The sequence below is a fragment of the Vibrio sp. YT-15 genome (assembly GCF_033337445.1).
In the GTDB taxonomy this organism is placed as follows: domain Bacteria; phylum Pseudomonadota; class Gammaproteobacteria; order Enterobacterales; family Vibrionaceae; genus Vibrio; species Vibrio alginolyticus.
This window is the reverse complement of the sequence record NZ_JAWOQR010000001.1, coordinates 57,672-115,342: the sequence shown is the minus strand read 5'-3', so window position 1 is coordinate 115,342 and position 57,671 is coordinate 57,672. Positions and strand designations below refer to the sequence as shown.

Genomic DNA, 57,671 nt, shown 5'->3' with positions numbered 1-57,671 from the left:
TTGAACATGTGGGCTCAGATTGCTGTAATACGCGGATGACTTTAGGCAAGATATTGTCGTTGTAATCCTCTGGGCAACCTAAGCGAAGAGGGCGCTTGTTTTCATAGCGCCTCACTTGTTTCAGTGCTTGATTGTGCAAGCTAACCAATTGCTCTGCGTGAGAGCGTAGTGCCAATCCCGCTTCACTTAAGACAAGATTGCGACCTTCTTTTTCAAACAAACTGACGCTGAGTTCGTCTTCTAGCTTACGCATTTGCGCACTGAATGCGGATTGGGTGCGATTGATCTGCTTGGCTGCACGAGTGAAACTGCCCGTTTCGACAAAAGCCAGAAAGCTGCGTAACGCATCGATATCCATATCTAAAACTCATCCATCGTTTTTGTTGAAGTGTTCCATCAAAACTATCCGTTAGTCCCCTTAAATACAATCAGATATTGTGAATGGGTACTCAAAACACAAACCGCATGGAGGCGTCATGAAACTGTTTATTGCTAACCAAAACTACTCAAGCTGGTCACTGCGCGCATGGCTGATCTTTTCTCAATTCAAATTGGATGTGAAAGTCACCAAGCTCAAATTATTCACGGAAGATTTTTACAAAACCTTGGAAGGTATTACACCAACGGCGAAAGTACCTACCTTGGTGGATGGTGACGCAACCGTGTGGGATTCATTAGCGATTTTGGAATACGTTAACGAGCAATACTTACAAGGCAAAGCATGGCCAAGCAACTCCGTAGAACGAGCTAAAGCACGCGCCATTGCCTCAGAGATGCATTCGGGGTTCTTTGATTTAAGAAACGAACTCCCAATGAACATCCGCGCGCGCAGAAAAGTCGTTCTAACGGATGGTGCACGTAAAGATATTGCACGCATTGACGCTATTTGGGCAGAACAAGCCAAGCTGTATCCCAACGGTTGGCTATTTGGAGAATGGTCGATAGCTGATGCTATGTATGCACCTGTGGCATTGCGTTTCCAAACTTACGGTATCGAGTTATCCGAAGGTGCCAAAGCTTACCAACAGAAGGTGCTAGCAAGTGAATCTTTACAGCAATGGTTGGAAGAGGCGAGCCAAGAAACGGATATCGTAGAAGAGGACGAGGCAGGGGAAGAAGTATAAGCGCATCTTGCGATCGCCTGTAGCAAGGGAAAGCATGACAAAGCACGCTTTCCTCTTCTAGGATGGTTGTCGTTTCCGGCGCGTTTAAGCTAGGTGTTCAACAATCGCTCTGCCTACGCCGTGTGCGCTCGTTGGGTTTTGACCTGTGATGACACGATCATCCACAATTACAAACTCTTGCCATGGTTGCACTTTAGAGTAGCGCGCTGCGCTGCGTGCAAGAGATTCTTCCAATAGGAATGGGATATCGTTGATGGTGCCGAAGTCGATCTCTTCTTCGCGAGTGAAACCTGTTACTGATTTAGACGCAAGCAGCTTTTCGCCATTGCTAAGCGTGATAGGGAGAAGAGCGCCCGGACCGTGACAAACTGCTGCAACAATACCGCCATCTTCATAGTGTTTTGCAGAAATCTTGGCAAAATCTTCGTTGCTCGCTAGGTCTGAAAGAAGACCAAAGCCACCCGGATAGAAGATCGCATCGTAGTTGTCACCGTTGATTTGTGATACTGGAATCGTGTTGTTGATGCGGTTCTGGAAATCATCATCCGCTAAGATTTTCTCGTTGACTGCATCGCCTTCGATGTCGGTTCCGTACAGTGGTGCTTGCCCGCCTTTGATAGAGGCAATGTCGTAATCGAAGCCTGCATCTAGTAGTTCGCTAAGCGCATGAGTGAGCTCTGGCGCGTAAGTTCCGTTTGCTTGGTCAGTTTCACCAAGGGTCGCATGGTTCGTCACAATGATGAGTACTTTCTTCATGATGGTTTCCTTTTTGGCTTACGTATATTTGTTGAACACCTTCATACTAATTGCTAAACAAATAAGTGATAATATGATTAATTGGCAAAACATTATTGCTATAAAGCAAAGGTAAGTATGGACAGTTTTGAAGGTATCAATGAGTTTGTTACGGTCGCTGAGAGCTTAGGGTTTTCTGCAGCGGCAAAACAGTTAGGTTGCAGTACCAGTCATGTCAGTCGCCAAGTCACAAGATTAGAAGAGCGACTAGGTGTCGCTTTGTTAGCCCGTTCGACAAGAATGGTGAGTCTAACGGAAGCGGGGCAAGCGTATTATCAGCAGTGTAAAGAGTTGGTGATTGGGCTTCAGCAAGCCAATGAACAGCTCACCACGCAGCAAACTCAATTGAGTGGTACGTTACGCGTGAGTGCCGCTGGTGCGTTTTCTGAGAACCATGTAGCGCCTGCCTTGATGGCGTTTGCCAAGCAACATCCTAATCTCACGGTAGAGATCAACTTCAATACCAGCATGGTCAACTTTATTGAAGATGGTTTCGATTTCGCTATTCGTTACGGCAGGTTGAGTGATTCAGGCTTGGTTGCGAGAAAGCTGGTGGATCGTCCCATGGCAGCGGCAGCCAGTCAGCGTTATCTCGATGAACATGGTTTACCAACGCACCCAGAGCAACTCAAGCGTCATAGCTGCATTATTGCCAATAAGGACGTTTGGTTGTTTGAAAAAGACGGCAAGCCTTTAGATGGCGTAAAAGTGCAGGGCAGATGGAAGAGCAATAACGCACACACGGTCTTGCAAGCCTGTGCAGAAGGATTAGGTGTGGCGTACTTACCGAAGAGTAGTTTCAACGATGCTATTTCGTCTGGTCGTTTGGTGCCAATACTAGAGCCGTATTGGGGAAGCGGCAACAGCAGCTGGATTGTTTATCAGAATCGTCACTTTCTGCCACTACGAGCGCGATTGGCTATCGACTTCTTGCTTGATCATTTTGCCGATTGGCAGGAGTAATGAGGCTCTGCCAATCGGTTTGTTTATCCATTTGTTAGATCGTCAACATACTAACGTATCTACATGTTTTGATAGCTCGGTCCACCGCCGCCTTCTGGTGCTTTCCATGTGATGTTTTGTGAAGGATCTTTGATGTCACAGGTTTTGCAATGCACACAGTTGGCGGCATTTATCTGAAACTTCAACTTATTGTTCACTTCCACCACTTCATAAACCCCAGCGGGGCAATAGCGCTGACTTGGTTCGTCATACATACCTAAATTCACATCAATTGGAATGTGAGGGTAAGTCAGAACAAGGTGACAAGGTTGATTCTCTTCGTGCTGTGTTCCTGACAAAAATACCGACGAAGGCTTATCAAAACTGATTTCACCATCTGGTTTTGGGTATGCAATTGGGTGGCACTCTTGTTTAGGTTTTAACTGCTCATGATCGTGCGAATAGTCCTTGATAGACCAAGGTAACGGCTTCTTAACCAGTGGTTGCCACAGGTTGTGTTCAAAAGTCGAAAGAGCACCACCAAGTATGCTGCCAAACTTATGAATGTTCGCGCCAAAGTTACGCGTTTCGGCGAGTTCGTCATACAACCATGATGATTCAAACAACGACTGGTAGTCTGGCTCAGAAGCTCCAGTTTGTCGGGCCGTATGTACCGCTTCTGCTGCAATGATTCCGGATTTCATTGCTGTGTGGCTGCCTTTAATTTTAGCAACGTTCAAAGTCCCCGCATCACAACCAATCAATAAACCGCCAGGGAATTGCTGTCTCGGCAGAGAGGAAAGTCCACCTTTCGCAATGGCTCTTGCGCCGTAAGCGATGCGCTGAGCACCTTTCAAATGTGGTTCAATAGCAGGATGGTGCTTAAAGCGTTGAAATTCGTCAAACGGACTCAAGTAAGGATTGCTGTAATTCAAGTCGACAATAAGCCCGACGGCGATTTGGTTGTTCTCCATGTGATAGAGAAAACCGCCGCCTGTGGTATTTGTTTCACTCAAGGGCCAGCCAGCGGAGTGGATAACACTGCCAGATACATCCTTACTGTCAGTGGGTAACTCCCATATCTCTTTTAGGCCAAGCGCGTAGTGCTGTGGTTGCTTTCCTGCGTCTAGGTCGAACCTTTGAATAAGTTCTTTACCCAGATGTCCGCGACAACCTTCAGCAAAAAGGGTGTATTTTGCCCTTAGCTCGATACCTGGTTCAAAGTTAGGTTTGGCCTGGCCGTTCTTATCTAATCCCATATCGCTCGTGTTAATGCCTGTCACTGCGCCAGTCTGATCATAATTGATGCTTGCAGCGGCAAAGCCCGGAAAAACTTCCACCCCAAGATTTTCTGCTTGGTTAGCGAGCCAACGGCAAAGGTTGGCAAGACTAATTACGTAACTATTCTCGCCATTTATCATTGGACGCGGTGTAAGGAAGTGGGGAACGCGAATATGGTTTTGTTTAGTAGTAAGATAAAGGAAATCATCTCGTTGAACTGAGGCTGCTAGCGGGGCGTCCATTTCTTTCCAATTGGGGAAAAGCTCATCTAAGGCACTAGTTTCAAAAACAGCGCCAGATAAAATATGTGCGCCCACTTCTGAGCCTTTTTCTACAACGCAAATTGAAAGTGCGTCACCTTCACTGTCTTGGCTGAGTTGAGCTAGCCGACAAGCGGCGCTTAAGCCTGCAGGTCCGGCCCCCACGATCACGACATCAAACTCCATGCATTCTCGTTCCATCTTTATGCTTCCTTTCTATTATCGTCATCTGCGTGACAGGTTTTGGTTTCTATACAGAAAACTATAGCTCAGTTGACGTTAACGTGAAGTGGACTAAGCTCAAGTAATGGATCTGACGTGTTATATGAGGCATGACCATGGAAGACCGACCATTAGCAACACTTGTGCTCGCAGAGCATGACAACCAATCGTTGGCTATAGGGACGCTGTGTGCAATTAAAGCGGCATTTGAGATTAAGGATGATGATAAATCGCTTCCTGTTTCTGTGTTGCTTATTGGTTATCAGTGCCAATCAGTTTTGGATGAGTTGAATTGTGTTCAGGGTGTTGCAGAAATTATCTGGGTTGATGCGAAGGGATATGAACATGGATTAGCGGAAAATATCGCACCTTTGATCTCACAAGTAGCCAAAAACTACTCACACATTCTTTCTCCTGCCAGTACATTTGGTAAGAATGTGATGCCTCGTGTGGCGGCGTTGCTTAATGTTGGTCAACTTTCTGACGTGATGACAATCGAGTCTATCGATACGGTGATTCGTCCAATTTATGCTGGAAATGCAATGGCGAGAGTCACGTCGAATGATCCCTATAAAGTGATGACCATAAGAAGTACGGCTTTTGATGCCGCAGAGCTATCTGACACGCCAGTTGTCCCTAAGCTTACTCAAGTCGACACGGTGATTATCAATAAACTTAGTGAGTTTGTTTCACAACAAACGCCAGAAAGTGAGCGACCAGAATTGCCAGCGGCTAGAGTAGTAGTGTCGGGTGGTCGTGCATTCGGGAGTAAAGAGAAGTTTGTTTTAGTAGAACAATTGGCTGACAAGCTAGGTGGAGCGGTAGGGGCGTCACGAGCGGCGGTCGATGCGGGCTATGTGTCTAATGACCATCAAGTCGGGCAAACCGGCAAAATTGTTGCACCGGAGTTATACATTGCCGTCGGAATTTCTGGCGCGATCCAGCATTTGGCGGGAATGAAAGATTCCAAGGTGATTGTTGCAATTAATAGCGATCCTGATGCGCCTATTTTTGACATTGCAGATTATGGATTGGTCGGCGATTTGTTTGTGGTAATGCCTGAGCTGTTAGAGAAGCTGTAGATATAGTCTTGTTCCCTAAAACAAAAGGCTTCCAAATTGGAAGCCTTTATCATTTGATTTTAATAAGTTACTTTTCGCTCGGACGTTGCAGGTGCTCTGCAAGTACTTTCGTAAACCTTGCAGCTTCACCACCAGTACAAGCGCGATGATCAAACGTTACGGATAGCGGCATTGCTTTCACCGAAATTGCTTGACCATTTCTTATCACAACTCGGTCGAGTATTCGGCCCGCGCCGACAATAGCGACTTGTGGCGGTGTGACGACAGGTGTTGCGTAAATACCGGCAATCGCGCCGAAGTTGGAAAGCGTAATCGTCGCGTGCTGCAATTGCTCACGACCGATTTTTCTCTCTCTGATCCCTTCAACGGTTTGATCGAGCCAACGACGAACATCTTGTGGCTCGTATTCATCTGCGTGGCGCAAGACTGGCACGTACAATCCATGACGGCTATCTACTGCAATTCCTACATTGACCGTTGTGTGTACACAGCGTGTCATGGTTTCGGCATCAAACCAAGCGTTTAAAGCGGGCTCTTCTTGACACGCATGAACAATCGCTTGAACAAGGCGGATACTGATATCTTCGTTTGGCAGCCAATCTTCCAACAATGCTTCTTCCGTAATGGTTACGGCAGCAACATGTTCGTGCGATTCGGTCATAGACGATACCATGGTACGTCGAGCGCCTTTCAAAACTTCGGTGCCTGGACGCTGTTTTCCGGCTTCGTCGTAAATATCGGCATCTACGATAAGTCCATTCGGGCCACTACCTGATACGAGGTTAAGATCTACTCCAAGTTTTTGTGCCAACAAGCGAGCCGAAGGCAGGGCGGTAACGAGGTTACTTTCTGTCGTGTTGTGGTTGCCACCAATCCAGAAATCATCAACGTTAACATGATGCGCTTGGTGAGAAACGCTACCGACGACGGTTGCGGCGTCAGCAGTGGCTTTTTTCTCTGCCGTTACTTCTCTCCCGGCACCTGTTTCATCAATCTCTAGCAGTAATGCACCAATATTGACGATTTCACCTTCCTCACCATGACGGCTGACCACACGGCCCGAATAGGGGGCAGGGACGTCTACCGTCGCTTTTGCTGTCTCTACGGTTAAGATCACTTGATCTAATTTAACCATGTCTCCGACATTAACGTGCCATTTGACAATTTCTGACTCAGCGAGACCTTCACCGAGATCGGGTAAATTAAACGTCTTCATTTCCAATCCTCCACGAGTTCGCGCGCCGCGGTCACAATGTCTTCTTCCTGAACCATGAAATAATCTTCGTTACGGTAATAAGGCATAATGGTGTCCATTCCAGTTACTCGTTTAGGTGGGGCTTTAAGTAAGCACATGGCGTGTTCAGCGGTTCGAGCTAATAGCTCAGATCCCACACCACAAGTTTTACTCGCTTCATGAACAACGAGTAAACGTCCAGTTTTTTCTAGTGAGCTGAAAATCGTCGCGGTATCAATTGGCTTAATACTCGCCAAATCAATCACCTCGACTTCAATTCCCTGACTAGACAAGGTTTGCGCGGCCTGAAGTGACTCTACGACGCATGCGCCCCAAGTAACGAGCGTGATATCTCGCCCCTTACGTAAGGTGAAGCAGGTGTCGAGTGGGAGTGCTTCGCCGTTATCAACGACTTCAGATTTAACGGTGCGATATATGCGCTTCGGTTCGAAGAACATGACGGGATCATTGCTTCTAATTGCGGCGAGAAGTAAGCCGTATGTGCGTTGTGGTGAAGAAGGAATCACCACTTTAAATCCAGCAGTGTGAGCAAATAGCGCTTCCACGCTTTCTGAGTGGTGTTCCGGAGCGTGGATACCGCCGCCAAATGGCGCACGAAAAACCGCGGGACAAGTGAGCCGACCGCGAGTTCTGTTACGCATTCGAGCCGCGTGGCACATTAAGTGCTCCATCGCAGGAAAAACGAAACCTTGAAACTGAAATTCGGCGACAGGTCGTAATCCTTGCGTTGCCATACCGACCGCAACCCCGCCGATTAAGGCTTCAGCGAGTGGCGTATCGATGACTCGTTTAAGACCAAACTCTTGCTTGAGTCCAACAGTGGCACGAAATACACCACCATTATCGCCCACGTCTTCACCTAATACGACAACATTGGGGTCTTGTTGCATTTCGTGGTGCAGGGCAAGGTTTACTGCTTCAACCAACGTTAGCTCAGCCATGTCTGCCTCCCTGCATTCTCATTGCCTTGTTGATGAGTTCATCTCTTTGTGCATGAAGCTCTTGAGGTAGCGATTCATACAAATAATCGAAACCGGTTTCTGGTGCTTGTGGCGGTAAGCTCAGATAGCGTTCGACAGCTAACTCTACTTGCTCTTTACAGTAATCTAGCCATTGCTGTTCTTGTTCGTTGCTCCAAGCGCCTTGATTAAGGAGATACGTTTTAAGACGTGCGATAGGTTCGTATTGCCATGCGGTTTGAACATCATCTTCTTTACGATAACGAGTCGCATCATCGGCCGTAGTGTGGTCACTCAGTCGGTAACTCACCGCTTCGATGAGTGTTGCGCCTTTCCCTTTTCTTGCTCTCTCAAGGGCGGTTTTAGTTGCATCATAAACGGCGACGACATCGTTACCATCGACAGTAATACCCGGTATACCTGCACCTTGCGCTTTTTCTGATAAGAAATCGGCGGCACATTGGAGACTACGCGGCACTGAAATTGCCCACTGGTTATTGTTTACGACGAAAACAAGTGGAATATTCCAAGTACCTGCGCAGTTTATTGACTCAAGAAAGTCCCCTTTGGATGTACCACCATCGCCGCACATGACTAGCGCAGCTTCATGGTTACCTTGAATTTTTAGCGCGGAAGCCACCCCGACAGCATGCGTACATTGCGTCGCTATGGGTACACAGTAGGGAAGGTCTCGGCTAGGAACCGGACTGCCCTCAGGAGCAAAATCACTCCCGCGCTCATCGCCCCCCCAGTATTGAAGGTTCTTTTCCATGCCAATGCCACGACACCACATCGCAGGCATATCGCGGTAGTAAGGGACAAAAACATCATCGGCTTTAAGTGCTCTGCCTACCGCAATGCCTATGGCTTCCGCGCCTAAGTGTGAGGGATAGGTCCCTAGCTTACCGGTGCGTTGCAAGGCAACTGCTTTGTTGTCGTAAGTGCGAGTTAATACCATGTCTCGGTAAAACCCGACCAATGTTTCAGTGTCAGCCCAGTTGGGTAGTTGGCCGACTAGGTCCCCACGATGGTCGATAAACCGATGCATGGGTAATGCCTGAACGTTCATCTCAAGCTCCTTTTGACGCTGCGGGTCTTTTGGACTGCAGCTGTTCATACAAAACCAGAGTTTGTATGGGTACTCAAACTCTGATATCAGCGCAAAGGCCATACCTAAGGTTGCGTGTGCTTTCGATAGCGGTAGGCATCTGTTCGTCCCTTAAACTATTTGTCGATAACATCGCTGCGACTATTTCACCGCAAGATACAGAGAAAGGCTTTTCTGTATCTAACCCTCTAACTAAATCGTGGTATAGCCAGATACAATAAGTGTAAACAAATTGTTAAATTATGCTTCATTTTGACTTTCGATCAGTAGTAAAGTTTTGCTTACACCCTGATTTTGCAGAGTAATATGCTGCTATTTTGTTGGTGGTATTTTTAAACTCGAATTTAATTACTGGTTAATGAAACATATTTGCAACAAAATTTGGCTGTAAAATTTGACAAAGTGAGTCATTATTAATGAATCAACTCAAACAGTTGCTATATGATGAATTGCAAATTTTTGTTGTGCTCGAAGCCTCGACCTTATGAGAATGCATAACTTCTTCCCAACTGAGTGGAATCAAGGTAGGGTGACGGCATTACAAATGTATACCCTCGGCAGTCCTTGAGCTTATCCAAAGTAGGTGGTGCTCAAGCGGAAGTGATTATGGAGAAGTTATGTACCACGCTCATGTTTATTTTCCCCTAAGAGAACAAGATAAAGCGCAAGCCTTGAACGAGATCATCCGTCAAGAGCGTCAAGATGTGCTGCGTGTGTTTCCATTAGTTGGAAGGTTAGTTGGCCCACACAAAATGCCGATGTTTGAAATTCACCTAGAATCATTGAGTGAAGAGTTCTTGGCGTGGCTTGATACGATTCGAGGCGATTTTTCTGTGCTTATTCACCCAGTAAGCGAAGAAGAGTTGCTCGATCACACAGAACGCGCGATTTGGTTGGGCAGAGAGATTGGTGTATTTGAAGAAAAGTTAGAGAAATAGTTGCTCTTCTCGCCCATGCATGACCGCTTTGAATCCTTCTCTTCTCATTGCGGTCGCAGCTTCTGCTTAACGCCTCATCTTCATTGATGGGTGCGGAATCCCTCTCTTACGCTTTGCTGTAGTTATTTTTGTGCTAAACCTAAAAGTAGGCTTTCGAACTTCACGCACAAAGCGTGAAAATGTTGCTGTTTAGCATGCCATTAAATGAATTTTGGTGGTAATAAAATAATAAGTCTTTGATAAATCAAATAGGTATAGCAGGGAAGTGCAGTTTACGACCCCAACGCCATTGGCAGTGGCGCCGATAATTTATGAGGGGGAAGGGTATGTTTTCAATACTCTTGGTTATACTTGCACTCTATATATTTTGGCTGTTGTTTCGCAACGGGCCTGCGTTTGCCGGGCGTACCGCTCAAAAAAAACGTGACTGGGTTGGGCCTACCGCCAACAAAGAAGAGTGGCGAGGATTTTGTACGGATGTATTTCAGCCGTTCAGTTCTCAAACGACTTTCTACGCCATTGCTTATTTTGCCAATTACGTAGCAGCAGCGAACGCAATATCTTGGTCAACGATATACGAAGGCGATTATCCGGTCATCATAAGCCGATTTGGTAGCTACTTCATTTTAAGCACGCATGATGCACTGGTCGTAGCTGGGTTTATTGCGCTTGCTTTCTTTATCATTAATTGGCAACTTGCCATGCGCTGCTCTGGTATTCTTAGCCAGTATCTAGTGCGGATTCTTATTATTAATCAAAAGCGCTTTGTCGCGATTAGCTTGGTGTTTTGCAGCTACTTTTCGTACCTACTGACGCTTGGTATATTCTGGCTGTTCCATGATGGGTATTCAATCTGGCATGGATTAATGCTTAGCCCCGTGTTCCTGTTGTTAGCTTTATTGGTAGCGGTTGTTGTGCCATCTGCAAAAAGAGAAAATAGTGTACCTAAGTAATCCCGAGATGGTTTGTTCAGCGGGAATAGTTTGGCTTGTAGACTAGGTGGTGATGTAAAGGACTAGCGAGTCTAAATCACGAAGTGGCAACAAAGTATACGAGCCGAGATCTTTACTTCATCAGGTATTTTTGGGGCGTTTACTTAAGCAAGGTAGGCTGCACTTTTAACTCGATCAGATTATCACGTTCTGGTTTAGCCTTATCGAATGACAAAATAAAGCTGCAATTCGATAACCCTAGACAAGATGATATGTCTTCGTAAAAGGGTGAAGTGTTCGTACTGGGAACTTAGAATTAAAAAAACGCGGCCAAAGAATAGCCGCGTTTATTAGAATAAGAGATTTAACTTTCTGTCACAGGTTCAGAGGCTTGTTCAGCGCTTGAATCCACAGCTTTTACAAGTAGTAGACCAACACCTCCGACGATGGCACCACATAGAATAAACACTAAGCGCCCCCATACTGGGTTAGGTAACAGAGCCATAAACATGACACCTATACCTGCGACCGCGATAAGTTTACCCAGCATTTGACGTTGCTTGTTATCGAGTTTTCTCTGTGCCACTGATTCTGCTACAAGAGGCGTTGATAGGTTTTCAAAGAACTTATCGACATCTGCTTGGCGTTTGTCAGTTAGAGGCTTGTAGAATAGAGTCGACAACATGAAGAAGCCACCAGTTAGCGTCATGTGTCCGATTAGACCTATTGCTACTTTCACATCAGACCATTCTCGGCTAGTCAACTCCTCAAGGCCAAACGCCGATGACACCATATCAGCTGTGATAACAAACCCAACAAGGTAGGAAACGATGCCACCCACAACTAGAGTTCCCCAACCTGCCCAGTCTGGAGTTTTCTTGATAAAGAAGCCTAAAAACGCTGGAATTGTCATTGGGAATCCGATGAGCGCACCAACGTACATCATAGTGTCGAATAGACTCAGACCTTTTAGAGAGTTTATAAACTGCGCGATTAGAATAATTGCAACGCCAAATACCGCCGATGTTGCTTTAGAAACTGCGACGAGCTCTTTCTCTGATGCTTGGCCTTTACGAACGATCGGTTCATAAAAGTTCTTTACGAAAATACCTGAATTGCGGTTAAGACCAGAGTCCATAGAGGACATCGTAGCAGCAAACATTGCAGCGACCAGAAGTCCAACCATACCTGCTGGCATGTATTCTTGAACGAAGTATAGGTACGCGAAGTCGCCTGCTTTGTTACCAGCATCTGGATAAGCTGCCGCTAAATCAACACCTTGGCCTGCAATATACCAAGAAGGCATGAACCAAATGAAAACTCCACCCAGCATCAATACACATGCTAGCAAAGCTGCTTTTTTTGCATTTTTAGAGTCTTTTGCAGCTAGGTAACGGTAAGAGTTCAACATATTGTTTGTAATAGAGAACTGCTTAACGAAGATAAAGAACGCCCAAATACTAAAGATGCTTAAGTAGTTCAGGTTGTTACCTGCAACAAAGCTCCCACTTTCTGCGACTGGGAAGTTAGAGATAATTTCAGTAACGCCACCACCTTGAACAATAGCAACGGCTGCACATGTGATCGTTACCGCCATGATGATGACCATTTGCATGAAATCGGAGGCGATAACCGCCCAAGAGCCGCCAGTTACCGACATCGCAAGTACAACTAAACCGGTAATCCAGATGGTTGCTGTCATATCAAAACCAAAAATACCTGAAGCTATAATAGCAAGGGCGTTAAGCCATACACCTGCAGAGACAACACTGTTTGGCATTGAAGACCAAGTAAATACTTGTTCGTTTGTTGTACCAAAACGCATACGAATGGCTTCTATGACAGTTACGACGCGTAACTGACGAAATTTCGGTGCAAAGTAAGCGAAGTTCATGAAGTAACCAAACGCGTTTGCAAGGAAAATAATAGCGACAGCAAAACCATCATTGTAGGCTTTACCAGCGGCGCCAGTAAATGTCCAAGCAGAGAATTGAGTCATAAACGCCGTTGCTCCAACCATCCACCAAAGCATGTTGCCGCCACCTCGGAAGTAGTCGCTTGTAGTACTAGTAAAAGTTCTGAACATCCAACCTATTGCGATTAAGAATAGAAAATAGATGCCCACAATGAGAGTATTGAGTTCCATCTTTAGACCTTTGAAGTAGTTTATTGTCCGAAGTAATAGTAACGTTCGCTCCTCTTATTTGTAGTACAATAACTCAAAATCGTGACCAGTAAGGCGTAATAAACCCTTTAATTAATCATACAAGTGATCGGTGTCAGATATTGCTTTTCTCTGAAGCTGCTAAAGGTGTCGAGTTTAGGTATGGGTTCTATGAATATACTTATAAAGAATCTTAAGTCCTCTAATAAGAATGGACGCGGATTTGCATATCTGGCAGAGGGATATAACATCGATTGATGTAGGATTGTTAAAAAAAGCCCATGCAAGCCTGTACTGCATGGGCCAAACGGTACTAGTACCGCGAGCTGTCGGCTGAAGTTCGCAACAGCGGCTTTACATGATTACTAACCACTGAAGATGACGTTCGAGGGGACATCACCTGAATTCGGTTGTTTATGTAACACTGCTAGATCTTCGACAATCATTGCGCACATGCAATGCTAAGCTCTCTAAAATGTAGTTATGATATGGAGCAACTAATCAGTTTACACTCGCTCTGATGTTGGCAAGTGACAATGGCTATTCGCTGCATTTTGCTAACGTCGCCCCATTAATGATATTGTATTATTAATTAAGGTAAATGCTGATGATACCAAATTGTGACAGAGAACATGTTTAGCAAATAGGCCTGTGATCTGGATGATTACAGGCTAAGCCGATAAAGGGGCCCGACTGTCGCTTTTGTCTGAGGTGCGATACGGGTTTGTTGAACTAATAGTAACTCTGCAGTTGCAATTGCATCTGCAAGTGCATTATGGCCGTTGTAAGCGGGTAACCCGTAACGTTCCCTTGTCGCTGCAAGAGTCACATCTGATTCATCGGAAGCATTGATAGCTCTTTGTAACCTTTTTTCTATTCGCAAGGTGTCTATCCAAATGAGCGGCAACTCTTTTATGTTGAAAACTCGCTGTAAATATTGATTAATAAAGCTAGTTTCGACTATACATCCGTGCGCAACAATAACTTTGTTTTCTGCTGCTTTAAAGAATGTCCGCATTGCTTCATGAATAGAGATTCCATCAGTCAGCATTTGTTGGGTAATATGGTTAACAACTATGGTTTCGGGCTTAATTTTTGAGTCGCTATGTACATAAAGGTGTTGGCTTGTTGCTAAGTCAATATGGCCTTGTCGAATCTCTACCCAGCCCATGGAAAGAATGACTTCTTCCTCACTGTCTAAGCCAGTTGTTTCAAGATCTAGAACGATGAACTCAGTGTCAAAAGCTCGTTGATTTACGTCCAGATTTGGCGAGCGAAGCAGCTTTTTAAGATCAAGAGGGATGTGCTTCTTTTTACAGTGCCTTTGTCTCTGACGATTTTTTCGTGTCAATGGATGAAAGTACTCAAGTAAGCGCTTCATTATCGGCTCCCAAAACGGAGTTTGGCGACTTCTTGTAGATCTGCAATGATGCGGAACGCGTCTTTTAAATGTTGACGTTCAAAACTACCGAACGTATTGGGGTCAATGTGGTTATTTGGCTCATCTCCACTTTTTAGTGCTTCTAATTGATGGGCAAATCGAAACGACAAGATGAATTGATATGCGTTTATTATATTTTTGTACGCGTCATGGCTGAGCAGCCCTTTTTCGTTAGCTGCTTTAAAACGCTCATCAGTTGCAGTGAGGTCACATTCAACTGCAAGACCATAAATCCTTGCAAGATCAATGATTAGATTAATCGCGTATTTTTTTACGTCGAGCGTTTTCTTGTTCTCTCCCGATTTTTGTAATACTAGGCTATTGAATATTCCTAGCGGTGGGTTTGTTTTCACCGCATCGTTAACTAACATCGTAAGGAATTCTCTATTAGCGTTGATGTTAGAGTGAAGCTCATCGCGGAGTATCTGTTCAAAGTCTTTGTTTCCATAAACGGTTCGGATTTCTAAAAAGACACTGATATTGAGGAGGCGCTCGTATTCAGGATTTGCCACCCATTTCTTATAGTACTTTTTCCAAACAGAGAGAGGCTGGCACCATTTAGGGGTCGCTGCCATAAATTTCCCTGGACACAATGGATAGTTACATTTATTCAGACCATTACTTACTATCATTGCTAAATGTTTGAAGTAGATACGGTCGTTATCTGTTGCCGAATCATCTAATACGATGGCGCTATCTTGATCTGACAGCATATGTACTTCTTGGCGAGCATGAGAGCCTGCCACAATCCAAGAGAAGTCACAGGGAGGTGTTCCCAACTTATCAATGGCTATTTGTATTAACCTACGAGTGTACGCATCCATAATCATGGTCATCACTTTACCAATGATTTCTGGTGAAACCCGTCCTTCGACTAATGCTTCAAAAATAGCTTGGCGCTCAGACGTAAAACTAGACAACGCTTTGACACTGCCAGCATATTTGATCTTTTCAATTAAAAATATTGCTTGGACTCGATGGTTTTGAACCAAGTGCGTTGTTGTCAAAACGCCAACGACGTTATTGTCTTTGACTAGGGGTAAATTTCTTATGTTGTGCTGCATCATAATGGAGGCTGCGTGCAGAACTAAATCGTCAGGATGAATTGTTTTAGGATCAGGCGACATGACTTCGACGACTGGTGTTGAGATGCTTAATCCTTTGGCGATGACTCGCTTTGTCATATCTCGGTCGGTAATCAGTCCAACTATTTTTTTATCACGATAAACGACAGCGCAGGGAGAGCACTTATCGATCATCTCGTTGGCGACTGACTGAATGGATTGCTCAGCGGTTACAATTGCAACTCGACCACTAGCAACTTCCTCTACACGCCGAATAAACAACCCTTTTTCTTTGTTAGACCACACGACATCTAATGCTGACTTTAGCCGTACCTGAGCTTGTGATGCAAAATGTTCAGCACATTCAGGATGAGAAGTGCACAACTTTTTCAGCGCAGCATTTGGAATTACATAAACTAATGAATTTTCGATTGCAATTGCTTTGTATTCTTTCCCGCTTTCGACTTCGTTACCAAGAAAAGTGAAGCCAAACAAATCTTCCGGACCAAGTTTAGCTCTCAATATGCCATCAGATTTACGCTGTTCGATAGAGCCAGTTCTAATAATATAAAGTGACTTTTCGTTCTTAGAAGAACATTGATCAACAACATCCCCCTTGCTTAAATAAGTGATCTTAACAGATGAAGCAAGCTCGCGAAGTGCACCTTTAGGTACCTTGTCAAACGGATCAATCTGGCTGATAAACTGTATGATATTTGGCAGTAGCGAGTCGGTCATAACACAACATTCTCAAAATACATTTGTATTACTATATATCAAAATATTGATGGTGTGCCATAAAGAATTGGAGGAAACGAAATTAAAAAAGCACGCGAGATGCGTGCTTTTGCCTAGTTATTAGATCGCCCAAGCCCTAAGCTTAACTGGCTTCGGGTAAGCGATGTTTTGACTCCAACAAGTGGTTAGCCGAAGCTTGACGTGCTTTTTCAGCATTGCCTGCCATTATTGCTTCATAAATCTCACGATGTTCTTCGATGCACGTATTGCCTTCCTCAGATGAGTGAGCAATAAAGTTAATGAACATTGTAGTCAGAACATGCCCAAACGGTAAGAAAAAGTCGTTTCCGGTTGAGTTAAAAATAATGCTATGGAAACGAATATCTACATCCATCCAGCGCGCTTTGTCCAGTTCGTCTGCTTTAGCGACTTCCAACATATCTTGGAATGCTTCTGATAGCTGAATTCGCTGTTCCGCAGTGGCATTTTTCGCTGCGAGTGCACAAGCTTCAGGCTCTATCGCGCGTCGTAACCCCAAAAATTGATGACAGAACTGATCTATCTCTGTTAGACCGTCCATCCATTCAATTAATTGTGGGTCTAAAAAGTTCCAGTACGCTCGGTTGATGACTCGAGTACCAACTTTTGGACGTGACTCGAGTAAACCTTTTGATGTTAAAAGTTTTACGGCTTCACGCAAAGCTGTGCGACTGATACCAAACTGTTCACACAGGGACATTTCTCCTGGAAGAATGGACCCTTGAGGGATCTTGCCTGACAAAATGCTACGAGCAATTTCGCGAGCTACTTGTACATGTAAGCTGCGCTTGGAACCGGAGATAGAATGAAATTCACCAGACATAAAATCACTTATCGTTAAAATTGTATTATTTAAGCTTGGACTATATCATCCAAAGTGTAGCTCACCAAGAAGATGTTTACGTAATAACAGCTGTCTTCACAAATCCATTTTGAATCTCCGACTGCTTTATGAAGCCTTCATGATTATGATACTTAGCGTATAACAGATGAGGCCACCGATTCTTACATCATTCCTTATTTATTTGTTAGCTCAATATGTTAGTTAACTCTAGTCGCGCCTACTTATTGTACTCACTGATTTTCAATACACAGCACACAATTTGAATAGAAGATCAGGTTTCTTGTTAAATAAAGTGATATTGTATTATTATATACTAAAGATCGGTGTGCATGATGTTACTACTCGACCATTCAATATTGAGTTTGGCCAATATACCTCGCGAGTAAAAATCATATTCATAAGATCGTTAGATTTTAGACGCTAAATAACAGTGCTTTACATTTACACAGAAAGTCTCCGCCTTCAAAGCGTGTTTCATTTGGCCTTTTCTAACTATTAGCTAAACAAGTCGTTTAGGCTGCTGGCAATGAGGAATATAGATGGCAGAGTTTTCACTTCTCGGGAATTCAAATCACAAGATACATGTACAAGTAGCAAGACAGATTTCTCGCAAAATATTGTCAGGAGAATTAAGTCAAAATGAGAAGCTCCCGAGTGAAATAGAACTGTGTAAGTTGTTTGGTGTTAGTCGGACAGCACTACGAGAGTCGACGAAGTTGCTGTCTGCTAAAGGCTTAATTATCTCTAAACCAAAAGTTGGAACTACGGTACTACCAAGAAACTATTGGCATTTTCTTGATCCTCAACTCTTAGAGTGGATCCAAGATTTAGAAGATACTAAGCCGTTTCTATCTCAGTTTTTAGGATTGCGTAAAGCCATAGAACCAGAGGCGTGTGCGCTGGCAGCCCAAAATGCCAATGCTGAGCAAAGAAAGCTGTTGTCAATTGTATTTCAAAGAATGACGATGGCAGCACGATGTCACGATTATGATGAGTGGATTGCTAACGATCATTTGTTTCATCAAACGATATTCCTTTGTACCGATAATCAATTCTACGTTCCCTTCAGCAATATACTTTCGACCATATTTAAGGTGTTTATTGACAAGTCAGTTGAAGGAGGGAGGTTCTGCCTTAATGAGCACCGTGCAATTTATGATGCAATTATGGTCGGAAACTCATTTCAAGCTCGTTTAGCCTCTCAAACGCTGTTAAATGATGAGAATCAGAGGCTTTCCGACGCCGTGAATAGTTAAGAGCTTGCGTACACCTTTATTGACTAAAAAGAGTTTTCTGTCGTTTCTTTTTGTCATGAACTTTGCCTAATGACAGGGCTCTTTAGTTTAAACGTTTAACCTCATTACAAAGGTTTACTAATGTTTTCCCAACCATATATAAAGAAAAATTTATCTCTTGCTTGGCCGCTCGCTCTTAATGCTTTGTTGATGCAATCAATGCTTATGATTGATACGCTGCTTGTTACGCCATTAGGTGAAGTTTCACTTGCTGCTATGGGGATTGCTACAACAATAGTTTCTTTCGTTTTAGGTATCCAAATGGCTCTAGCAAATGGGTCTCAATTGGTACTTAGCCGTGCAGTAGGCTCTGGTCATTATCTATCGTTAAATAAAGGTTTCTGGGCAGCTTTAGTTATCAACGTTCTAGTCGCATCCTTATTCTGGCTGTTGATTACTGTCTTTGATGAAGCGTTAATCAGTAAGTTGACGGATAACGTTGATCTCTATGCGGAGACAAAATGCTACCTTGCAATTGCTAAGTTCATCGTCATATTCAATGCCATTACTCAGGTTATGATTGCGGTGTTCAATGCGCTTGGACGGACCAAAGTTCCATTTAAAGGCTATTTGATTGAATTGCCAGTCAACGTGGCGATGTCTTATGTTCTGATTCACGGCCTGACTAATTTTGAAGGTATTGGCGTTCAAGGCGCCGCGGCGGGTAGTTTGGTTGCTATTAGTATTCGGCTGTTATATTTAACCATGTGCATTAAGCTTGATGATTCTATCATCTTGTCTATTAAGAAGCTTGATGCGTCATTGAAAAGCAATATACATAAGCATTTTAAAGAGATTTTCCCCGTCGCGGCGAACGTCACAATGTTACAAACTGGCGCAACGATATACATGTTGCTGTACTCGCAACTGACCTTAAATGCTTATGTCGCTATGACTATCGTGATGCCTTGGATCAAAGCGGGTACTCAGTTCATTACTGCTTGGGCGCATTCATCGGCAATCACGATTAGCCAAGCAATTGGATCAAGAAAAATGGATGAGCTGCGTAACAATGTCGATATTAGTATTGATATGGCCGTGATGATCTCGTTCGTTTCAGCATTTTTCTTTTTTGCACTTAGTTTCGTTCTTCCTGATTTGTATCCCGACTTAGACCCGAGTACTTACAAAGCGTTATCCGCGATTGCTCCACTTTACATACTGCTACCGATAGTACGTGGCTATAACACCGTTCATGGTCATATTTTGAGAGCGTTAGGTAAAACAACGGAGGTGTTTAAGATTAACTTTACCGGTCAGTGGGTAATCTCAATACCGTTATGTGCTTTGATGATTTTATACTTGGACCTTTCAGTGTTTTGGGTGTTTGCAATCATGCCGTTTGAAGAAATTGTTAAGGCATGGCCATTTAGGCATTTAGCACGTAAGTCTCTGAAAGATTTCGATATTAATAAGGCAGACAAGCTAATGTACGATTGATTCTATGACTATTGGATTAGGTCGAAAATATTCGTAGATGCTATGGACTAAAGAGGAGTATGTCTAGCTTATCATTTTGGGGTTTATCGAGTTTATAAATTGTGATCAATAGAGCACATCATAACTTCTTTCCTCGAATCATTCCGTTGCAAACCTTATTATATGTATGACAATATTACATATAATAAGGTTTGAACATGAAACTCAATCTACTCGTAGCCGCAATGGCTGTTACCTTACCAACTCTTGCTATCGCTTCTGATTTAAATAATGGCGTTGATTATCCAGTCCCTGCCGATAAATTTGATATGCGAAACTGGAAGATCACTATTCCTTCCGATATCAATGAAGACGGAAAAGTGGACGAAATCGAGGGTGTGGCGATGCTGAGTTATTCACACAAAGACTTCTTCTTCTTGAACGAAGAAGGCAACTTGGTGTTTGAAGTGCAGAATAAAGCGGTAACGACAAAAAACTCGAAGAATGCTCGCTCTGAACTACGTGAAATGCCTCGTGGCGCTGACTTTTCTATTCAAACCGATGATTTAGCAAACCATTGGGCTTTATCGAGCCACCCTCAGGCTGCTAAACACAGTCGCGTAGGTGGAACGTTGGAAGCGACCTTGAAAGTGAACCATGTTTCTGAACACGCCAAATTTCCAGAAAAAGGGCCTGCTCATTCTGTTGTTGTCGGTCAAATCCACGCGAAAAAAATTGATGCAAGAATAAAAGAGGGTAAAGGTTATGGACATGGAAATGAACCCATTAAAATCTTCTATAAAAAATTCCCAGAACACAAAATGGGCTCTGTATTTTGGAACTACGAGCGTAACCTAGCGAAGGAAGATCCAAATCGTATTGATATTGCATATCCAGTATGGGGAAATACTTGGGATAACCTTGAAGAACCAGGCCAAGCAGGTATCGCTCTTGGTGAAGAGTTCAGCTACAAGATAGAAGTTCAAGGAACTATGATGAACTTGACGTTTGAAACAGAACGCCACGAGACAGTGACTTATTCCATAGATCTCAGTAAGGGGATTGATAGTAAGGACTTTGAGCATGGCTACGCAGAAGACATGTTCTATTTTAAAGCAGGAGCTTATGGTCAATGTAGCGTCAGTGAGTCTCACCCTGTGTGGGGTACAGGATGTGCGGGCACCGGTGATTTTTCAGTCGACAAGAAAAACGGTGACTATAACAGCGTGACATTTTCTAAGCTCAAGCTAAATCAAAATTGAAACTAATAGAAAACTAAGAGCTACTCGATTTCTACTTAAGCCTCATCGATTTGATGAGGCTTTTGTTTTCAGTGGAATTCTTTAAAAGGTAAGAAACAAGATAGAGCAAGCAATCACTGGGACTGGCTTGAATTTAGAGTATTGTGTTGAATTTTGTTCTTCTTAAGAGGTAAAAAAATAAAGCCAGGCTCGAAAGCCTGGCCTAGTATCAAGTGCTACAAAATAACACTAGAGTTGCTTTGAATCGATGTTATCGAAATATGCTTTTGTTGAAGCACCACTTGTGTCCCCTACGTAAATAGTTAGCTGTGATGGTGTATTCGTTGCGTCTAAGCCTGTTTCGGACTGGCTTGGCGCATCAACCGTTTTTCCATTAATAGAAACGTTAATCTCATCACCATCCCAAGCTAGGGACATTGAGTTCCAAGCGTCAGTCGTAATAGTGCCTATTTCTACGTCATCTGATCCTGCTTCGGCTTCAACTTTACCGCTGCCCGAAATTCTCAATTCGTAGTAACGATCTGAGTTGTTTTTACCTGAGCCAACATTAATGTATGTAGTTTTTTCGTTGTCTGACGGAATGTAAACATCGAATGACACGCTACCGTTTGATGTTGCTCCGTTTGAAAACTCGCGCGTAACGTATGGTTTGTTGGTCGTATCTGTGTCGGATATTAGCAGAGAGTTAGCGCCGCTCTTTGATACGTCATCACTTACTACAGCCACGGACGTCAAGGTGGAGGAGTCATCAGCAACCGTATTGTATTCTTTCCAACTAGAGTTTGCTGAACTGATATTTGTTCCTACTGGGTATGAGTCAAAGTTTTCACTCACGTCTTCTGACGGTTTATCAGGATTAGAACTTCCGTCTGAAATGACAACCGCTTCGCTTGATGCACTGTTGTAAATTGTCGCGAGGTCTAAGCCTGGAATGTAGTTGTCAAAATCCTCTTCTAGAACCAACACTTCAGAGCCCGAATCACTAGAGTAAATCTTCAAGTTGTCTGCATTTAATTCAAAGTTTGTAGTGTTGCCATTATCACCTAGTCTCAGTGATACATAGGTTACAGCGGTGCCATCAGCGACAGGTAACATTTCACCTATTTGTTTACCGTTAACCGAAAAAGAGAAGAAGTTTTCTATCCAACTGACTTCTATCGCGAGGTTTTCACCTAACTCAAACGTGTCGCCTGTTTCCGTCAAGTTTCCACTTGCATCGCGGTATTTGATTTTGCCGTTTTCAAATGCCACTTCGCCATGCAAGTTGGAATTCGAGGTTTTTGCTGCATAAAATGAGATGTAAGCATTGTCACCAGAACCGTCGGCTTCCTGTTCTGTTTCTTCATGATGCTGGTAAGTTAGGTCTACAGTTAGTCGGCCTGTTGAAATTTCTGAAACACTCGTTGAATCAGACAGCTTGATTCGTAACTCACCGGTGTCTTCTTCTGTTCCACCTTTATTGGTATCCAAAATTTGTACGACGTTGTTATCGCCAGCGTCATTATTTGCCGCTGCAACTGCATCTTTCACCGCATCGTTTTCTGATTCATCGTTACCGGTGAAGTTTCCGTCATTTGTTCCTGAGATGGTTAACATGCCGTTTGAAACTTCATAAGTCCCTGTTAACTCGGTAGGGTTACCTAGATCGCTCTCGTCATAAAGGTTGAATGTAAGCGTCTCTGTATCTTTATCTTCGGTATAAGTTGAAGTGTAGATTGTGTAAGTACCGAAGTTATCATCATCGTTATAATACTTTTGCGTACCGTCTTCAAAGACATAGACGTTTGGCAGGTCGTGCTCATCATCGGATTTCGCCACAGTGGCTGGTGTTGAAATATCCCACATACCTTGGCTCAACTCAGACTCAGTTTCTGTTGGTGGGGGAGCCGATGGTGCATCCCTTAAATCAGTGTTACATCCGGTTAACAAACCTGTGGAAATAGCAATTGCTGCTGCAATTTTTGTTACTTGCATGGTAGGTACTCACTTCTATGTGTTTTTATTTATGTAATATTGTTAGACAAATAATTTCTGTCATCTAGATGGTTTTATCAATAGAATGATCCGACTCACACTAGATACAATGATTGCTCACTGAAGTGATGAATAAGTCACACAAAATAGTTGAATATCAACATCAATAAGAGCTGAACCTTTATGAGGTTGACAGCTTTCTTTATAGAGGAACAGCAAAAACTAAAGGTGATTTAGGAAAGAAATTTGATTTTACATCAAGATTTTTGATTTTAAGCCATTGAAGTTATTGTTGTTTATATTTTTTTAATCTTCTTCTTTATCATATGAAACGAGTTAAAACATTTCTCTGTAAGTGATGTCTACAAAGGTCGTTTTAGAATCAGACATAGCTAACACTTTTGAATATATAATAATACAAATTGTCAGTTGAGGGGCACTTACATGATTAATATCACAGAACTCTCATGATGAATTAACTAGTATTTGTCATACATTAATTCAATAGTGTTGAATCAAATCCAGGGATTTAAGTGGTATCCCAAAAATATATACAGAGAGATATAATCATGAAAGCAGTTACAACAATGTCCCTATTCGTTGCTTCCACATTAATGGCGGGAGCGGTTTCCGCAGCAACTTTAGACTATCGCGCAGAATATAAGCATGAGAGTGAAACTTATGCCCAACGTATCAAAATTAGTGGTAGTTCTAAAATTAACGATCAGACCAAACTGAACTTTGGTGTTGAACAAAAATTCCATAGTTACGACAACTCGCATTTTTGGGATCAACTCGTTGCTGGTGATTCTGAGTTTGATTGGGGAGTTCGCTACCAAATAAATAAACAATGGTTTATCCAACCAGGGATGCCTATTACTTTTGGTGATGATGACGAAAAAACCACTTATAAACCACAAGTTCGTGTTGGTTACAAATCCTCTTTTGGCTTAAGTACCGCTTTACGTTACCGACACGAATTTCAAGTTTATTCAGATGGTGCAGGTAACAAAACACTAACGGATGGTACTTCGGTAAGCGTTGCTGGGAAAACAGTTGAACAAGGTAAGTGGACACTGACAGGCTCTTACGATATGCGTCAGTTTGATAACGAGTACCTTGATAACGTCAAGCTGAGCTATGAGATCAACTACAACAAAAACTATGACGAAGTGCGTTTATCTGATTGGAAAGATTCTGAGTGGGATGCTGGCTTAATTGTTGGTTACCAAATGGGAGATTTCCGTCCTTACTTTGAATTGTGGAATGTCAAAGGTAAGGATGGTTCAACCACGGATGACCGCCAATTGAGAACACGCCTTGGCCTTAAATACAGCTTTTAACCCGAGTGTTATTGCCTAATTGTTGTTACAGCAAAAGAGCTGTTAATTCATTTTTATATTGTAGGTGTTAGATTACATGAAGCATATTTTCTTCAAAAGCTTGTTAGCTTCTTCTATTTTACTTGCTGTGGGCTGTAATAGTACGACGACCATGGTAGATCCATTTCCAAACAACCAAGAAACTGGTGCTGATATTCTGACTCCCGTTACGATAACGGCGAGTAGTCATGATGGTAATGTTCCAGAGCAGTTGTTTGACCAAGATATTATGACACGTTGGTCAGCAAATGGTGATGGTGAGTGGGCGATGTTGGATTACGGCTCGGTTTATGAGTTCGACGCAATTCAAGCCTCGTTCAGCAAAGGTAACGAACGCGTCAGCAAATTTGATGTTCAGTTTAGTACTGATGGTGAAAACTGGGTGACGGTTATTGAGGGTGCGCAAAGCTCTGGTCGTGCACTTGGCTTAGAGCGCTTCCAGTTTGAGCCTGCAGTAAAAGCACGCTATGTTCGTTACGTTGGCCACGGTAATAGCAAAAACCAATGGAACTCAGTTACTGAGTTAGCTGCAGTTAATTGCGGAATTAATGCCTGTCCGGCAAGTCACATCATTACTGATGACGTCGTTAACGCTGAAGCGGCTATGATTGCGCAAATGAAAGCGGAGCAAAAGGCACAAAAGGATTTACTCAAAAAGAATCGTAAAGGCGACTTTGGAGCACCAATCGTCCGTCCTTGTGAAACGACTGTGACGTGTGATCTTTCTAAAGCGATGCCTTACCCTACGTTACCGAAAGAGCCACTCGCTACAAATGCACCGGGTGAAAACTTTGACTTAACACGTTGGAAACTGACGACACCTTTCGACCATGACAAAGATGGTCGTGCTGATGATATTGATGAGTGGGACTTGGCTAACGGCTTCCAACACTCTGATATATTCTACACAGCAGATGATGGCGGAATGGTATTCAAGAGCTATGTGAAAGGCGCTCGAACTTCTGAAAACACTAAATACGCGCGAACTGAGTTACGTACCATGCTTCGTGCTGGTGATAAGTCTTACAGCACAAAAGGTGTAAATCCTAATAACTGGGTATTCAGTTCTGCACCAGTTGAAGATCAAAAAGAAGCGGGTGGTGTAGACGGTACGCTTGAAGCGACTCTGAAGATTGACCACGCAACCACAACTGGTCAGTCGCATGAAGTTGGCCGCTTTATTATCGGCCAGATTCATGACAAAGATGATGAGCCAATTCGTCTTTATTATCGTAAGCTACCAGACCAACCAACAGGTACAGTTTACTTTGCTCACGAAAAAACCAAAACTGGAACAGAGGATTACTACAGCTTAGTGGGTGATATGACTGGTGAAATCGGTGACGATGGCATCGCGCTAGGTGAAAAATTCAGCTACATCATTGATGTGAAAGGCAACACAATGACAGTTACGGTAAAACGTGATGGTAAAGATGATGTTGTTCAAGTCGTCGATATGAGTGACAGTGGCTATGACGAAGGTGGCAGATATATGTACTTTAAAGCCGGTGTCTATAACCAGAATATGTACGGTAATCCAGATGATTACGCACAAGCTACTTTCTATAAATTAAAACAATCTTTTGGTAAGTACCAAGGCTAGTTCTATCACTTATAGTTGATTGAAGTCCTTTGCCCTCAGCTTTGTAGCTGAGGGCTTTTTTCTATAGAAGAATAAAACAGCTCAAATATTATTTTAATTGACATAGATAAATTAATTTAAAAATTTATCACTATAGATAGGTAATAATTATTGATTGCTTTTATCTTCTGACAATGTTTATTTTTAAGTGCGAATGTATATTAGAGTAGTTTAATTGGTTAAATTTAAAATAACTCAGCGTTAGGGTAGATAAATATCTCATGAAACTATAGAAGCTGTTTTTAAGCTGCCTAAGTGGAGGTTGATTTATATATTTATCGTAGAAGGAAACACTATGCGTGAAGCGAGTTGAATTGTGGTGTTCTAAAAGAAGAGGCCACGAGAAAATAAATTTCCCGTGGCGGCAGTATGAGCTTTGTTCGTTGCTTTAGAGCATAGTAGCAAGCCTATTGCTAAGAGATTGAAATGACTATTGATGAAGAGTGCTCAAAGCACTAAAGCTCACATCAAAGATTTCTCCTCGATATGCATTATCAGGTTTAAACTGAGGGTAAATTCCGGCTTTGAAGTAAAACGCAATATCAGGCGACGCCCATCTTTCAGTAAGAGTATAGGACTTGTTGTTAGCGGTGTCTGAGTATGCTTCTCCCCACTTCAGTGTGTGCGAGACCATATTACTGCCATCTGCATCGTAGGTGGCTAAAAACAGTCCTTCCTTATCGGCACGGATCGTATATTGCCAGTCTTCGTTTACCGCGTAGGTACCAAGCTTAACACTGAATGCGTTGCAATCAGTACAGTCTTTGTTGTTATCAAGTTTGTAGTTATCGTTCAGAATAACTCGGACTGGCTTATTGTCACCTTCCCAAAGTAGCTTCACGAGTGCTTGGCTGATTTTCCAACCATGTATCTGGCCTACCACGACTTTTGGTAATTGACCGTCGATTTTAGGGTATTCGTTAATTCTTAGTGTTGCGTTTAGCGTATGCGAAGTTGCACCGGTACGACTATCTTCAATATACCAACTTGTCTCTTCATCGCTGGTGCTGCAATCCGGGGAGTTAGTACTGATGTAGAGCTCTCGCAATTCTGAACGGATGTAACTGGAGTTGGCCGTTGACGTGCCGTAACCCATATCGGCGCGGAAATGCATGCTACCGTCAATAACATTGAAGTATGATAAATCAATCTCGCGTTGGTAAACGCTCTCTTCGTTAGACAGAAGATCTTTACTTGAATTACAACGCTCAGGCTCTAATTCAGCCGCGCTGTCACCGCCAAAACCATACCAATCATTTTTGCTTGTAGGAATGGTTAATTTCCAATCGTCAATATTCCAGGCTATTGAATCAGTATGGTCAGTTTTGGTTAGTCCTAACTGCTTAAATTGTACCTTTGCTTCACCGTTTTCAAACTGGTTATAAACTCCGGCTTTAAAGTAGCTCAGGAGGTGCTGCCAGTAGGATACATCTACATTTACCTTTTGTTCATCGTTCACTTTAATGGTTAATGTGTTTTCTCCGATTTTTACTTCGAATCGCGTGAATGCGTTGAGATCGGCTTTTCCTAAGTCATAACGATCATATGATGTTGCATAACAATCTGATGCGCTAGAAGGTAGACTGCAATCTATGGCATTGTTCTTTACTACCGCCCAGTAATGACCAGTGATACTGTTTCGTTCTTGTTCCCAAACGATTCGTAACAAAGGGTGTGGGATAGCACCTGTACCAGAAGTATCTGTGCCTTTGTTATGAATTTGCAGGAAAGTGACTTCATCATGGTTTGCAGGGGAGCTAGCCATTGCAAGGTTAATCTCTGGTAATCGAACATCTGCATACAAAGTTCTAAAGACGCCTTGTTCTGAAATGTTGAAGTTTTCTCGCTCACGAACTTCTGAGCGCATTTTGTAGTTCGACATTTTAAAGACAAGGTAATTGGAATCCTTTTCTGCGTAAAAGTGGTCACTCTTATAATCCGAGAATGCTCCATTTTTGACGTCACTGGTTTTATTTCCCTCCTTCCCATTGGGATCTGATACTTGTAAATCTGAATTACTCAATATGTTTTGAAATTTTGCTATTGAGTATGGTGCTACATGCTCTTGGTGCGGAATATTTGGTTTATCATCTTGGCTTGTAGGGGCGGTATTTCCTCCACACCCTATTAATCCAAGCCCAGAGAAGCTTATTAGAAGCAATTTAGTTGATTTTATAAACACAGTAGTACGTCTCTTACACTATTTAATATTTGTAATACAATATCATTTTAGTGTTGTTGGGGAGTATTTTAGTCATAAGTTAAATAGTAAAAGTGTTAATTAAATCTCAGAAGAGTTCTATATCTATAAGTGGTGTCTTTGATAAGGCGTAAGGCTAAGTTATGTCTGTTTTTCCTAAGAGTTATTAACGGTTTTACTATGATTAAACGCTAATTGATAAGCTCATGTAGAGTCATGTAAACAATCAAAAAAAGCCGAACATGACGTCCGGCTTTGAATTAGTTCCCGATTTTTACATTAATTTTTAGTGACTAGCTAAAGATTAAATTTGTGCGAATGCGCCTTCCCAAGTGTAAGCCACACCGTCGAACTCAACGCGATGTGCCGCGTTTTGCTTGTCTTCGTCTAGGTTGCAGATAGCGAAGTGGTAAGCGTTGCCTGTGGTGGTTTGCAGACGAATCACGGTACCCACTTCGTTGTTGCCAACGACGGTTACTGACTCTACTAGGCCACGAGCGCCAACCGATGCTTCGATAGACTCGTTGAAGTAACCGTGTGTCTCTAATACAGAAGCAAACACGTGGTTCTGACCAGATTGACGTAGGATCAGTGCTGGCTCGCTCTTCAAGTTGAAGTCTGGATCATTTGCGCCAGTGCGAGTGAAGAACACTTTGCCGCCGTTTGTTGCGCTTGTGATTAGCGAGTAGTAGCTGTTGTCGTGCAACCAACTTACCAGTGAGCTGCCTTCAACTTGGCCTGAACCCACATTCCATAGATGCTGGTAGCCGTTGTCTTCGCCCATTGGACGCAGCGTGCTTTCTACGTCGTATTCAAAATCCGTACGGATGATTTGACCAGAGTAGTGCACTGGCAGATCGTATTGGTGCGCTTGATCTGCTTCGATGCGGTAAACATCAATCACAAGTGGTTTTTCGAATTCTGGCAATTCAGCAAGAATGATGCTGCGCTGCATGTCTACACCGTTGTAGTAACCAGAAATACGACCGCTCATGCCTTGCAGTTTTTCGTCATCAGCTTTGAAGAAGTGCTTAGAACCGAACTTGGTTTCTGCTAGCGCTGTGTCGAAGTTGTTTTGTGTCTTTTGGCCAACCGTTACTGTGTTGTGCGCGACGGTCTGCTTACAGTAAGACTTGTTCTCTGGGATGTAACGACCGCCAAATTTAGGCTCAACGTTTACCCAGCGACCAAAGCCGTAATCGTGCAGCACTTCATGACCGCGGTTAAACACGCTCAGGTGCAGACCATCGTAGTGACCGTGGTCTAGCGCTGAGTGGTATTGGTGATCGCTGCCGTGTTGACCAAACCAGATAAGCGCCATTGTATCTGCGGTATTGGGGTCGTCGTCTTGTTCGTCACGGTGACGAAGAATGCTTACGCCACCTTTTTCGCCTTCAGGGCCGTCTGTTACGAATAGGCTTCCCCAGTTGAATGGTTTGATGTTGTCTGTTGCTGCAACCGCGTCAGACAATGTTTTGCCTGAGATATGAACCCAAACGTCTTGTTGGTGGTCTGCCATGCCAAGTAACGTTTCAGACTGCTCGTAACGGTGGAAACATACTGACGTTGCCATGATTACGCCTTCATCATTGATCGAAATCGTCTTCGATGAATCGTTCAGTGCTGGCAAAGTACCATCTGGGAATGCCGTCTTAAATACCGCGTAAGACGTGGTCTTGATGACCGAGTCGTTGAATTCGTAAATACCAAGCTCAGGCTGACGACGTTCAATCGCTTCTGCGAATAGGTAGATTGGACGCAGCGAGAAACGGTGGTAGTAAGGACCTTCCATGTAGTAGCCATCTGGCGAGAACAGTTGGTCTAACTGAGCTAGGAAGCCGCCGCTCACTTTGTCCAGTTTCAAGCCGTAAAGCGCTTTGTCTACTGCATCTTGATCGTTGATTGCGTAACCACAGATACCTACTGCTGCTACCGCCCACAGACCGTGGTTGTGTACGATGTCGAAGTCGTGACCGTAAGTGACTACGAACAGCTCAATCATTTGTTTGAACAGGTCGTTTTCAATCAGTGTTTTTTGCTCTTCTTCCAACGTGTGGTAAATGCAGCTGTACGCACAAGAGGCGTATAGCATCCACATGTTCTCGTTAAGAGTTTGGTGGAAGATCTTACCCGGAGGGTTAGAGTCGCGGCTGGTGTTGCTCTCTAGCGTCGGGTAAACCTTCGCGTAAGCCGTTAGCATGTCCACGATGTAATCACGGTATTTCTGTTCGCCAGTGATAAGGAATAGGCGACCCGCTAGATCAATGTGGATGTAGTTTTGCTTGTGACGGTTATGCTCGTAGCCGCCGCCTTCGCCGTGACCTGGAACTTCAATACCCACCTCGGCCATGTAAGCGTCAGTTTGTTTGATGTCACGTGCGAGTGCATTTCCTAATAGGCTATCCGTGCCAAGTGCTTTGCTTAGTTCTGCCGCTTCTTCAAAGTTCATTAATAGCGGTTGGTAAGACTGGGTTTGGTAGCTCATTATTATTTCTCCTGCCCGAATGCGTTTACTTCTAGAGAGTAGAAGCCATTCCAGCTGTAGGTTTTACCGTTCAATTCTACTTGGTGTGGGGTTTGGTCGTCAGCGCCTAGCACATTGCTGATCATCACAGTAACCAGTGATTTTTCAGTCGTGATTTCTACGATGCTGCCAACGGCGTTGTAACCCACGACGCGGATATCTTTCACCTGACCACGTGCATTCACCGACTGCTCAAACTCTTCGTTGAAGTAGCCGTGTGTTTCTAGCACAGAAGCAAATAGCGTCGATTCGCCCTTGCTGCGTAGAATGAATGCTGGTTCGCTACGTAGGTTAAAGCTTGGGTCATTGGCGCCAGTGCGAGTGAAGATCACTTCATTGTCGCGCGTGTTCTCATCGACAATAGCTTTCGCGCTGCTGCTTGTGCCTAACCAAGTGTAGTAGGTGTTGTTTTGTAGCCAGCTAACCAACGCCGTATCTTGCACTTTGCCGCTTGCTACTTTCCAAAGGTGTTGATAACCGAAATCATCGCCAAGCGTGCTCAGTTCACCAAAGCTTTGGTAATCAAAGTTAGTACGTACGATTTGACCATCGTATTGATGAGAGTAGTCGTACTGATGTTCGCCTTCACCTTCGATGCGGTAAAGGTCTAGCAGTAGCGGTGCTTCAAGCTCATCGAGGTTAAGCATGAACACACTGCGCTGCATGTCTGTATTCGGGTAATGGTCGTTCGCAAACGCACTCATACCGTTGATTTCAGTGCCTTCTACTTTGAAGAAGTGAGGCAAACCGTGCACTGAATCAGCGCGGTCTACATCGAAACCATTCTGACATTGCTCATCAATCGTTACCGCGTTATGCGCGATAGTTTGACGTGCGTAGGATTTGTTTTCGTCTAGGTAACGACCGCCGAATTTAGGCTCAACGTTTACCCAGCGACAGAAGCCGTATTCACGCAGCACTTCTTGACCACGGTTGAAGAAGGTAATGCCAAGCGTATCGAAGTTACCATGTCCCATGCCGTGTTGACCGTAGTTCATCACAAGCTGTGACACATCACCGGTTTTATCCTGCATACGGATAAAGCCTTGTGCACCGTTGTTACCAGTTGGACCTTCGTTAAGTTCCACGCTCGGCCAGAAAGGCATGCCGATTTCACGGTCTGCGATGGCTTTATCGTAGGCTTGAGAAAGCTCAAGACCACATGGGTGCATCCAAACGGCATTTTGAATCTTCGCCATGCCAAGGATGTTGTCATCCATACCGTAGTGTTTGCTGTAAACGCTCACTGCAACTTGAACACCCATGTCGGTAATGCTCATGGTACGAGATGCGTCGTTTAGGGCAGGGAACTCACCATTCGGGTAGGCCGTTGCCAGCATCGCTTGTACTGTGTTGCCAATCACTTTGTCTTTGTAGTTGTAGATGTCTACTTCAGGCATGTGACGGTGTACTACTTCTGCAAATACACAAGTTGGACGAATCGCATAACGATGGTAGTACGGACCTTCCATGTAGTAACCAGAAGGGGCGAACAGTTGCGAGATTTGCGCTAGGAAGCCACCGGTATCATCACGGTCTTGACCGTATACCGACATCTCTAGATATTCAGGTTTGCCAATAGCTAGACCACAAATACCAACAGCCGCAACTGCCCAGATACCGTGGTTGTGAATACGGTCGAAATCGTGCGCGTATTTCACTGTGAACATGTCTAGCATTGGTTCGAAAATGCGCTCAACAACGGCTGTGCGCTCTTCTTCTGTCATCACTGATGCCACGCAAGAGTAAGCAAGGCTAGTAAACATTAACCAACAGTGTTCATTAAGGATCTGGTGGAAAAGACGACCTGTTGGGTTAGTGTTTTTCTGTACGTGGAAATCAAAAGTGAGGTACTTCTCTGCGTAAATAGCGAGAAGATCTTTAACGAACTGCGCGTACTTTTCTTCTTGAGTGATCAAGAACAAACGACCCGCTAAGTTCATGTAGGTATAGTTTTGTTTGTGGCGGTTGTGCTCGTAGCCACCCGCTTCGCCGTGACCTGGTACGTCTAGAGGCAGACGCATGAAGGCTTCAAGTTCCTTGCGATTCGCTTCAATGGATTTGCCCATTAAGCTCGGCTTTCCGACTTCCTTTCTTAGTAGTTCGACTTCTGCTTCAGTCAACAAAATCGGTTGTGTAGTCATTTCTTTACCACCCTCAGATGAAGTGTGTTGTTTTCTTAAACTTTCTATAAAGTAATACAATATTAAGTTTGGGTGTAGTTTTTGTGGCAAAAAGGGAGAGTGAAATCACGCGAATTTAGCTAACCCATTGATTTATATTGTTGTGGTAATCCTTGTTGTGACTGATGTTTCGGCGTTATCAATCGTTAAGTGGAATGCTTTAGCTAGCACCGTTTGATGAATATCACATATTTTTAGATATATTGTATTACAATTAAAATAGATCGGATATGCTCGTTACCAATTCGACAGCAGACCCTTTCGCTTCGCGTTTCACTTTTATCAATACGACGCTTTTTTAAGAGGACCTTTTAATTAAGCATGGTTAAGAATGAAGTGCCGTAGGGTTCGCTTTAATAGAGACTTTTTAGGAGTATGACGATGAATTCTTTCTTTGTATTAGATGATAACCCGTGGGAAGAGCTAGGCGGCGGTATCAAGCGTAAAATTGTTGCTTACACAGATGACCTAATGGCGGTTCACCTATGTTTTGATAAAGGCGCGATTGGCGCTCCACATACTCACGAAATCCACGATCAAATCGGTTACGTAGTACGTGGCAGCTTTGAAGCGGAAATCGAGGGCGAGAAGAAAGTACTAAAAGAAGGCGACGCATACTTTGCTCGTAAGCACATGATGCACGGTGCGGTTGCACTAGAGCAAGACAGCATTCTTCTAGACATCTTCAACCCAGCACGTGAAGATTTCTTAAAATAATCTATAGCGCAACCTCAGTTGCTAAGGTGACAACATGAAATCATTAAACATCGCGGTCATTGGCGAATGTATGGTTGAGCTACAGAAAAAGGAAGGTCAGCTAAAGCAGTCATTCGGTGGTGATACGTTGAATACCGCACTGTATTTATCTCGTTTGACCAAAGCTCACGATATTAAAACCAGCTATGTAACGGCTCTGGGTAACGATCCTTTTAGCCAAGAAATGCTATCAGCATGGCAAGAAGAGGGCATCGATACTAGTCTGGTTCTTTCCGTTAAAGAAAAGCAACCAGGTATCTACTACATCGAAACCGATGAAACTGGCGAACGTTACTTCCACTACTGGCGTAACGAAGCGGCCGCTAAGTTCCTATTCGAGCAAAACGAGTCTCCGCTATTAGTCGACAAACTTTACTCGTACGATGCGGTTTACTTGAGCGGTATTACATTAGCGATCCTTACTGAAGAAGGTAAGACGCAACTGTTTGGCTTCCTTGAGCGCTTCAAGGCACAAGGTGGTAAGGTTATTTTCGATAACAACTACCGTCCTAAATTGTGGGAAAGCCGCGAGAATGCCATGTCTTGGTACCTTAAGATCCTTAAGCACACAGATATCGCACTGCTCACATTTGAAGATGAGCAAATGCTTTACGGTGACGAGCATCTAGAACAGTGTATCGAGAGAACCTCTGCACTGGGCGTGGATGAAATCATCATCAAACGTGGTAGCAAAGATTGCTTGGTTGTGGCGAATGGCGAAGCACAATACGTGGCGCCAAACAAAGTCGACAACGTGATTGATACAACAGCGGCTGGTGATTCTTTCAGTGCGGGCTTCTTGGCGAAGCGTTTGACTGGCGGCAATGCAGCGGAATCGGCTTACTCTGGCCACTGTATGGCTGGCGCGGTAATTCAACATAAAGGTGCCATCATTCCACGTGAAGTGATGCCAGATCTTCCTTTGTAATTCTTTTGCGGATCGCTGAGTAATCGGCTCTCCGCAGTGATTTATTGAACTCAAGTTAACGACGACGAGTACACTCTTATGACGACATTAAACGAACAATTAGCAAACCTAAAAGTAATTCCTGTTATTGCCATCAACAAAGCAGAAGATGCGATTCCTCTAGGCCGCACTTTGGTTGAAAACGGTATGCCTTGCGCTGAAATCACGTTCCGCACAGAGTGTGCTGCAGAAGCGATTCGTGCTATGCGCGCTGAGTTCCCAGAAATGCTGATCGGTGCAGGTACTATCCTAACTAACGAGCAAGTTGACCAAGCAATCGAAGCTGGTGTGGACTTTATCGTAAGCCCTGGCTTTAACCCTCGCACGGTTCAATACTGCCTAGACAAAGGCGTGGCTATCGTACCTGGCGTAAACAACCCAAGCCTAGTTGAGCAAGCGATGGAAATGGGTTTGCGTACACTTAAGTTCTTCCCTGCTGAGCCATCTGGCGGCGTTGGTATGCTTAAAGCATTAACGGCGGTTTACCCAGTGAAATTCATGCCAACAGGTGGCGTGAGCCTAGGTAACGTAGACGAATACTTGTCTATCCCTTCAGTACTGGCATGTGGCGGTACTTGGATGGTGCCAACAAAACTTATCGATGAAGGTAAGTGGGATGAACTGGGTACACTGGTTCGCGACGCAGTAGCTCACGTAGCATAAGTGTCGTAACACCCCGATAAAACTAGCGAAAGAATGAAAAGCGAGCCTCAGTGCTCGCTTTTTTGTGTTTGAAAGTTTGAAAGAGGCGAGAGTTAAGAATCGCATTCATATAAATCCTACTTTCTATCAAATTTTTTCGAAACATCTCATTACGTTTCCTTTAAAGAAATGCCGCGCATTTTTGATCTTCAGACAAAGCGCGAAGAAGAAAAATATTCCATACTCTAATAAATTTCAATTAGACAATTTGTATTACAATATATTGAGGTGTTCTGAATGGCAATTATCTCCTAGAAAGCCATTGGTCTAAGAAATTAAGGGGTTTTACGTATTTTTTTCGTTGAATAACTTATGCTTTAGATCACAATTAAAACTTATTGTAGTACAAATAGAGTTGTGAGGAGAGTAGTCTAGACGTTAGAAAATGATCAAACTTGAAAGGCTGAAAAAATGACTATTGATACTCTTGTTGTTCTTGCCTACTTCTTCTTCTTAGTTGCAATTGGTTGGATGTTCCGTAAGTTCACTACCTCGACCAGTGACTACTTCCGAGGGGGCGGTAAGATGTTATGGTGGATGGTAGGTGCTACCGCCTTCATGACGCAATTTTCAGCATGGACGTTTACAGGTGCCGCAGGACGCGCGTTCAACGACGGTTTCGTTGTTGTAATCCTATTCTTAGCCAACGCATTTGGCTACTTTATGAACTACCTCTATTTTGCTCCAAAGTTCCGCCAACTACGTGTAGTGACGGCGATTGAAGCAATTCGTCAACGTTTTGGTAAGACTTCAGAGCAGTTCTTCACTTGGGCTGGTATGCCAGACAGCTTGATCTCGGCCGGTATTTGGTTGAATGGTCTTGCGATTTTCGTGGCAGCGGTCTTCAACATTCCTATGGAAGCGACCATCATCGTTACGGGCTTAGTGCTAATGCTAATGGCGGTAACAGGCGGCTCTTGGGCGGTTGTTGCATCTGACTTTATGCAGATGCTGGTTATCATGGCAGTGACGATCACTTGTGCGGTGGCGGCATACTTCCATGGTGGCGGTATTGGCAACATCGTGTCGAACTTCCACGGCGACTTCATGCTGGGTAACAACCTGAACTACTTCAGTATCTTTATCCTTTGGGTTGTCTTCATCTTTGTTAAACAGTTCGGTGTCATGAACAACAGCATCAACGCTTACCGCTACTTATGTGCAAAAGACAGTGAAAACGCACGTAAAGCTGCAGGTCTTGCATGTGTGCTGATGATTGTTGGTCCTATCATCTGGTTCCTACCACCTTGGTACGTTGCGGCATTTATGCCTGATTTCGCAGAGCAATACGGCTCAGTAGGTGGTGATGCAGCATACCTAGCATTCGTACAAAACGTAATGCCAGCAGGTATGGTGGGTCTTCTGATGTCAGCAATGTTTGCGGCGACCATGTCTTCAATGGACTCTGGTCTTAACCGTAACGCGGGCATCTTTGTGATGAACTTCTACAGCCCGATTGTGCGTCCACAAGCGTCGCAAAAAGAACTGGTTATCGTGAGTAAAGCAACGACTATCGTGATGGGCTTCATCATCATTGGTATCGGTCTATTCATTAACTCACTACGTCACTTGAGCCTGTTCGATATCGTACTGAACGTCGGTGCATTAATTGGCTTCCCAATGCTGATTCCTGTACTACTTGGTATGTGGATTCGTAAGACGCCGGATTGGGCTGGTTGGGCAACACTGGTTGTTGGTGGCTTTGTTTCTTACATCTTCGGTATCTCACTACAAGCAGAAGATGTAGAGCGCCTATTCGGTCTAGAGCAAGCGTTTACAGGACGTGAGTGGGCAGATCTGAAAGTTGGCTTGAGCTTAGCGGCACACGTTATCTTCACCGGTGGTTTCTTCTTGCTGACAACGCGCTTCTACAAAGGTCTATCACCTGAACGTGAGAAAGAAGTGGAGCAATTGTTCGAGAACTGGAATACGCCACTTGTGGCTGACAGCGAAGAGCAGCAGAACCTAGATACAAAACAGCGCGGCATGCTTGGTAAGCTTATCAGCGTAGCGGGCTTCGGTATCCTAGCTATGGCTCTAATTCCAAATGAACCATCTGGTCGACTACTGTTTATCTTGTGTGGTGCGATTGTTCTCTCGGTGGGTGTTCTATTGGTGAACGCAGCCCGAGGGCCTAAAAGCCCAAAGTTAGCTAACGCGAAAAGCTAACCAAAGTTAAAGACTCTCAATGAAAAATCCCGCGGTGTTAAAGCCGTGGGATTTTTTGATCAAGCTGACTGAGAAAGCGTGGCGCATCGTTTGTTGTTATTCGTTGTATTGGGGAACTCCCAATAAGGTGCGACTATATTCACATTAGAGTCGTCAGCCTAAAGCGAAAAAGCAATCTAACTTTCTTTGCATGCCGTGTTTACACTTTACACCCCAAACCTGATGCTTTGTCTATTTAAATAAATATGTGTGCCTTCTTAGCAAAGAAAAAGCATTAAATCAGACGTAGCTTTAATGAGGCGTACGCCAGAAATAGGAGAGAGGTTTTGAAGTGTGAGTGGAAAATATATAAGAGAATTGGAAGAGGCTGCCCTGCAAAACTTTAAAGGAGTGGCTAGGGTATCAAGGAGTGATGAGCGTCTGGGGAAGAGGAAAAACAAAAAAGCCCAGCCACATTGGTTGCTGGGCTTATAGTTGCAACTGAGTGTGACTAAGCTTCTAGCTCTGCAAAGTAGTCGAAGATGACTGGAACGTCATTTTGACCAAGGCCTTTATCAACTGCCGCTTGTAGACTCTTAGAAGTGCCCTCTGCAATTAGGGAAGTTGTACCAAGCTCTTCGCATAGAGCAAGGAAGTAACCGAGGTCTTTGTTTGCGTTTGCGACAGAGAAGCCTAGTTTTTCTTCGCCATCTACGGCGTAAAACTTACAGAATTGCATAAATGGTGAGTTTGATGGTCCTGCAGACATGATGTCGAATAATTGTTGACCATCAACACCAGCACGTTTAGCAACAGCAAATGCCTGAGACATGGTTGCTACGGTTGTCATACCCATAAAGTTATTCACAAGCTTAGTTACGTGACCAGAGCCTAGTGCGCCAAGGTGGAATACGTTTTCACCTTGATCGTCCAGTACGGGCTTAACCTTATTGAATGTTTCGACGTCGCCTGCGGCCATGATGTTCAGTAAACCATCTTTTGCGTGGGCAGGTGTACGACCTAGAGGCGCATCAATCATACCAGCCCCTTTCTTAGCAAGGTCAGCGCCAATCTTCTTCGTTGAAGCTGGAATAGATGTACCGAAGTCGATGAGTGTTTTACCTTCTGACATGCCAGCTAGAACACCAGTGTCTCCGTAAACAACTTTTTCGACAACTTCAGATGTTGTTAGGCACAGCATCACGATATCACTTTTCTCTGCTAGCTCTTTACCTGAAGAAGCTTCAGAAGCGTTTCCACGAGCTAGTACTGCGTCAACAGCATCTTTATTGAGGTCCATTACAGCAACTTCGTAACCACGTTTCTGTAGGTTTTCAACCATGTTTCCGCCCATCAAGCCTAGGCCGATGAAACCAATGATAGGTTTAGTCATTTTAACTCCAAAAATACTATTGTATGATTATATTGCTTGTTGATAATCATAATGACTATTGTGGCTTTTGCAATTGAAAATTGTGAGCATAGCGGGCTTGGGATGGATTTTTTCTAAAAGTGAGATGTAAGTAAGGTTTGTGAGGGTTTTATTCATCAGAGTATATAAGAAAAGCGGATTCCTCACGCTTCCATTTTTATCGTGAACAAAGCCTTTAGGAGGCTTAAATAACGTAAAAATAAAATTTATTGTAATACAAGTGATTTTGTTTCAGCTAGAGGAATACTGTCCATACCAAAAAATGGGTGAAACGTTACAGATGGGGTGAAAGGCGAGGTGGTATAAGGATAAGCCGCAGTACAAACATACTGCGGCCGTTATCAAATCAGTACTAAAGCGCACTTACTGATAGGTAAAAAGACTTATTGGTACTAAATGCCTAAAGCTTGACCACCACCAATTTGCAGTGTTTCTGCGGTAATGAATGATGCATCTTTACTTACCAGAAAAGAGATAGCAGAGGCGACTTCCTCTGGCTTGCCTAGGCGTCCAAGCATAATACTGTCTGCCCAAGAAGCAAATACTTCAGGCTTGGTTGCTTTGATTTGAGCATGGAATGGTGTATCGATAGTGCCAGGAGATACTGCATTGACACGAATTCCAGCCGGAGCTAACTCTTTAGCTAAAGCGCGAGTTAATGTATGAACGGCGGCTTTTGATGTACCGTAAATACCTGCACCTGGACCACCTGCATTCCAAGCAGCGTTTGAAGTGAAGTTGATAATTGATGCATTATCAGACTTTCTTAGAAATGGAATCGCTGCGCGTGATACGAAGAATGCACTATCGAGGTTTAAAGCCATGACTTTACGGAAAAAATCAGTTTCCATACCTTCAATAGGACTACGACCACCAAGACCACCTGCGTTATTAACGACAACATCGATTTTGCCGTATTTTTCACCAATAGCATTGATGTTTTCATCGACGGCATGTTCATCTGTAACGTCAAAACCGTAGTATTCAGCCTCAATTCCTGCGTTATGTAGTTTGGAGATACACTCCGAACCTTTTTCATCTTCAATGCCGTTTAGAATGACCGTGTATCCATCCTGACCAAGACGCTTTGCTACTTGGAAGCCGATACCGCCAGTAGCACCAGAAATAAATGCAATTTTAGTAGACATAATGGTGTTCTCTCATGTTTGTAGAGTTGGAAAGGATTTTTATTTAACATAGAGTATTATTGTAATACAAATAGTTTTAATAAACAGAGAAACACCAACAATGAGAAGTCGATCACGTACTTTCTTTAGATGCTGACTCATCCAGTGGCATATATCGACTTTTACGGTCGTGCATGATTTGTATCTAGTCAGGATAATCGGGATATATAAACAATTGAGCTTATAGCTGCGGGCTTAGCTCGTTGGGCCGAGGTTTGTTGCAAGTAGAAAGAAAGCCGATTAACCGTGGGCCTTTGTTGCCAAACTTATGATTTCATTTAGGCTTGCCAAGTGATGGTTGGATAACTTTGTCGAGAGGTTGAGTTTTAAGCGGTTAGGGAACCTTTTTAGGATCTTAAGTCTTTCAAGGTCATTCTGAATAGCGAGGAACGAGCGTGATTTAGAATCTCTTGCCCGAGCACGCTGTTATGATATATGACGCCGTTTCGCCAAGCGTTATTTATCACCATTGTTCTGAAGAGTCGAGTTAGGACCTATTGGATAATGATTTTGACTAAGCTGAGATAAAAATGCCCGCTAAATCAGCGGGCACTTTTGTTTGCGTCATTAATGATGCATGTGTTTTTCCATGTGGCCTTGTTTCTCAACCGCCATTTCCACTTCAACCTTACCTGCGTTTTTAAAGGTTAATGTCATAGGGAAGCGGTCACCCTCTTTAAGAGTTTGTGTTGGGTTAAAAATCATTAAATGGAAGCTGCCTGGTTTAAACAACACAGATTCATTGGCTGGAACGCGCACTTCGTCAATCTTAATCATTTTCATCACACCATCTTCTTTCTTATGCGTGTGAATTTCGACATGTCCTGCGATTGGGCTTTCTGCTGCGATCAATGTATCTTCACTGTCACCGTGGTTGGTTAATTGAAAAAAACCACCGATAACAGGTGCGTTTGGTGGCGCTTCGCGGCTCCATGGATGGTCGATATGAATTTTTCCTGCTTCATAATCGTGCGCTAAACTCAGTGGGCTAGCGATGACAGCAATAAGCGCGATAGCGGCGGTTTTTAATGATTTAAGCATGTGTTTTTCCTTTTGAATGAATAGCTTCTCTGAATGGACAACAAACAGAGTCATCGTTATTTTTGGATAAAGTTGTTAATGATTAGATGCCTGTTAGGCAGGAAAAACACTCGGCGGAGAGTGCTTAGGCGCGATGTGTTTGTAAACGAGCTTATCGCATTTTGAAAAGTGATAAGTCGTCAGTGCATACTTTACTCGGCGCAGCCAATGGATCGTTGTCAGGTAAAGCCCAATCGCAACCAAAAGAAAGAATTGAACAGCTTGAAGAAGCGGGCATTCAAACTGGAAGCCGTCGTGTAAGTTAAGATCTTGGATGAGCTTAGAAGAAGATTGAGCGTTAGCCTCAATCAACGTATTGATATCCACCCATTTGAAACCATCTGCGGTACACAGTAAAACCTTTTCACTTTGGACTTTGTTGAGCCAAGTTGTGCTGTGAACTTGTGTAGGGTTAAGAGCGGCTGTGGACGCTAAATACAACTGAAACAACACCGCGATAATAACCGCAATAGCGTGCAAGCGATGGTGTTTGTGCTGTATTAGAGTGTTTTCCATACAATTGAGTGCTTATCTTCTTCGGCGCGGGATACTAACAAATTAACCAAACAATGTAATTATCAGTTTACTAAAAGGTGATGCAAGTGTGCATTATTTGTTTTATTGCCTATTTTTAACGCTTTAATGTCTTGATTCGGCTGACATTCACAACCTCCAATTCAACTTGTCAGTCTTGCCTAGTCGCTTTTGAAGATACCGAATTAATCTCTCTTATATGCCACTGAAGCTTCGGTTAGTGGGTGTCGTGGTGGTGTTTTTACGTGCTAGATTTGGCTGATATCGATTCAAAATGCACACCGAATCTTCACTTGTTTTCCATTAACGGAATTATGACAGTAATTTAATAAAGGATACGGTATTCTGCGCTCCTTTGTACATGCCAGAAACGTCCGTCCTACTTAGTCGGAGGGGCGATTAATCTTAAGAAATTTCTCAAATGAAATACGAACAACAGATTGGATATCGATACCCTAAAGGTCGATTTGCCATGGTGAGTGTATATGCATTCACCGGTGCTGCGATTTTAGCATCGACTATTTTTTCTCTATTGCTGTTTTTGTCGATCGACGAAAACCCGATGATGCAAACCTTATTTGGTGGTTTAGCGATCATTTTTGAAGCGGGTAAATTTTACGCTTGGTATGAATACGGTGAGCGCCGAGCCCATCGCAACTACACAGGAGCAGCAACCGCTCTCGTGTTTTATTTAGTCTTAGCTGCGATTTCCATTGGCGGTAGTATTGGTGGCATTAATAGTGCAACCAATAGTGCACAAAGTCATATTTCGGTAGAGCAGGCGAAAGTGGAAGCGTTTAATCGTCAGATTGCGGCAATCGATAAGCAGATTGAGCTCAACAATATGGCAGCGCAGAAATACATCGAGATGGAGCGTATCGCGACTGGTGTAACTCGCATTCAGGATCAAAACAAAACCTTACGTGAAGAGCAGCAACGCTTGGCTATGGAGCGTGATAGTTTACCGCCAGTCACGCAAGGATCAGTGATTGGTTTGATTGATAGCCTAGCCAACGCATTTGGTACCACCTCTCAACAAGCTCAGCTTGGCTTGGTTGTATTTCTTTCGATTCTTTTGGACTTCTTTGCTGCATTTTTTGTTGGCTTGATTGGTGAAGAGCAACGGTTCCGATATTTCTATCGCAGAAATGAGGGCATGATATTGAAAACAGTTCGCGATATAGACCCAGCGCCTGCGGGTTATCTTCCTCATATAAAAGAGGAAGAAGAGCAAGAAATACCAGCTGCGCCGGAGCCAGAAGAACCAAAGGAACCGAAAACCTTGTTAGAGCAAGTTAGCGATGCACTTAAAACGCATCAAATTACGTGCACCAAAAAAGCCGTTGCTAAACAGTTTAGGCTGTCTGCGGAAGAGGTAGACAAGGTATTTGAAGAATTGGCAGAGCTCGGTTTAGTGGGGAAAAAAGCCAACCACCATTATCATTGGATAGGTGAAGCAGAGACCGCATAATTGGTTATCTATTAAAGTTCGGAAAGAGCGTCAATCGGCGCTCTTTTTTTTGGGAGGGGGGAGTTTCGCTATTAAAGTTAACTACAAGAAAGCGTATCAATCTTTATTGAGCTTTTTGGTTACGTCTTTCACCGTTTTCTTCTCTTTTTCCGGTGTCATTGCATCAACAGCTTTACCCGCCATCCCTTCATCTGGCAATTTGTCTTTTCCTGCATCAACTGCGGTATCTTTCAGTGCCTCTTTAGGCGTACAGCGACCACCAACACCAACCACGGCTTTTGTCGCAGCGGCTTTAGCTGCCTTTTCTGCATCGCAGTCAGGATCCATAACGCTAGCTAAGCTCGTGGCTGAACCAAAAAACAAGATTAACAAAATGAGGTTGCGTTTTTTCATAGTTGTCACCAATTTTGTGGAACATAGGTAAAGTGTAACGGAGAGAAAAGGCTTTGGCTGAGAATTTGTTGGTTTGAGCTTGGGAAGCAAAGTAAGGTGAAAAGAAAAAGTGCCACCGAAGTGACACTTTTTCTTAAGCGTAGAAGGGATTAGTTGTCGTAAACGTCTAACTCCACTTCACGGGCAATATTTTGGTTGTTAATGATCACACCTTCGACTTCGACACGAGCACCATTTAGGTTAAGTTCTTCAATGCCTTGGAAGCGTGTTTGTGCATCAATCACAACGGTGGTGTTACTTAGTACTTGATCAGCATCATTCTCACAATGCTCGATTTCAAATGTTCTTGCTTCAGCATCGTAGTTTGATACGTATCCTTCACATTCAAATTCTTTACCTTGCCATTGGTTGTTATCGTCAAAGTCTGGTTGCTCAAACTCAATAACGGTAGCGATGCGTTTGCCATTTTTCACGACAGACGTTACTTCCACTTCTTGGCCTTGTTTTAGGTTCGCTTTGCTGCCATCTTCAAATCGTGTTGCGTTATCGATGAAGAATGCACCTCGGTAGTTTAGTGAGAACTCACTGTAGTCATTTGCAACCCAAGTCACGATACCTTCCACATCGCTGTCATTGCTTATGACGTCGTAGCCTTCAACTTCTACCTCATTTGCCATGAAGATGCCGTTTTGCATTTCACCTTCTACTTCCACCCATTGGCCGATGCTAAGTTGGCTAATGTTGTTATATGCCACCGTTACTTTTCCACCTAACTTAAATGTTCCAGCATTTTCATCGATACTGGTAATACGGCCTTCCAGTTCGTAGTCGTTATCAAGTACTGGGTAATCGTTATCTACGTCGAGTTCGACCACAGACAACACTCGATAACCCGCATCAGCAGTTGGCAATGATGACACCATTACCCAGTCGTTGACTTCTATATCATCACTTAAATCGTCAAACTGCAGCTCTACGCCGTTTACCGTAAATGTTTTCTTCACATGATCAATCGCTGTGACACGTCCTGTAATGGTTGGTTCAAGTGTGACTCGGACGCCATTGTCCGAAGCTTGCTGAATATCTGACCCCACGCGAACCACCATTTTTGGTTTTACATCGGCCAATTGCACTTGTGTGTCGTCATAAACCACCTCAGACACACGATACGTATGTCCATTGACGGTTAACGTGCTTTCTTCAGCGTTGACCGCTTCAACAGAGCCAATCGCTACACTTGGTTTCACTGCTGGTTGAGTTGATGTGCTATCGCTATTGCTGCCACCACCTGAACCACCACAACCAGACAATGCCAAACCTACTACAGAAATAAGAGCGAGTTTTTTCATTGTATTAACCTCAATTTACGAGCGAGTTTAGGAAATTGCCTGTATCTTATTGGGCATATCGTGAAGAGATCGTGAAGAAATGTGATTTTATGAAAATTTTAATTGTAGATGACAACCATAACGTCTCGGAGACGATTGCAGACTATCTTGAGCTAGAAGGCATGATTATCGATTGTGCGTTTCATGGAGAGGCTGCGATTAAGTTAATCGAGGAAAATCATTACGATGTAATCATCATGGATATCATGATGCCGAAGCTCGATGGCATCAGTACGGTACAGAAGCTTCGACAAGATAAGTTATGTGGAACGCCAATTCTCTTCCTAACGGCAAAAGATACGCTAGATGACAAAATCGCGGCTTTTAAAGCGGGGGGAGATGATTATTTAATGAAGCCATTTGCGATGGAAGAGCTCAGTTTGCGTGTTCATGCTTTGGCTAATCGTGGTCCAAGACAAGATATCGGAGCGCTCAAATTTGCAGATATTTGTTTAGATGCGCGTACAGGAAAAGTAACGAGAAAAGACAAAGAAATTAAGCTGAGTCGAATTCAAACTAAAATTTTAAAATTGCTCCTCCAACGTGCTCCAGCAGCGGTCTCGCGCACAGAAGTGATCGATAGTGTGTGGGGAGACGAACCACCCGGAAGTGATGCACTTCGTAGCCATATTTACGGTTTAAGAACCGCGCTAGACAAAGGTTTTGAAGAATCACGATTAGAGACTATTCATGGACAAGGTTACCGACTTAAAGCATAACGAATATCCAAGCATTTATCGCAAGATCCGTTGGGGTTTTGGGGTCATGACGTTTGTGATGTTTACTCTTTTTTGGTCGCTGATTTATGTGGCAGAAAACAAACTGGAAGTGCTGAGTTTACATCACTGGCTCGATACTGAAGCTGCGCTTTATAGTGAGAATTTCGAGAAACAGGGCTGGGATGCGCCATTGCCAAACGTATTGGAGTTCAACTCATATTGGAGTGAAGCTCCGACACCGGATTGGTTGCTCTCTTTTACTTCACCTGGTTTTTACGAATACCTGCTTGGTGAAGAAGATAAACACTTTGTTGTATTGAACCATCCCTCAGGGAAGGGGCTTATGTACATTGTATTTCAAGATGACTCAGATGATTACTTGGACGAATACGAAAGCTCGCTGCATCAGTTTACGCTGCTGCTCGGTGGTTTGTTTTCATTTGTCATGGTTGGGTATGGCATTTACATGGTGCGAATATTGTCTCGGCCATTAGCGCAAATTGAAGACAAAATTAGCCAAATGTCACCGGATCAACCCGCTTTCCAAGTTGAAACTAAGTTCAGCGAAACACGCCAGATAGAGCAGACTTTGCTGGATAATAAGAACGATATCGCGGGCTACTTCAAACGAGAACAAGAATTTAGCCGTTTTGCATCGCATGAGTTGAGAACGCCAATCATGGTGATTAAAGGCTCAACAGACATTCTGACGCGTCTTCCTGATCAACCTCGAGTTGCGCAAAAAGCCATCACGAGGATGCAGTCAGCTTGTGACGAGATGCGTGTACTGACAGAAGCGTTTCTCTTACTTGGTAAAGAGAAAATAGAGCCTCAGCATTACGGAGAGCATCAGCTTCTTACTTGTTTACAAAAACAACTGGAAGAGCTGGCTCCTTTATTTGCCAAGCAAGATTCGAACTACGCTTTGCACGAACAACATAGTGGTGTCGTGAATGCACCGGAGAGTTTTGTGACCATTGTAATCAACAATCTGATTAAAAACGCCTTTAGCTATAGTGTGGGAGATATTGAAATTGAGTTGAAAGGTCATGCGCTTAAGATCCTAAACCGTCACGATGGCAACGAGACGTACAACGCTGGTTATGGTTGTGGGCTTGTTATCGTACAACGAATATGTGAACGGATGGGGTGGGCGTTAGTACTGGACGATGATGGTGTTCGATTTAGTGCAAAAGTGGAGTTCTGCTCTTAGCTTTGTGCGTATTGATTCAAGTGAGACTTAACGCTCTGGCTTTTTCTTGTCGTACGCATCTAACCCGCAGTCAAACAAGAAAAAACTGGAATTTGAATTAGACTGAAGTTAGTGAAGCGGAAACTCGAGGAACCGTTATGCTCTCTTATCAGGTCAGCCGAAGTATTGAAATTAATAAGAATCAAAGTGAAATTATTGGCTATCTCAAGAACTTCAAACACTGGCCCAGCTGGTCACCATGGATCATTCTTGAACCAAGCTGCGAGCTGACATTCAGTGATAATCAGGGCCACGTTGGAGCTGGTTATCAATGGAATGGTCAGCGTATTGGGACTGGCGCGATTGTACTGGAAAGTACTCAAGAGCATCGATTAGATATGGAGCTGCATTTCTTTCGTCCAATCAAGAGCCATGGAAAGGTGACTCTAATCGTGACGCCGTCACAAAATGGCTGTTTAGTCGAATGGCAAATGCAATCTCGCGTCCCTTGGTATCTGTTCTTTCTGAAAAGTATGTTTAAGTCGATGATAGAGATGGATTATCAACGTGGGTTACGCATGCTTAAAAGTAAGCTTGAAACCGGACGAGTGCATTCAGACTTAGCCGAAATTGGTAACCGAACGTTGCCTCAAATTCATTACATTGGGATCAAGGGTGTGGCTAGCTTGCAGGAATTAGGTTCGGTAATTGAGAAGCATGTTCAGCAACTAGAACAGTTAATTATTGACGAAACCCTATCCGTGAATGGTGAATTGTTTTGTTATTACCAGTCGATGGATATGCAGAAAGGTACATTCGAGTTTATCACTTGCTTTCCTCTTCATAACTCAGTACCAGCGCCTCAAGGGGCGGTTACTGGTACCATTCCTGAGAGTGAAACATTTGTCGTTGAACACCGAGGTGAATATCAGTTTTTGGGAAATGCATGGGCTTTAGCGATGAACTTGGTTCGTCAGAGTGGTATGAAAGTCAAAACCAATCCTTTAGGAATCGAACGCTACCTGAATAGCCCGAAGGAAACCACGGAAGAAGAGCTAAGAACGGAAATTATTTTGTTTAAGAAATGACAGGCGCAGGCGAGTAGGGTGTTTAGGTATCATACTAGTTATGCGAAATGTTACTAAAGAATAATAGCGTATCTGTTCCTACCCATAAAAATGCCTCAGCAATCGCTGAGGCATGGTTTTACAGGCCAACTTCTCTTGTTAGAGAATTATTGTGCACGGTATTTACCGCTGTTTAGTTCAATTTTAGACGCTTTTACCCGGCTGTCTGCATTTAAGTAGTCGCTAATACTTAGCAGATCTTGATCTTGAGATGCTTTTAACACCGCTGATTCCCCCTCTGCGAAGATAACTTCTAATTTTAACTCTTTGGCGACTGCTTTCGCTTCGTTAGGATTGTTTACGGTGATATAAACCAGTCCTGTGGCTTTGGATACGTTACTAAACGCATTCTTAAACACCTCATCACCCGCTTGAAGTTTTACGTCTTCAGATAGGGTTCTAACAGTGCCAGTTTGCACTTTTCGATAATCTTGGCCATTAATCTCAACCGCTTCTGATGGCACAAACAGTTCTGGTGCAGGTTGTTGAGAGAGCTGTTGTTCAGCGTATACACTCGACGTCATGATAACGAGAGCCAGCATAGAAAATGATTTGTATTTCATGTTATTGACTCCTTAGTGTCCAAATATGCGCATCGACCAGTTCTTAATAACACCGGGCTGAGCGTTGTTTGCCATCGGAACGTCATAGATGGTGGAAGAGTTGAAATATGCAATGTAAGAATAGACTTCATCGCCGTTCGTATCTATTGCTCGCAACGTCCATTCGCCTTTTGCATCTTCGCCATAAAATTGGTTAGACAACATTAATTGATCTTTGTAGCCTGTAATCGTTGGATCAAGAGATTGACCAACAAGACCATTGCGCGGTGTTTGCAAAACGGAACGAGTCCCTGATGGCGAAATGAGCTCGATAGCTAAGTCGGGCAGACGAGCGTGGTCCAGTGTCAATGTCACTTGAACGGATTCGACTGTCAGCTCATCGGCAATGGCGATACTTGAAGAACCACCAACTAGACTTGCATCGGGTACACTTACTTCTGTAGCGTTATTAACCCATGGCGTAATGACTTGAGTTGGCAAAACACGATTCGTCATCCGGGCACGTTGCATCGCTTCATCTAAATCTACAGCGCCGAAGCCATAAAAAGTATGGAAATCTACGCCTGCTGCGTTTTTCTGCCAAGGGGCAATGGCCTCGTAGCTAACCTGTTCGCCTTTATGGTTAGTAAATTCAAGCTGTACGCCTGGATGCGCTTTATCCGTTACTTTTGCTGTCTCCGCTAGTAAAGCACGTACATCACGAGCAGAAAGTGCGTGGTTGGTTGACATGATTGCCGCGATGGCACCCGATGTGTTTGGCGCAGCCGATGAGGTTCCGTTCATCGTACTGGTATAGTTACAGTTCGGATCGAGCTCCGTTCCGCCGTGTAACCCATTAATGCCAAGGCCATCACTGGTATTTTGCCCTTCTTCACAACCCATTAAATCAGTGGTGACCATAGCAGGGAAATCTTGCCCATATTCACCTGCTGGTGCTGCAACCCACACGTTCGAACCCACAGATGAGTAACTCGCTCGCGTACCATCCGCTCGTAGTGCACTAGTGACTAAATTGAAGTAATTGGCGTTATCATAAGACTGAGCAGAGTTGTGCATCGGTAAGCCTTGATTGTCTCCACCAGCAAAGAAGTTACTTGGCAATACGAAGAATCGCCCTGCATTGAAATAGCGGTAACCATTACCTGCTGACTTTACAAATACAGCACCTCGACCCCAGGCGTTACTCTCGCTGACGTTTTTCATCACGTCCATTTCAAGTTTTAGCTGAGGGTCGCTTTCATCAAAAGTAATCGGGTTTATAGGGCTGAAACCGTAACTTTGGTTAAATACGCGAACATCACGTGTTGCTGGGTCCATGCCATGGGAGATTAACCAACCTTCTAATGTCTGGTTGGCTAACCAGTTAAAACCGATGAGGGAAGAGTGAGAAGCGACACCGCGTCCGCCTTCACCGTTGTTGCCGACGGCGCTAATCAAACCGGCTACAGCAGTGCCATGACCATTAGTATCAACCGGATAACTTGGTGGGAATGAAGAGTCTTCGACGAAGTTTCTGCTACCTGTAACTATATTACCTGCAAGGTCGGGGTGATCGATCTGCACTCCAGAATCAATGACGGCAACTTTCACACCAACACCTGCAATCCCCATTGCCTGAGTGAGCTTAGTGTTTAAGTCGTTCCCAGCAACAGCAGGATTAGCCGCAAACGCAGTTTGCCCCGTGTTGTCTAAGTGCCATTGTTCAGAATAGAGTGGATCAAACGCCGAGACGGCAGGTGCAATGCCTACTGCCAACATAGCAGCAAATAGGCGATTAATGCGTATTTCCATTTTTGACCTCATGTCTTTGTTTGGAATTTTTTAGTTCCTGTTTCATATTCCGCTAACAGGAACAAACAAAGCTAACGACAAAGAATAAGGACGAAAACCATTTACAACTTGTTTACATTAAAAGTTCGATGGACAACATAAGTCTTTGTTAATTTGCTGAAACTATGAGGTTTTTATATGTCGTATCGAACATGCATGAAAAGTGAAAAGCAGAAAATACGAGTGTACCGTCTGCTTCAAGAGAGGAGTTATTTAGTTGAAGCGGGTTGAATAGTTGCCATTGGTTTTTTAGGTTCGGCTTTTTTCTTAGGCAGCACGTTATCAATCCATTTTTTAATGTACAACTTATCGAATTCTTTATCACACCACTTTTTGTTTAATCCACGTCGATTGAACTCAGCACCAATCGCCACTTTGGTTTGGTTAGTTGCACGGTTGTAGTAGAGAGTTTCACATAGTTGAGTGTTACTCATTTGCTGGGCATATACGTTGACACTGCTGCTGCGCATTCCCAGTTGAGATGCTTGCTGATTACTGCACGCCATAAGAAATAGAGGCGCAAAAGTAATAATGATTAGATTTTTTTTCATGTGTGCTTTTTTATGATGTAGGGTGAATGATGAACTGGTTTCTGCCAGCTTGCTTCGCATCATACAAAGCTTGGTCTGCCAAGAAAAACCACTGATCCCATTCTTGTTTAATTGTTTGTGCCGACAGTTTGTCCACTGCTCCAAGGGAAATTGTCGCGCTTAATGGTTTAGAGTCAACCACCAATGGTGTGTTTTCAACAGTATATCTCAATCGCTCCAAAAACTTAGCGCAATCTTCAACTCGCTGTACTTCGAATAATAGGACAAACTCTTCTCCACCCCAACGAATGAGTAGGTCACCAGAGCGAGTGGATTCATTAAATAGCGTGGCAATATGAGTCAGCATTTTATCGCCAATATCGTGTCCATATTGATCATTAAAGGTTTTAAAATGATCAACATCTAAAACTGCTAAGGCAAATGTTCTATCTGGGCTTCTACGAGCCATTTTGTCCAACCAAATGTGAAGATAGCGACGGTTATGCAGTTGAGTTAATGGATCGGTAGTATTTTCTTGAGTGAGTGCTTTATTAATACGTCTAACGCGCAGTACGTAACGAAAACCAACGACTCCAATTGCCGCAATAGCGATAAAGTAGAACATTTCTCGATAGCGCTGTGAACGCAGTTCAGAGGCTTGTAGCGCATTTTTTGTTTCTAGCAATTTGAGTTCTTTCTGGGCTAACTTAGCTTCGAGGTCAAACTTAATGTTAATCATCTCTTCACCATGAATATGATGAGAAAACTCAGCCTCTAGCTCTCTTAATTGGGTTAAATAATGAAAAGCAGCTTCATAGTCATTAAGAATTTGATGAGCGTTTACCAGTACCGAAAGCATATCAATACGCTGCCGCAGCTCTAATTCACTGGTTGATTTGGTTTGTTCTAGAACGTTAAGCGCTGTTGTAATAGCTCTATCGTATTGTTTGTTTGCGAGGTAAGCCTCTGCAAATGCCTCGTAACAAGACGTTTTTAGCATTTCTAGATTTTTTGGAATGGGCAGGTCTACGCAACGTTGTGCGACCATTAATGCATCATCAATTTTTCCTACCGAGCTCAACATTTGTGAAAAGCTGGATAAAGAGTGGTGCTTGACTGTGTCCGACCCCGTTTGCATTGAAAGTCGAATGGCTTCATTGAAATAATATTCCGCTTTTTTGTTATCTCCGAGGCTCGAGTGAACGATGCTAAGGTTTGCGTAGATAACCCCCATAAAAAAGCTATTATCGTATTGATATTCGCTCTCTAGGTAAGTGTCGAGAGCTTGCGTTAGGTAGCTGTTGGCCCGAGCCCAATCTGATGCGTCGATGTAGACCGTCCCAATGTTGTTCAGTGTCATCGCGACTTGTATTTCAAATACTGTTTTTTCTAATAACTCATAGGCATTGCGATAATATTTTAGGCCACTGCGTAGTTGATTTCGAGATACTTCTAGATTGCCTAACCAGCGGTAAGCACGGCCTTCTAATGCTAGATAACCAAGATCACGGGCTGTAGAAACAACGTCATGGAGTAACAATTCTGCGTTCCAGTTATCGTCTTGCTCAATCATTGTTACAGCCTTATTGAGCTGTGCTTCAGCGATGACCCATTCCAAATGGTGCTTTTTACCGAATTCGATTAAATCGGGCATATCTTTCGGTAATGGAACGCCTTCGTAACGCTTAAGGTACTTTCGTGCAAAGTAATACAGAGCAAGAGACTCCGCTGATGCATTCTGTGGCGCATTTAACTCATCTTTTTGAATTGATCGCGGCTTACCCATCGAGCGAAAGTAGAGTTTTAACATGGGCTTGCTTTCTGCTGAAATGTGTTCTTCCAGATAAGCTTGCTTTTCGGTACTCGCCAGTACGACGTTGGTGGGATGCAAGAAAAGTCCAAGTGCAGTACAAAGTGCGCAAGCCAGTGTTTTAATTGAGAAGTGCATGAGCGTATTAATAAAATGTGATCTCTTAACCGAATACCAGTTAAGTCTACCATTTCTTGTTGGTTAAGTGCGGATGGATTCCCAGTGGCAAAGTGTTTTGGGAGTGAGATACGAGAAGTATCTCTATAATATTATGATTTATAAAAACAAAATCTATTGAAAACTTATGTAATGATTGGAAGATGGCATAGGTAGGGTAACGATGGAAGGTAAGTGAGCATATTCGGTGGACTCAATCTAGTGGTTTAAGCCGCGGATTCATCGCTCGAAATCAGGGTGAAGTGTAAAAAATTACGTTTCTGTCATAAATATTTAATGTTTGTATGGGTTGTTAAAAAACTGGATATTAGACATAGTGTTACTAAGCCAATAAAAAATGGCTTTTATAATAAATAGGAGATTAACTATGCATAATGAAATGATTCAACCTTCGCACTTCGGCATTATCGGCCGTACCTGCATTGCTTCAGTACTTATGATTGCGGGTGTTTTCGCTCTTATTTAAGAGTCAAGGGTAACGATGATTACCTTTTAAAGAGTAAGAAAATTCAGGGAATCACCTTAACCTTGTGTAAGGTATTCCCCTGAAAATCCAAGCTAGTCTTTAGTTATTAGCTGAAGAAGCTAAAAATCAATGCACTTACCGCCACAATGCCTGCTGCTAGAACAAAGTAAGTAGAGACATTTCCTCGATATTGTTTCATCGCCTCGATTTTATACACCGCTAACATTGGCATAATAAATAAGATCATTGCAATAACAGGCCCTGACAATGCTTCCATCATACCAAGAATACTTGGGTTCATGATCGCCGCCGCCCAGATTGAGAAGAACAGTGCTGCCACGCTGATACGATCAACACGCTTCTCAGATAGGTTAAAATGCTTGGTAATTAAACCATTTAAGCTTTCACGCGCACCTAAAAAATGCCCAAGGAAAGATGAAGTGATAGCAACAAACGCTACTAAAGGACCAAGTGTTGCAATAAATGGATTATCGGTTGCGTTCGCTAGGTAAGACAATACGGATACGTTTTGTTCTTTTGCTTGAGCCAATTGTTCAGGTGACAGTGTTAGCACACAGGAAAATACAAAAATAAGAACAAAGGCAATCAGCATGATGCTAGTGCGGCGAAGAATAACTTCGGATTTGGCATCTGCCTGCTTACCGTAATGGCGACGTTGTACATTTGCAAAGCTTGAAATTGCAGCTGCGTGACTAAACGAGAAAATCACTACAGGAACTGCTAACCACATAGTGCTAGCAAAAGCTGACGCTTCTGGCACATCCATGACAGGCATGGTCCAGTTCGGTATTAAGTAAAATGATAGAAAGGCAAGAATGGCAACAAGTGGGAACACCATAATGGCAAAGGCCCGTAGCATTACTTTTTCACCCGCCATCATAATAGCAATTAGTGCAAACACTAGTACGCCAGAAAGCAAAGGTCTAGGTAAAGAAGCCATATCAGCCTGATTTACCATGAAGCTATCTACTGTGTTTGTTATTCCAACCCCATATATCAACAGGATCGGGAAGATCGAAAGAAAATACAGCAGTGAAATAGAACGACCTGCTTTTGCGCCGAAGTGCTCTTCCACTACATCAGTGAAGTCTGCGTTTTTGATCTTAGAAGATAGTACAAAACGAGCTAAGCCACGGTGCGCAAGATAGGTCATTGGAAAAGCAAGTACTGCCATCGCGACTAAAGGCCAAAAACCACCAATCCCAAGGTTAATTGGCAGAAACAGGATGCCTGCGCCAACGGCTGTTCCAAATAGGCTAAGAACCCAATGTGTATCATGTTTTGACCAAGCTGTGGTTGTGTTTATTTCACTAGGATTTAAGGCATTTCGAGATTCTTTCACTTTAAAACTCGCTTTTATAAAAATAATAATGCTGAAAATGGTAAAGGTTTTAGTGTTTATTATCACACGCGAAGCTTGGTGAATAATGCTGTGAATTTGGGGTGGTTGTAAATTATCCAACTATGAATTTTTCAATAAACCAGAATAAAGTTCTTAAATTTAATGTACTTAATGGTTGTATGTGTTGAAATTTTCATCTTGTGTGGTTTTTGATTTTGCGGTTAAAACTTAATCACGGATGTATGTTCTAAGTGAGTTAGGCCTAATTTTCAGGAAGAATATTACATTTCTTAAGCACTTAATTGAGATGTTTGTGTCCCGTCATTTAGATGAGATTTAGGTATACTGCTGCCATTCATGTTAAAGAAGGAGTCATTGAATGGACATCTTGTCTGCGCAAAAAGAGGACTTATTTGCCATATATAAGCTCGAAAATACTTTATTTGGAGAACACGCCTATCCTCAATTTTTCTTTCGGCAAGCTTTTGATTGTTGGGGAGAGACCTTACTGGTAGCAAAAGAGGGAGAGCAGGTCGCAGGGTATATATTGCTAACGACTAGCACAAATGCACATCAATATTGGATCATGTCATTGGCCGTCGATATTCAACATAGAGGTAAAGGTATTGCGCGTTCCCTCCTAGAAAACGTTATTGCGCCGTTGACGTTAGGCTCAAGCGTGAAATTGACTGTCGATCCTAAGAACCAACCTGCATTGTCTTTATACCTCTCCCTTGGCTTTAAAACGTTAGAAGAAGAAGCGCATTATTTTGGTGACGAAGAATCCAGGTTAGTCATGGAATTAGTAAAGTAATACTGCACGATAATGACCGAAATTTGCACACAATCAGTGCGTAGCATTACGTTGCTATAATTGGTTTTAAGCTAACCTTTTGTATAGTAATGGTTTTTAATCTTGGCACCTCACTTGCTTTACATAAACGTTCATCGATAACTCGATGCACCGCTCTCAATAGCAGGCGAGAGCGGTATAGGGTATTACTTTTTGAAAATGTACTAACAGCGTTAAAGGCATTGCTGCCTCTCTCGATTCGGGAGAGGCTTTTTTTTGCTAGTAAGTTGGGCTGAATCGCACTGGAGGTGTTATGTCGCAAGGATGCAAAAAAACCACTTGTCCCTATTGTGGTGTTGGATGTGGTGTCGAGGTCAATGCGAAAGGAATCGTTGGGGATGCGTGCCATCCTGCAAATGCGGGGTCACTGTGCGTAAAGGGTGTCGCGTTGGCAGAGAGCTTGAATATGCCTTCGCGCTTGCTGTATCCAAAGCTTGTCACCAAGCAGCGACCTCAAGGGCAAGAAGTGCAATGGCAACAAGCCACGGATCTGATTGCAGAAAAGATTCATCAAGCGAGAGCGGAGTTTGGATCGGATTCCGTCGCTATGTATGTTTCTGGCCAGTTGTTGACGGAAGACTATTACGTCGCCAACAAACTCATGAAAGGCTATGTTGGCAGCGCAAACATCGATACGAACTCCCGTTTGTGTATGTCTTCGGCGGTTGCGGCTCATGTACGAGCATTTGGTGAAGATGTCGTTCCCGTCAATTACGACGATATTGATAAGACTGAGCTATTGATAATTTGCGGTGCTAATACCGCTTGGACGCATCCTGTTTTATTCCGACGTATTCAACAAGCGAGAGAGAGCAATCCTAACCTCAAGCTGGTGGTCATTGACCCGCGTGAAACGGTCACAGCGCAGCAAGCCGATTTGCATCTACCGATTAAAAACGATGGGGATGTATCACTTTTTAATGGGCTGCTTAAGTTTCTTATTGATCAGCAATGCCTTGATTCTCAATACATAAATTCCCATACCGACGGGTTTGATGCGCTTGCAGAAGAAGCTTCTGATTTACGTTACGATGTCACTAATCTAACGTCTTCCATTGGCATTTCAGAAGAAAAACTCACGACATTCTTCCAATGGTTTGCGCAAAGCCCAACCGCAATCACATTGTTTTGCCAAGGGGTTAACCAAGCCGAAAATGGTGTCGATAAAGGCAATGCCATTATTAATGCACATTTGGCGACAGGTAAAATTGCCAAGTCAGGTTGCGGGCCGTTTTCTATTACAGGTCAACCGAATGCAATGGGTGGGCGAGAAGTCGGTGGACTGGCAAATCAATTAGCGGTTCATCGTGCTTTTGACGCAGAGTCTATCGAGCAAGTGCAAGCGTTCTGGGATTCACCAGAAATTGCCACTCAGCCCGGTTTAAAAGCCGTTGAATTGTTTGAGGCGGTAGAGCGTGGTGAGATTAAAGTTCTGTGGATCATGGCAACTAATCCTGTTGTCTCTTTGCCAGATAACCAATTGGTAAAACGAGCACTAGAGATTTGTCCGTTTGTGATTGTTTCCGATATCACAGCGGATTCGGATGTAGCGCATTACGCGGACCTGTTGCTGCCCGCTGCTGGCTGGGGGGAGAAGCAAGGCATGGTGACCAATTCTGAGCGTCGACTTTCAAGGCAGCGCCAGTTTCAAACGCCTCCGGGTGAAGCAAAATCAGATTGGTGGGCGATAAGCCAAGTCGGGCAAGCTCTGTGTGCATTGGAAAAGACACAAAATGGCTTTGCGTTTACTTCTGAGCGGGCGGTATTCAGGGAATATGCCGCGATGACAGGCATGAATGCAGATTCGCCATTGAAGCTAGATCTTTCTCAATACGCCAACTTAACCCAGCAAGAATACGAAGAGTGGATGCCGACACAATGGGGAGGAGAGCGTCCTTTTGCTGATGGAATCTA

The 57,671-nt window shown here is 43.5% G+C and carries 46 protein-coding genes (2 of these 46 cut by a window edge); 21 read left to right on the top strand and 25 right to left on the bottom strand.

The window, feature by feature from the left end; genetic code table 11:
- Window positions 1–358, bottom strand: the beginning of a protein-coding gene (locus R7D93_RS00480) for a LysR family transcriptional regulator (protein ID WP_186585230.1). Its footprint begins 473 nt before the window's first position; the window shows 358 of its 831 coding nt (coding positions 1–358); the start codon lies at window positions 356–358; the stop codon falls past the left edge of the window.
- 118 nt (window positions 359–476) lie between these two features.
- Here R7D93_RS00480 and R7D93_RS00475 point away from each other — a divergent pair, with 118 nt between their 5' ends.
- Entirely contained in the window at window positions 477–1,124 is a 648-nt protein-coding gene (locus R7D93_RS00475) for a glutathione S-transferase family protein (protein ID WP_170893283.1), read from the top strand.
- Between the two features lie 84 nt (window positions 1,125–1,208).
- Here R7D93_RS00475 and R7D93_RS00470 read toward each other — a convergent pair whose 3' ends face one another.
- Entirely contained in the window at window positions 1,209–1,880 is a 672-nt protein-coding gene (locus R7D93_RS00470) for a type 1 glutamine amidotransferase domain-containing protein (RefSeq protein WP_213867781.1), read from the bottom strand.
- Window positions 1,881–1,997: 117 nt separating this feature from the next.
- Between R7D93_RS00470 and R7D93_RS00465 the strand changes: the two genes are divergently transcribed.
- Window positions 1,998–2,882: a LysR family transcriptional regulator gene (locus R7D93_RS00465; RefSeq protein ID WP_005388553.1), complete on the top strand. Its 885-nt coding sequence runs from the start codon at window positions 1,998–2,000 to the stop codon at window positions 2,880–2,882.
- 59 nt (window positions 2,883–2,941) lie between these two features.
- Here the strand turns inward: R7D93_RS00465 and R7D93_RS00460 are convergent, their stop codons facing one another.
- The gene (locus R7D93_RS00460) at window positions 2,942–4,603 is read right to left on the bottom strand and encodes an electron transfer flavoprotein-ubiquinone oxidoreductase (RefSeq protein WP_213867780.1); all 1,662 of its coding nucleotides are present in this window, start codon (window positions 4,601–4,603) and stop codon (window positions 2,942–2,944) included.
- A 137-nt stretch (window positions 4,604–4,740) separates the two neighbouring features.
- Between R7D93_RS00460 and R7D93_RS00455 the strand changes: the two genes are divergently transcribed.
- A complete protein-coding gene (locus R7D93_RS00455) occupies window positions 4,741–5,706 on the top strand; it encodes an electron transfer flavoprotein subunit alpha/FixB family protein (protein ID WP_213867779.1) in 966 nt (321 codons plus the stop codon).
- Between the two features lie 67 nt (window positions 5,707–5,773).
- Here the strand turns inward: R7D93_RS00455 and R7D93_RS00450 are convergent, their stop codons facing one another.
- The 3 genes from R7D93_RS00450 to pdhA are packed head-to-tail and all read right to left on the bottom strand — an operon-like array spanning window position 5,774 to window position 8,989.
- The gene (locus R7D93_RS00450) at window positions 5,774–6,922 is read right to left on the bottom strand and encodes a dihydrolipoamide acetyltransferase family protein (protein WP_005375831.1); all 1,149 of its coding nucleotides are present in this window, start codon (window positions 6,920–6,922) and stop codon (window positions 5,774–5,776) included.
- Window positions 6,919–7,902, bottom strand: a complete 984-nt coding sequence (locus R7D93_RS00445; protein WP_213867778.1) for an alpha-ketoacid dehydrogenase subunit beta — start codon at window positions 7,900–7,902, stop codon at window positions 6,919–6,921. The genes R7D93_RS00450 and R7D93_RS00445 overlap by 4 nt, the downstream gene beginning before the upstream one ends.
- Window positions 7,895–8,989 (bottom strand): pyruvate dehydrogenase (acetyl-transferring) E1 component subunit alpha, encoded by a 1,095-nt coding sequence (pdhA, locus tag R7D93_RS00440; RefSeq protein ID WP_213867777.1) that lies wholly within the window; start codon window positions 8,987–8,989, stop codon window positions 7,895–7,897. The genes R7D93_RS00445 and pdhA overlap by 8 nt, the downstream gene beginning before the upstream one ends.
- A gap of 65 nt (window positions 8,990–9,054) precedes the next feature.
- On the opposite strand from pdhA, the gene R7D93_RS00435 reads away from it, so the two are divergent.
- The 3 genes from R7D93_RS00435 to R7D93_RS00425 all read left to right on the top strand — a co-directional run bounded on the left by R7D93_RS00435 (window position 9,055) and on the right by R7D93_RS00425 (window position 10,919).
- The gene (locus tag R7D93_RS00435; protein WP_127891143.1) at window positions 9,055–9,249 is read left to right on the top strand and encodes a hypothetical protein; all 195 of its coding nucleotides are present in this window, start codon (window positions 9,055–9,057) and stop codon (window positions 9,247–9,249) included.
- Between the two features lie 396 nt (window positions 9,250–9,645).
- The gene (locus tag R7D93_RS00430) at window positions 9,646–9,966 is read left to right on the top strand and encodes a DOPA 4,5-dioxygenase family protein (RefSeq protein ID WP_005375836.1); all 321 of its coding nucleotides are present in this window, start codon (window positions 9,646–9,648) and stop codon (window positions 9,964–9,966) included.
- A gap of 326 nt (window positions 9,967–10,292) precedes the next feature.
- Entirely contained in the window at window positions 10,293–10,919 is a 627-nt protein-coding gene (locus R7D93_RS00425) for a hypothetical protein (RefSeq protein ID WP_154203902.1), read from the top strand.
- A gap of 343 nt (window positions 10,920–11,262) precedes the next feature.
- Here R7D93_RS00425 and R7D93_RS00420 read toward each other — a convergent pair whose 3' ends face one another.
- From R7D93_RS00420 to R7D93_RS00405, 4 genes are all read right to left on the bottom strand, one after another.
- Complete coding sequence (locus R7D93_RS00420; RefSeq protein ID WP_031781211.1) at window positions 11,263–13,044, bottom strand: sodium:solute symporter family transporter; 1,782 nt, start codon at window positions 13,042–13,044, stop codon at window positions 11,263–11,265.
- A gap of 682 nt (window positions 13,045–13,726) precedes the next feature.
- The gene (locus R7D93_RS00415; protein WP_225496203.1) at window positions 13,727–14,443 is read right to left on the bottom strand and encodes a 3'-5' exonuclease; all 717 of its coding nucleotides are present in this window, start codon (window positions 14,441–14,443) and stop codon (window positions 13,727–13,729) included.
- A complete protein-coding gene (locus R7D93_RS00410; protein ID WP_225496201.1) occupies window positions 14,443–16,305 on the bottom strand; it encodes a putative nucleotidyltransferase substrate binding domain-containing protein in 1,863 nt (620 codons plus the stop codon). Before R7D93_RS00410 ends, R7D93_RS00415 begins: the two co-directional genes overlap by 1 nt.
- Window positions 16,306–16,447: 142 nt before the next feature.
- Entirely contained in the window at window positions 16,448–17,167 is a 720-nt protein-coding gene (locus R7D93_RS00405) for a FadR/GntR family transcriptional regulator (RefSeq protein WP_005388529.1), read from the bottom strand.
- A gap of 560 nt (window positions 17,168–17,727) precedes the next feature.
- Here R7D93_RS00405 and R7D93_RS00400 point away from each other — a divergent pair.
- From R7D93_RS00400 to R7D93_RS00390, 3 genes are all read left to right on the top strand, one after another.
- Window positions 17,728–18,444, top strand: coding sequence for a FadR/GntR family transcriptional regulator (locus R7D93_RS00400; protein ID WP_017634231.1), 717 nt, complete (start codon window positions 17,728–17,730; stop codon window positions 18,442–18,444).
- A 189-nt stretch (window positions 18,445–18,633) separates the two neighbouring features.
- On the top strand, window positions 18,634–19,923 hold the full coding sequence (locus R7D93_RS00395) for an MATE family efflux transporter (protein WP_025998585.1): 1,290 nt from the start codon (window positions 18,634–18,636) through the stop codon (window positions 19,921–19,923).
- Window positions 19,924–20,120: 197 nt separating this feature from the next.
- Entirely contained in the window at window positions 20,121–21,164 is a 1,044-nt protein-coding gene (locus tag R7D93_RS00390; protein WP_054578992.1) for a polysaccharide lyase family 7 protein, read from the top strand.
- Window positions 21,165–21,392: 228 nt separating this feature from the next.
- Here R7D93_RS00390 and R7D93_RS00385 read toward each other — a convergent pair whose 3' ends face one another.
- Window positions 21,393–23,138, bottom strand: coding sequence for a hypothetical protein (locus R7D93_RS00385; RefSeq protein WP_033906977.1), 1,746 nt, complete (start codon window positions 23,136–23,138; stop codon window positions 21,393–21,395).
- A gap of 569 nt (window positions 23,139–23,707) precedes the next feature.
- Between R7D93_RS00385 and R7D93_RS00380 the strand changes: the two genes are divergently transcribed.
- Together R7D93_RS00380 and R7D93_RS00375 are read left to right on the top strand one after the other, a co-directional pair.
- Window positions 23,708–24,481: an oligogalacturonate-specific porin KdgM family protein gene (locus R7D93_RS00380; RefSeq protein WP_017634227.1), complete on the top strand. Its 774-nt coding sequence runs from the start codon at window positions 23,708–23,710 to the stop codon at window positions 24,479–24,481.
- Window positions 24,482–24,557: 76 nt separating this feature from the next.
- The gene (locus R7D93_RS00375; RefSeq protein WP_017634226.1) at window positions 24,558–26,123 is read left to right on the top strand and encodes a polysaccharide lyase family 7 protein; all 1,566 of its coding nucleotides are present in this window, start codon (window positions 24,558–24,560) and stop codon (window positions 26,121–26,123) included.
- 469 nt (window positions 26,124–26,592) lie between these two features.
- On the opposite strand, the gene R7D93_RS00370 is transcribed toward R7D93_RS00375, so the two are convergent.
- From R7D93_RS00370 to R7D93_RS00360, 3 genes are all read right to left on the bottom strand, one after another.
- The gene (locus tag R7D93_RS00370; RefSeq protein ID WP_225496200.1) at window positions 26,593–28,344 is read right to left on the bottom strand and encodes a polysaccharide lyase family 7 protein; all 1,752 of its coding nucleotides are present in this window, start codon (window positions 28,342–28,344) and stop codon (window positions 26,593–26,595) included.
- Window positions 28,345–28,666: 322 nt separating this feature from the next.
- On the bottom strand, window positions 28,667–30,847 hold the full coding sequence (locus R7D93_RS00365) for a heparinase II/III family protein (RefSeq protein WP_225496199.1): 2,181 nt from the start codon (window positions 30,845–30,847) through the stop codon (window positions 28,667–28,669).
- A gap of 2 nt (window positions 30,848–30,849) precedes the next feature.
- Entirely contained in the window at window positions 30,850–33,030 is a 2,181-nt protein-coding gene (locus tag R7D93_RS00360; protein ID WP_225496198.1) for a heparinase II/III family protein, read from the bottom strand.
- A 420-nt stretch (window positions 33,031–33,450) separates the two neighbouring features.
- Between R7D93_RS00360 and R7D93_RS00355 the strand changes: the two genes are divergently transcribed.
- The 4 genes from R7D93_RS00355 (at window position 33,451) to R7D93_RS00340 (ending at window position 37,663) form a co-directional block, all read left to right on the top strand.
- Window positions 33,451–33,786 carry a cupin domain-containing protein gene (locus R7D93_RS00355; RefSeq protein ID WP_005388511.1) on the top strand — a complete coding sequence of 112 codons (336 nt, stop codon included), beginning with the start codon at window positions 33,451–33,453 and terminating at the stop codon, window positions 33,784–33,786.
- Window positions 33,787–33,820: 34 nt separating this feature from the next.
- Window positions 33,821–34,753 carry a sugar kinase gene (locus R7D93_RS00350; protein WP_005437155.1) on the top strand — a complete coding sequence of 311 codons (933 nt, stop codon included), beginning with the start codon at window positions 33,821–33,823 and terminating at the stop codon, window positions 34,751–34,753.
- Window positions 34,754–34,831: 78 nt separating this feature from the next.
- A complete protein-coding gene (locus R7D93_RS00345; RefSeq protein ID WP_005388506.1) occupies window positions 34,832–35,455 on the top strand; it encodes a bifunctional 4-hydroxy-2-oxoglutarate aldolase/2-dehydro-3-deoxy-phosphogluconate aldolase in 624 nt (207 codons plus the stop codon).
- A gap of 450 nt (window positions 35,456–35,905) precedes the next feature.
- A complete protein-coding gene (locus R7D93_RS00340) occupies window positions 35,906–37,663 on the top strand; it encodes a sodium:solute symporter family protein (RefSeq protein WP_137282567.1) in 1,758 nt (585 codons plus the stop codon).
- Window positions 37,664–38,153: 490 nt separating this feature from the next.
- On the opposite strand, the gene R7D93_RS00335 is transcribed toward R7D93_RS00340, so the two are convergent.
- The 4 genes from R7D93_RS00335 to R7D93_RS00320 form a co-directional block, all read right to left on the bottom strand.
- Window positions 38,154–39,050, bottom strand: a complete 897-nt coding sequence (locus R7D93_RS00335) for an NAD(P)-dependent oxidoreductase (RefSeq protein WP_372051950.1) — start codon at window positions 39,048–39,050, stop codon at window positions 38,154–38,156.
- A gap of 416 nt (window positions 39,051–39,466) precedes the next feature.
- On the bottom strand, window positions 39,467–40,222 hold the full coding sequence (locus R7D93_RS00330; protein ID WP_005388499.1) for an SDR family NAD(P)-dependent oxidoreductase: 756 nt from the start codon (window positions 40,220–40,222) through the stop codon (window positions 39,467–39,469).
- Between the two features lie 606 nt (window positions 40,223–40,828).
- Window positions 40,829–41,302 carry a copper chaperone PCu(A)C gene (locus R7D93_RS00325; protein ID WP_005388497.1) on the bottom strand — a complete coding sequence of 158 codons (474 nt, stop codon included), beginning with the start codon at window positions 41,300–41,302 and terminating at the stop codon, window positions 40,829–40,831.
- A gap of 93 nt (window positions 41,303–41,395) precedes the next feature.
- Window positions 41,396–41,857, bottom strand: a complete 462-nt coding sequence (locus tag R7D93_RS00320; protein WP_005388493.1) for a hypothetical protein — start codon at window positions 41,855–41,857, stop codon at window positions 41,396–41,398.
- 439 nt (window positions 41,858–42,296) lie between these two features.
- On the opposite strand from R7D93_RS00320, the gene R7D93_RS00315 reads away from it, so the two are divergent.
- Window positions 42,297–43,346, top strand: a complete 1,050-nt coding sequence (locus R7D93_RS00315) for a hypothetical protein (protein ID WP_017634220.1) — start codon at window positions 42,297–42,299, stop codon at window positions 43,344–43,346.
- A gap of 96 nt (window positions 43,347–43,442) precedes the next feature.
- Here the strand turns inward: R7D93_RS00315 and R7D93_RS00310 are convergent, their stop codons facing one another.
- Complete coding sequence (locus tag R7D93_RS00310) at window positions 43,443–43,739, bottom strand: hypothetical protein (protein ID WP_017634219.1); 297 nt, start codon at window positions 43,737–43,739, stop codon at window positions 43,443–43,445.
- Window positions 43,740–43,888: 149 nt separating this feature from the next.
- Window positions 43,889–45,088 (bottom strand): DUF5666 domain-containing protein, encoded by a 1,200-nt coding sequence (locus R7D93_RS00305; RefSeq protein WP_171345426.1) that lies wholly within the window; start codon window positions 45,086–45,088, stop codon window positions 43,889–43,891.
- Between the two features lie 89 nt (window positions 45,089–45,177).
- Here R7D93_RS00305 and R7D93_RS00300 point away from each other — a divergent pair, with 89 nt between their 5' ends.
- The 3 genes from R7D93_RS00300 (at window position 45,178) to R7D93_RS00290 (ending at window position 48,126) form a co-directional block, all read left to right on the top strand.
- Window positions 45,178–45,846, top strand: a complete 669-nt coding sequence (locus tag R7D93_RS00300; RefSeq protein ID WP_053303698.1) for a response regulator transcription factor — start codon at window positions 45,178–45,180, stop codon at window positions 45,844–45,846.
- Window positions 45,818–47,059, top strand: a complete 1,242-nt coding sequence (locus tag R7D93_RS00295; protein WP_054576761.1) for a sensor histidine kinase — start codon at window positions 45,818–45,820, stop codon at window positions 47,057–47,059. The genes R7D93_RS00300 and R7D93_RS00295 overlap by 29 nt, the downstream gene beginning before the upstream one ends.
- A gap of 137 nt (window positions 47,060–47,196) precedes the next feature.
- Window positions 47,197–48,126, top strand: a complete 930-nt coding sequence (locus R7D93_RS00290) for an SRPBCC family protein (protein ID WP_225496197.1) — start codon at window positions 47,197–47,199, stop codon at window positions 48,124–48,126.
- Window positions 48,127–48,272: 146 nt separating this feature from the next.
- Here R7D93_RS00290 and R7D93_RS00285 read toward each other — a convergent pair whose 3' ends face one another.
- The 5 genes from R7D93_RS00285 to R7D93_RS00265 form a co-directional block, all read right to left on the bottom strand.
- Complete coding sequence (locus R7D93_RS00285; RefSeq protein ID WP_025767689.1) at window positions 48,273–48,728, bottom strand: hypothetical protein; 456 nt, start codon at window positions 48,726–48,728, stop codon at window positions 48,273–48,275.
- A 12-nt stretch (window positions 48,729–48,740) separates the two neighbouring features.
- Window positions 48,741–50,519, bottom strand: coding sequence for a S8 family peptidase (locus R7D93_RS00280; protein ID WP_031781132.1), 1,779 nt, complete (start codon window positions 50,517–50,519; stop codon window positions 48,741–48,743).
- A gap of 248 nt (window positions 50,520–50,767) precedes the next feature.
- Window positions 50,768–51,109 (bottom strand): hypothetical protein, encoded by a 342-nt coding sequence (locus R7D93_RS00275; protein ID WP_213867765.1) that lies wholly within the window; start codon window positions 51,107–51,109, stop codon window positions 50,768–50,770.
- A 10-nt stretch (window positions 51,110–51,119) separates the two neighbouring features.
- A complete protein-coding gene (locus R7D93_RS00270) occupies window positions 51,120–53,036 on the bottom strand; it encodes a tetratricopeptide repeat-containing diguanylate cyclase (RefSeq protein ID WP_225496196.1) in 1,917 nt (638 codons plus the stop codon).
- Between the two features lie 611 nt (window positions 53,037–53,647).
- Window positions 53,648–54,904, bottom strand: coding sequence for an aromatic amino acid transport family protein (locus R7D93_RS00265; RefSeq protein ID WP_005375868.1), 1,257 nt, complete (start codon window positions 54,902–54,904; stop codon window positions 53,648–53,650).
- A 379-nt stretch (window positions 54,905–55,283) separates the two neighbouring features.
- Between R7D93_RS00265 and R7D93_RS00260 the strand changes: the two genes are divergently transcribed.
- Window positions 55,284–55,718: a GNAT family N-acetyltransferase gene (locus R7D93_RS00260; protein ID WP_054574324.1), complete on the top strand. Its 435-nt coding sequence runs from the start codon at window positions 55,284–55,286 to the stop codon at window positions 55,716–55,718.
- A 292-nt stretch (window positions 55,719–56,010) separates the two neighbouring features.
- On the top strand, window positions 56,011–57,671 hold the 5' portion of the coding sequence (locus R7D93_RS00255) for a nitrate reductase (protein ID WP_213867763.1). It continues 1,003 nt past the right edge of the window; the window shows 1,661 of its 2,664 coding nt (coding positions 1–1,661); its start codon is at window positions 56,011–56,013; the stop codon falls past the right edge of the window.

Bases quoted from the DNA above. Each gene is read 5' to 3' on its own strand.
- R7D93_RS00270 (WP_225496196.1), bottom strand. From the start codon at position 53,036: ATGCACTTCTCAATTAAAACACTGGCTTGCGCACTTTGTACTGCACTT.
- R7D93_RS00290 (WP_225496197.1), top strand. From the start codon at position 47,197: ATGCTCTCTTATCAGGTCAGCCGAAGTATTGAAATTAATAAGAATCAA.
- R7D93_RS00420 (WP_031781211.1), bottom strand. From the start codon at position 13,044: ATGGAACTCAATACTCTCATTGTGGGCATCTATTTTCTATTCTTAATC.
- R7D93_RS00435 (WP_127891143.1), top strand. From the start codon at position 9,055: ATGGGTACTCAAACTCTGATATCAGCGCAAAGGCCATACCTAAGGTTG.
- R7D93_RS00285 (WP_025767689.1), bottom strand. From the start codon at position 48,728: ATGAAATACAAATCATTTTCTATGCTGGCTCTCGTTATCATGACGTCG.
- R7D93_RS00345 (WP_005388506.1), top strand. From the start codon at position 34,832: ATGACGACATTAAACGAACAATTAGCAAACCTAAAAGTAATTCCTGTT.
- R7D93_RS00360 (WP_225496198.1), bottom strand. From the start codon at position 33,030: ATGACTACACAACCGATTTTGTTGACTGAAGCAGAAGTCGAACTACTA.
- R7D93_RS00325 (WP_005388497.1), bottom strand. From the start codon at position 41,302: ATGCTTAAATCATTAAAAACCGCCGCTATCGCGCTTATTGCTGTCATC.
- pdhA (WP_213867777.1), bottom strand. From the start codon at position 8,989: ATGAACGTTCAGGCATTACCCATGCATCGGTTTATCGACCATCGTGGG.
- R7D93_RS00310 (WP_017634219.1), bottom strand. From the start codon at position 43,739: ATGAAAAAACGCAACCTCATTTTGTTAATCTTGTTTTTTGGTTCAGCC.
- R7D93_RS00445 (WP_213867778.1), bottom strand. From the start codon at position 7,902: ATGGCTGAGCTAACGTTGGTTGAAGCAGTAAACCTTGCCCTGCACCAC.
- R7D93_RS00350 (WP_005437155.1), top strand. From the start codon at position 33,821: ATGAAATCATTAAACATCGCGGTCATTGGCGAATGTATGGTTGAGCTA.
- R7D93_RS00405 (WP_005388529.1), bottom strand. From the start codon at position 17,167: ATGTCTGGTGAATTTCATTCTATCTCCGGTTCCAAGCGCAGCTTACAT.
- R7D93_RS00415 (WP_225496203.1), bottom strand. From the start codon at position 14,443: ATGAAGCGCTTACTTGAGTACTTTCATCCATTGACACGAAAAAATCGT.
- R7D93_RS00470 (WP_213867781.1), bottom strand. From the start codon at position 1,880: ATGAAGAAAGTACTCATCATTGTGACGAACCATGCGACCCTTGGTGAA.
- R7D93_RS00340 (WP_137282567.1), top strand. From the start codon at position 35,906: ATGACTATTGATACTCTTGTTGTTCTTGCCTACTTCTTCTTCTTAGTT.
- R7D93_RS00475 (WP_170893283.1), top strand. From the start codon at position 477: ATGAAACTGTTTATTGCTAACCAAAACTACTCAAGCTGGTCACTGCGC.
- R7D93_RS00275 (WP_213867765.1), bottom strand. From the start codon at position 51,109: ATGAAAAAAAATCTAATCATTATTACTTTTGCGCCTCTATTTCTTATG.
- R7D93_RS00305 (WP_171345426.1), bottom strand. From the start codon at position 45,088: ATGAAAAAACTCGCTCTTATTTCTGTAGTAGGTTTGGCATTGTCTGGT.
- R7D93_RS00430 (WP_005375836.1), top strand. From the start codon at position 9,646: ATGTACCACGCTCATGTTTATTTTCCCCTAAGAGAACAAGATAAAGCG.
- R7D93_RS00365 (WP_225496199.1), bottom strand. From the start codon at position 30,847: ATGAGCTACCAAACCCAGTCTTACCAACCGCTATTAATGAACTTTGAA.
- R7D93_RS00320 (WP_005388493.1), bottom strand. From the start codon at position 41,857: ATGGAAAACACTCTAATACAGCACAAACACCATCGCTTGCACGCTATT.
- R7D93_RS00260 (WP_054574324.1), top strand. From the start codon at position 55,284: ATGGACATCTTGTCTGCGCAAAAAGAGGACTTATTTGCCATATATAAG.
- R7D93_RS00455 (WP_213867779.1), top strand. From the start codon at position 4,741: ATGGAAGACCGACCATTAGCAACACTTGTGCTCGCAGAGCATGACAAC.
- R7D93_RS00385 (WP_033906977.1), bottom strand. From the start codon at position 23,138: ATGCAAGTAACAAAAATTGCAGCAGCAATTGCTATTTCCACAGGTTTG.
- R7D93_RS00330 (WP_005388499.1), bottom strand. From the start codon at position 40,222: ATGTCTACTAAAATTGCATTTATTTCTGGTGCTACTGGCGGTATCGGC.
- R7D93_RS00460 (WP_213867780.1), bottom strand. From the start codon at position 4,603: ATGGAACGAGAATGCATGGAGTTTGATGTCGTGATCGTGGGGGCCGGA.
- R7D93_RS00355 (WP_005388511.1), top strand. From the start codon at position 33,451: ATGAATTCTTTCTTTGTATTAGATGATAACCCGTGGGAAGAGCTAGGC.
- R7D93_RS00280 (WP_031781132.1), bottom strand. From the start codon at position 50,519: ATGGAAATACGCATTAATCGCCTATTTGCTGCTATGTTGGCAGTAGGC.
- R7D93_RS00395 (WP_025998585.1), top strand. From the start codon at position 18,634: ATGCAATCAATGCTTATGATTGATACGCTGCTTGTTACGCCATTAGGT.
- R7D93_RS00390 (WP_054578992.1), top strand. From the start codon at position 20,121: ATGAAACTCAATCTACTCGTAGCCGCAATGGCTGTTACCTTACCAACT.
- R7D93_RS00300 (WP_053303698.1), top strand. From the start codon at position 45,178: ATGAAAATTTTAATTGTAGATGACAACCATAACGTCTCGGAGACGATT.
- R7D93_RS00425 (WP_154203902.1), top strand. From the start codon at position 10,293: ATGTTTTCAATACTCTTGGTTATACTTGCACTCTATATATTTTGGCTG.
- R7D93_RS00465 (WP_005388553.1), top strand. From the start codon at position 1,998: ATGGACAGTTTTGAAGGTATCAATGAGTTTGTTACGGTCGCTGAGAGC.
- R7D93_RS00410 (WP_225496201.1), bottom strand. From the start codon at position 16,305: ATGACCGACTCGCTACTGCCAAATATCATACAGTTTATCAGCCAGATT.
- R7D93_RS00315 (WP_017634220.1), top strand. From the start codon at position 42,297: ATGAAATACGAACAACAGATTGGATATCGATACCCTAAAGGTCGATTT.
- R7D93_RS00380 (WP_017634227.1), top strand. From the start codon at position 23,708: ATGAAAGCAGTTACAACAATGTCCCTATTCGTTGCTTCCACATTAATG.
- R7D93_RS00450 (WP_005375831.1), bottom strand. From the start codon at position 6,922: ATGAAGACGTTTAATTTACCCGATCTCGGTGAAGGTCTCGCTGAGTCA.
- R7D93_RS00295 (WP_054576761.1), top strand. From the start codon at position 45,818: ATGGACAAGGTTACCGACTTAAAGCATAACGAATATCCAAGCATTTAT.
- R7D93_RS00375 (WP_017634226.1), top strand. From the start codon at position 24,558: ATGAAGCATATTTTCTTCAAAAGCTTGTTAGCTTCTTCTATTTTACTT.
- R7D93_RS00400 (WP_017634231.1), top strand. From the start codon at position 17,728: ATGGCAGAGTTTTCACTTCTCGGGAATTCAAATCACAAGATACATGTA.